Source organism: Paenibacillus sp. SZ31 (assembly GCF_012912005.1).
Classification (GTDB): domain Bacteria; phylum Bacillota; class Bacilli; order Paenibacillales; family Paenibacillaceae; genus Paenibacillus.
In genome coordinates, this window is sequence record NZ_JABBEA010000001.1 from 922,747 (window position 1) to 980,417 (window position 57,671).

56 protein-coding genes and 1 pseudogene (2 of these 57 only partly in view) are annotated in these 57,671 nt (G+C 46.0%); 21 read left to right on the top strand and 36 right to left on the bottom strand.

The window, feature by feature from the left end; genetic code table 11:
- The 21 genes from HF638_RS04350 to HF638_RS04450 all read right to left on the bottom strand — a co-directional run.
- A protein-coding gene (locus HF638_RS04350; protein ID WP_169479048.1) for an LLM class flavin-dependent oxidoreductase crosses the window boundary here: on the bottom strand, nt 1-1,168 show its 5' portion. It extends 170 nt beyond the left edge of the window; only the first 1,168 of its 1,338 coding nucleotides appear in the window; the start codon lies at nt 1,166-1,168; its stop codon lies off the left edge, out of view.
- Nucleotides 1,169-1,192: 24 nt separating this feature from the next.
- A complete protein-coding gene (locus tag HF638_RS04355) occupies nt 1,193-1,774 on the bottom strand; it encodes a GNAT family N-acetyltransferase (RefSeq protein WP_169479049.1) in 582 nt (193 codons plus the stop codon).
- Nucleotides 1,774-2,271 (bottom strand): DinB family protein, encoded by a 498-nt coding sequence (locus HF638_RS04360; protein ID WP_248278000.1) that lies wholly within the window; start codon nt 2,269-2,271, stop codon nt 1,774-1,776. Before HF638_RS04360 ends, HF638_RS04355 begins: the two co-directional genes overlap by 1 nt.
- 48 nt (nt 2,272-2,319) lie before the next feature.
- A complete protein-coding gene (locus HF638_RS04365; RefSeq protein WP_169479050.1) occupies nt 2,320-3,336 on the bottom strand; it encodes an LLM class flavin-dependent oxidoreductase in 1,017 nt (338 codons plus the stop codon).
- A gap of 145 nt (nt 3,337-3,481) precedes the next feature.
- Nucleotides 3,482-4,234, bottom strand: a complete 753-nt coding sequence (locus tag HF638_RS04370; protein ID WP_169479051.1) for an amino acid ABC transporter ATP-binding protein — start codon at nt 4,232-4,234, stop codon at nt 3,482-3,484.
- Nucleotides 4,231-4,941 (bottom strand): amino acid ABC transporter permease, encoded by a 711-nt coding sequence (locus HF638_RS04375; protein ID WP_169479052.1) that lies wholly within the window; start codon nt 4,939-4,941, stop codon nt 4,231-4,233. The genes HF638_RS04370 and HF638_RS04375 overlap by 4 nt, the downstream gene beginning before the upstream one ends.
- On the bottom strand, nt 4,938-5,633 hold the full coding sequence (locus tag HF638_RS04380) for an amino acid ABC transporter permease (protein WP_076330079.1): 696 nt from the start codon (nt 5,631-5,633) through the stop codon (nt 4,938-4,940). Before HF638_RS04380 ends, HF638_RS04375 begins: the two co-directional genes overlap by 4 nt.
- Before the next feature lie 27 nt (nt 5,634-5,660).
- Nucleotides 5,661-6,488 carry a transporter substrate-binding domain-containing protein gene (locus HF638_RS04385; protein ID WP_169479053.1) on the bottom strand — a complete coding sequence of 276 codons (828 nt, stop codon included), beginning with the start codon at nt 6,486-6,488 and terminating at the stop codon, nt 5,661-5,663.
- 341 nt (nt 6,489-6,829) lie between these two features.
- Nucleotides 6,830-7,279: a hypothetical protein gene (locus HF638_RS04390; RefSeq protein WP_169479054.1), complete on the bottom strand. Its 450-nt coding sequence runs from the start codon at nt 7,277-7,279 to the stop codon at nt 6,830-6,832.
- A gap of 375 nt (nt 7,280-7,654) precedes the next feature.
- Nucleotides 7,655-8,251, bottom strand: coding sequence for a hypothetical protein (locus HF638_RS04395; protein ID WP_248278032.1), 597 nt, complete (start codon nt 8,249-8,251; stop codon nt 7,655-7,657).
- A 217-nt stretch (nt 8,252-8,468) separates the two neighbouring features.
- The gene (locus HF638_RS04400; protein WP_169479056.1) at nt 8,469-8,852 is read right to left on the bottom strand and encodes a nuclear transport factor 2 family protein; all 384 of its coding nucleotides are present in this window, start codon (nt 8,850-8,852) and stop codon (nt 8,469-8,471) included.
- A gap of 172 nt (nt 8,853-9,024) precedes the next feature.
- A complete protein-coding gene (locus tag HF638_RS04405) occupies nt 9,025-9,645 on the bottom strand; it encodes a hypothetical protein (protein ID WP_169479057.1) in 621 nt (206 codons plus the stop codon).
- A 236-nt stretch (nt 9,646-9,881) separates the two neighbouring features.
- A complete protein-coding gene (locus HF638_RS04410) occupies nt 9,882-10,922 on the bottom strand; it encodes a hypothetical protein (protein WP_169479058.1) in 1,041 nt (346 codons plus the stop codon).
- Between the two features lie 310 nt (nt 10,923-11,232).
- A complete protein-coding gene (locus HF638_RS04415) occupies nt 11,233-11,946 on the bottom strand; it encodes a hypothetical protein (protein ID WP_169479059.1) in 714 nt (237 codons plus the stop codon).
- A gap of 192 nt (nt 11,947-12,138) precedes the next feature.
- On the bottom strand, nt 12,139-12,846 hold the full coding sequence (locus HF638_RS04420) for a Cthe_2314 family HEPN domain-containing protein (RefSeq protein WP_169479060.1): 708 nt from the start codon (nt 12,844-12,846) through the stop codon (nt 12,139-12,141).
- Between the two features lie 127 nt (nt 12,847-12,973).
- Entirely contained in the window at nt 12,974-13,621 is a 648-nt protein-coding gene (locus HF638_RS04425; protein ID WP_169479061.1) for a hypothetical protein, read from the bottom strand.
- 439 nt (nt 13,622-14,060) lie between these two features.
- Complete coding sequence (locus HF638_RS04430; protein ID WP_169479062.1) at nt 14,061-15,692, bottom strand: hypothetical protein; 1,632 nt, start codon at nt 15,690-15,692, stop codon at nt 14,061-14,063.
- Nucleotides 15,693-15,973: 281 nt separating this feature from the next.
- Nucleotides 15,974-17,089 carry a site-specific tyrosine recombinase/integron integrase gene (xerA, locus tag HF638_RS04435; protein ID WP_248278001.1) on the bottom strand — a complete coding sequence of 372 codons (1,116 nt, stop codon included), beginning with the start codon at nt 17,087-17,089 and terminating at the stop codon, nt 15,974-15,976.
- Between the two features lie 370 nt (nt 17,090-17,459).
- Nucleotides 17,460-19,502, bottom strand: coding sequence for a B12-binding domain-containing radical SAM protein (locus tag HF638_RS04440; RefSeq protein ID WP_169479063.1), 2,043 nt, complete (start codon nt 19,500-19,502; stop codon nt 17,460-17,462).
- Between the two features lie 623 nt (nt 19,503-20,125).
- A complete protein-coding gene (gene recQ, locus HF638_RS04445; RefSeq protein WP_036610632.1) occupies nt 20,126-22,006 on the bottom strand; it encodes a DNA helicase RecQ in 1,881 nt (626 codons plus the stop codon).
- Nucleotides 22,007-22,335: 329 nt separating this feature from the next.
- Nucleotides 22,336-23,166, bottom strand: coding sequence for an Rpn family recombination-promoting nuclease/putative transposase (locus HF638_RS04450; protein ID WP_169479064.1), 831 nt, complete (start codon nt 23,164-23,166; stop codon nt 22,336-22,338).
- A gap of 315 nt (nt 23,167-23,481) precedes the next feature.
- Here HF638_RS04450 and HF638_RS04455 point away from each other — a divergent pair, with 315 nt between their 5' ends.
- Nucleotides 23,482-24,003 (top strand): DUF5412 family protein, encoded by a 522-nt coding sequence (locus HF638_RS04455; RefSeq protein WP_169479065.1) that lies wholly within the window; start codon nt 23,482-23,484, stop codon nt 24,001-24,003.
- Nucleotides 24,004-24,511: 508 nt separating this feature from the next.
- Here HF638_RS04455 and HF638_RS04460 read toward each other — a convergent pair.
- From HF638_RS04460 to HF638_RS04480, 5 genes are all read right to left on the bottom strand, one after another.
- Nucleotides 24,512-25,642 carry a glycosyltransferase gene (locus HF638_RS04460; protein ID WP_169479066.1) on the bottom strand — a complete coding sequence of 377 codons (1,131 nt, stop codon included), beginning with the start codon at nt 25,640-25,642 and terminating at the stop codon, nt 24,512-24,514.
- Nucleotides 25,643-25,893: 251 nt separating this feature from the next.
- Nucleotides 25,894-26,640: a class I SAM-dependent methyltransferase gene (locus tag HF638_RS04465; protein ID WP_169479067.1), complete on the bottom strand. Its 747-nt coding sequence runs from the start codon at nt 26,638-26,640 to the stop codon at nt 25,894-25,896.
- A complete protein-coding gene (locus tag HF638_RS04470; RefSeq protein ID WP_348982069.1) occupies nt 26,627-28,039 on the bottom strand; it encodes a nucleotide sugar dehydrogenase in 1,413 nt (470 codons plus the stop codon). The genes HF638_RS04465 and HF638_RS04470 overlap by 14 nt, the downstream gene beginning before the upstream one ends.
- A gap of 66 nt (nt 28,040-28,105) precedes the next feature.
- Nucleotides 28,106-29,095, bottom strand: coding sequence for a polysaccharide biosynthesis protein (locus HF638_RS04475; protein WP_169479068.1), 990 nt, complete (start codon nt 29,093-29,095; stop codon nt 28,106-28,108).
- A gap of 18 nt (nt 29,096-29,113) precedes the next feature.
- Entirely contained in the window at nt 29,114-29,803 is a 690-nt protein-coding gene (locus HF638_RS04480) for a glycosyltransferase (RefSeq protein ID WP_169479069.1), read from the bottom strand.
- Nucleotides 29,804-30,113: 310 nt separating this feature from the next.
- On the opposite strand from HF638_RS04480, the gene HF638_RS04485 reads away from it, so the two are divergent.
- On the top strand, nt 30,114-30,824 hold the full coding sequence (locus HF638_RS04485) for a GT-D fold domain-containing glycosyltransferase (protein WP_169479070.1): 711 nt from the start codon (nt 30,114-30,116) through the stop codon (nt 30,822-30,824).
- A gap of 224 nt (nt 30,825-31,048) precedes the next feature.
- On the opposite strand, the gene HF638_RS04490 is transcribed toward HF638_RS04485, so the two are convergent.
- Nucleotides 31,049-31,456, bottom strand: a complete 408-nt coding sequence (locus HF638_RS04490) for a hypothetical protein (protein ID WP_169479071.1) — start codon at nt 31,454-31,456, stop codon at nt 31,049-31,051.
- A 189-nt stretch (nt 31,457-31,645) separates the two neighbouring features.
- Here HF638_RS04490 and HF638_RS04495 point away from each other — a divergent pair, with 189 nt between their 5' ends.
- The 13 genes and pseudogenes from HF638_RS04495 (at nt 31,646) to HF638_RS04555 (ending at nt 41,880) form a co-directional block, all read left to right on the top strand.
- Nucleotides 31,646-32,794, top strand: a complete 1,149-nt coding sequence (locus HF638_RS04495) for an RluA family pseudouridine synthase (protein WP_169479072.1) — start codon at nt 31,646-31,648, stop codon at nt 32,792-32,794.
- A 59-nt stretch (nt 32,795-32,853) separates the two neighbouring features.
- Entirely contained in the window at nt 32,854-33,432 is a 579-nt protein-coding gene (locus tag HF638_RS04500; protein ID WP_026081201.1) for an SLOG family protein, read from the top strand.
- A 159-nt stretch (nt 33,433-33,591) separates the two neighbouring features.
- Entirely contained in the window at nt 33,592-34,407 is an 816-nt protein-coding gene (speD, locus tag HF638_RS04505) for an adenosylmethionine decarboxylase (RefSeq protein ID WP_036610662.1), read from the top strand.
- 192 nt (nt 34,408-34,599) lie between these two features.
- Nucleotides 34,600-35,010, top strand: coding sequence for a flagellar basal body rod protein FlgB (flgB, locus tag HF638_RS04510; protein WP_062833196.1), 411 nt, complete (start codon nt 34,600-34,602; stop codon nt 35,008-35,010).
- A 148-nt stretch (nt 35,011-35,158) separates the two neighbouring features.
- Nucleotides 35,159-35,647: pseudogene (locus HF638_RS04515) on the top strand (GNAT family N-acetyltransferase); the annotation flags it as partial.
- Between the two features lie 168 nt (nt 35,648-35,815).
- Nucleotides 35,816-36,271, top strand: a complete 456-nt coding sequence (locus tag HF638_RS04520; RefSeq protein ID WP_169479154.1) for an NUDIX domain-containing protein — start codon at nt 35,816-35,818, stop codon at nt 36,269-36,271.
- A 32-nt stretch (nt 36,272-36,303) separates the two neighbouring features.
- Complete coding sequence (locus tag HF638_RS04525) at nt 36,304-36,825, top strand: ankyrin repeat domain-containing protein (RefSeq protein WP_169479073.1); 522 nt, start codon at nt 36,304-36,306, stop codon at nt 36,823-36,825.
- A 221-nt stretch (nt 36,826-37,046) separates the two neighbouring features.
- Nucleotides 37,047-37,562, top strand: a complete 516-nt coding sequence (locus HF638_RS04530) for a sigma-70 family RNA polymerase sigma factor (RefSeq protein WP_311517248.1) — start codon at nt 37,047-37,049, stop codon at nt 37,560-37,562.
- A complete protein-coding gene (locus HF638_RS04535) occupies nt 37,559-38,896 on the top strand; it encodes a DUF4179 domain-containing protein (protein WP_169479074.1) in 1,338 nt (445 codons plus the stop codon). The genes HF638_RS04530 and HF638_RS04535 overlap by 4 nt, the downstream gene beginning before the upstream one ends.
- Before the next feature lie 94 nt (nt 38,897-38,990).
- Nucleotides 38,991-40,034 (top strand): S66 family peptidase, encoded by a 1,044-nt coding sequence (locus HF638_RS04540; protein WP_169479075.1) that lies wholly within the window; start codon nt 38,991-38,993, stop codon nt 40,032-40,034.
- A 64-nt stretch (nt 40,035-40,098) separates the two neighbouring features.
- On the top strand, nt 40,099-40,404 hold the full coding sequence (locus HF638_RS04545) for a hypothetical protein (protein ID WP_076327230.1): 306 nt from the start codon (nt 40,099-40,101) through the stop codon (nt 40,402-40,404).
- Nucleotides 40,405-40,641: 237 nt separating this feature from the next.
- Complete coding sequence (locus tag HF638_RS04550) at nt 40,642-41,403, top strand: threonine/serine exporter family protein (protein ID WP_169479156.1); 762 nt, start codon at nt 40,642-40,644, stop codon at nt 41,401-41,403.
- 18 nt (nt 41,404-41,421) lie between these two features.
- On the top strand, nt 41,422-41,880 hold the full coding sequence (locus HF638_RS04555; protein ID WP_169479076.1) for a threonine/serine exporter family protein: 459 nt from the start codon (nt 41,422-41,424) through the stop codon (nt 41,878-41,880).
- A 109-nt stretch (nt 41,881-41,989) separates the two neighbouring features.
- Here HF638_RS04555 and HF638_RS04560 read toward each other — a convergent pair whose 3' ends face one another.
- The 5 genes from HF638_RS04560 to HF638_RS04580 all read right to left on the bottom strand — a co-directional run bounded on the left by HF638_RS04560 (nt 41,990) and on the right by HF638_RS04580 (nt 46,427).
- Entirely contained in the window at nt 41,990-42,535 is a 546-nt protein-coding gene (locus HF638_RS04560) for a DUF2569 family protein (protein ID WP_169479077.1), read from the bottom strand.
- Between the two features lie 260 nt (nt 42,536-42,795).
- Nucleotides 42,796-43,254, bottom strand: a complete 459-nt coding sequence (locus HF638_RS04565; protein WP_169479078.1) for a DinB family protein — start codon at nt 43,252-43,254, stop codon at nt 42,796-42,798.
- Nucleotides 43,255-43,438: 184 nt separating this feature from the next.
- Nucleotides 43,439-44,380, bottom strand: a complete 942-nt coding sequence (locus tag HF638_RS04570; protein WP_036669159.1) for a DUF1963 domain-containing protein — start codon at nt 44,378-44,380, stop codon at nt 43,439-43,441.
- Between the two features lie 341 nt (nt 44,381-44,721).
- Nucleotides 44,722-46,011, bottom strand: a complete 1,290-nt coding sequence (locus HF638_RS04575; protein WP_036610695.1) for an ammonium transporter — start codon at nt 46,009-46,011, stop codon at nt 44,722-44,724.
- Entirely contained in the window at nt 46,008-46,427 is a 420-nt protein-coding gene (locus HF638_RS04580; RefSeq protein ID WP_036610699.1) for a hypothetical protein, read from the bottom strand. Before HF638_RS04580 ends, HF638_RS04575 begins: the two co-directional genes overlap by 4 nt.
- 284 nt (nt 46,428-46,711) lie before the next feature.
- Here HF638_RS04580 and HF638_RS04585 point away from each other — a divergent pair, with 284 nt between their 5' ends.
- Complete coding sequence (locus HF638_RS04585; RefSeq protein WP_169479079.1) at nt 46,712-47,203, top strand: DinB family protein; 492 nt, start codon at nt 46,712-46,714, stop codon at nt 47,201-47,203.
- Between the two features lie 115 nt (nt 47,204-47,318).
- Here the strand turns inward: HF638_RS04585 and HF638_RS04590 are convergent, their stop codons facing one another.
- A complete protein-coding gene (locus HF638_RS04590) occupies nt 47,319-47,822 on the bottom strand; it encodes a GNAT family N-acetyltransferase (protein ID WP_169479080.1) in 504 nt (167 codons plus the stop codon).
- A gap of 97 nt (nt 47,823-47,919) precedes the next feature.
- A complete protein-coding gene (locus HF638_RS04595) occupies nt 47,920-49,020 on the bottom strand; it encodes a peptidoglycan DD-metalloendopeptidase family protein (RefSeq protein ID WP_169479081.1) in 1,101 nt (366 codons plus the stop codon).
- 221 nt (nt 49,021-49,241) lie between these two features.
- Between HF638_RS04595 and HF638_RS04600 the strand changes: the two genes are divergently transcribed.
- The 3 genes from HF638_RS04600 to thrS all read left to right on the top strand — a co-directional run bounded on the left by HF638_RS04600 (nt 49,242) and on the right by thrS (nt 54,234).
- Complete coding sequence (locus tag HF638_RS04600; protein WP_169479082.1) at nt 49,242-50,003, top strand: response regulator transcription factor; 762 nt, start codon at nt 49,242-49,244, stop codon at nt 50,001-50,003.
- Complete coding sequence (locus HF638_RS04605; protein WP_169479083.1) at nt 50,000-51,760, top strand: sensor histidine kinase; 1,761 nt, start codon at nt 50,000-50,002, stop codon at nt 51,758-51,760. The genes HF638_RS04600 and HF638_RS04605 overlap by 4 nt, the downstream gene beginning before the upstream one ends.
- Before the next feature lie 473 nt (nt 51,761-52,233).
- The gene (gene thrS / locus HF638_RS04610; RefSeq protein WP_248278003.1) at nt 52,234-54,234 is read left to right on the top strand and encodes a threonine--tRNA ligase; all 2,001 of its coding nucleotides are present in this window, start codon (nt 52,234-52,236) and stop codon (nt 54,232-54,234) included.
- A gap of 42 nt (nt 54,235-54,276) precedes the next feature.
- On the opposite strand, the gene HF638_RS04615 is transcribed toward thrS, so the two are convergent.
- Nucleotides 54,277-55,140 carry an SDR family oxidoreductase gene (locus HF638_RS04615; protein ID WP_169479084.1) on the bottom strand — a complete coding sequence of 288 codons (864 nt, stop codon included), beginning with the start codon at nt 55,138-55,140 and terminating at the stop codon, nt 54,277-54,279.
- A gap of 104 nt (nt 55,141-55,244) precedes the next feature.
- Between HF638_RS04615 and HF638_RS04620 the strand changes: the two genes are divergently transcribed.
- Nucleotides 55,245-55,787, top strand: a complete 543-nt coding sequence (locus tag HF638_RS04620; protein WP_169479085.1) for a hypothetical protein — start codon at nt 55,245-55,247, stop codon at nt 55,785-55,787.
- A 56-nt stretch (nt 55,788-55,843) separates the two neighbouring features.
- A complete protein-coding gene (locus tag HF638_RS04625) occupies nt 55,844-56,578 on the top strand; it encodes an MBL fold metallo-hydrolase (protein WP_169479086.1) in 735 nt (244 codons plus the stop codon).
- A gap of 301 nt (nt 56,579-56,879) precedes the next feature.
- Here the strand turns inward: HF638_RS04625 and HF638_RS04630 are convergent, their stop codons facing one another.
- Nucleotides 56,880-57,671 carry the 3' portion of a PQQ-dependent sugar dehydrogenase gene (locus HF638_RS04630; RefSeq protein WP_169479087.1) on the bottom strand. 420 nt of this gene lie beyond the right edge of the window, so 792 of the gene's 1,212 nt are visible here — the last part of the coding sequence; its start codon lies off the right edge, out of view — the gene reads right to left on this strand; it ends in the stop codon at nt 56,880-56,882.

Sequence of the window (57,671 nt, forward strand, 5' to 3'; positions counted from 1 at the left end):
GGTGTACGATGAAGCCGTCGGCTGCTTTTGTCTCGAACCAATGCTGCAGCGTATCCGCTACCGTCTCGGCCGAGCCGATGAACGGAGAACGTGGGGCCACCGCTTCAAGAGCAACCTGCCGCAAAGTCTGTCCATGCTCGCGGGCTCTTGCTTTGATTCGGTCCGTGCCGCTACGAAACGAGTTCTGTCCGAGATCACCCAACTCCGGGAATGGCTCATCCAGTGCATACTGATGAAAATCATGATGGTCGAAAAACCGGCCCAACACGTCCAGCGCTTCCTCAATCGGAGTCTGTCTCGCAGCCTCCTGATATCTCAGCTCCGCCTCTTCATCGGTTTTACCAATAATCGGAACAATGCCTACCATAATGGAAAGATCGTCTGCCGCGCGTCCTTCCTCCACGGTACGCCGCTTTACATCCTCATAGAATGCTCTTGCGTCCTCAATCGAGTTCTGTCCGGTAAATACTGCATCTGCACCCTTCGCCGCAAGCTGTTTTCCAGGCTCCGACGAGCCAGCCTGAAATACTACAGGTTGTCCCTGCTTCGTACGTGCAATGTTGAGCGGCCCCGCTACCTTAAAATGCTTACCTTCATGATTAACACGATGCAGCTTCGCAGGATCAAAAAAGACGCCCGTCTCCTTGTTTCGCACAAAGGCGTCCGTCTCCCAGGAGTCCCACAAGCCGCGCACAACGTCCAAAAACTCCTCGGCAATCTCGTAACGCTCCCCGTGGGTCGGATGCGACTCTTTGCTATAGTTTGTTGCCGAGCCTTCTAACGGCGATGTGACCAGATTCCAGCCTCCGCGCCCCTTACTGATATGATCAAGAGAAGCAAACTGACGGGCCGCATTAAAGGGTTCACTATACGAGCTGGACAATGTGCCAACCAGCCCGATCCGGGTGGTAACTGCCGCAAGCGCGGACAAAATCGTAAGTGGCTCGAAACGATTTAGAAAATGAGGAATGGATTTTTCAGTGATAAACAGCCCATCGGCAATAAACACAAGGTCGAATTTGCCTCGTTCCGCCGTTTGGGCCTGCTGTGTGTAAAACTCAAGATTAACGCTGGCATCCACCGGCACACTGGGATGACGCCAACTGGACATCGTTCCACCAACACCCAAAATAATGCTGCCTAATTTAAGCTGTTTCGCTTTACTCATGGTCACCCTCCCGCATTGATCCATTTATTGAAGCAGTGTAGTATCAGCCAACTGCAAACGATAGCTTTTGACTAACGTCTGCCCTGTAGTAAACTCCTTATCATGGGCTCGTTCAAAGCCCAGTCGCTCATAGAGACGGATGGCCTCTCCCATCATGTCCGAGGAATGAAGGTACAACGTATCCGCACCTTGTTCTCTCGCAAGTTTGGCGCTCGCTCGAATGAGCTCTGTAGCCACACCTCTGCCGCGCGCCTTACCAGTCACGCCCAGCAAACGGATAATCGGGGAATGGATGCCAAGCTCTGCATTACCGTATGCTGTCTCGGATGAGGCATATACAAACACACTGCCTACAACTTCTCCGTCCAGTTCTGCTACAAGCTTGGCTATCGTTGACGATTTATTAATAGCTTCTACAATGCTTGCTTTATAGGCAAGCCATACATCCTGAGGAAGCTCTTGTTCATATTGGCTGTATGCCTCAAACAGGATGGCCTCCAGCAAGCGAACGTCATCGGCTGCCGCTTCCCTGATGATCAGTTCCCGGCCGTCATTGCTCGGATTCGGTTGTTGCCTTTCCGTTGATTGCGCCTCAGTCTTTCCCATCATTGCACCTGCTTTTCAGCCGCTTCTTGCTTGATTCTGCGAATCTGGTTGAGATGGTTCTCCACATGAGCTACAAAAGCCGGGATGATCGCAGAAAGAGATACCGCCTCCCCTTTGAAGTTGATGCCGGTTTTGCTCCATTCCTCATCGCCCAGGCGCTCCAGTAGCCCTGAGTTGTATTGAACCAGGCCATGAGCAATCGTAATCAGGCGAGAGATTTGCTCCTCATTTGCTTTCTGTCCAGCAACCCACGCATCCTGGTTAAAACCGGGTAGCGTCGCTTTTGATCCTGCTAGTATTTCACGAATGCGAAAGGAAACGACGATGCTGTGGTCCACCAGATGCGCCAGCACTTCGGTAACACTCCAGGAGGATGGAGACGATTTCCATTTCAACTGCCGCTCGGTCAGTCCCGCGATTTCCTGTTCAATCTCTTCATAAGCGTCTACATACGCCGATATGATTGATGTTGTCTTCCCTGTTGTGTTCCCCATCATTACCGCTCTCCGATCTGTATTATGAAATGGATTCGATTATAAACGTTATTAACGTTGCACTAGTTCCTCTGTAAATGCTTCTCTAAGCAACTGGAAGGAACGAGTCCTCTTATCAAAATCAGGAATAATCGTTGTGAATACAAAACTGTTTACACCATACTCCTCTGACAGCGCGAGCAGCCGCTTCCGCACCGTTTCCTTTGTGCCGCGTGTAATGTCCGCCTCGCGCTCAACCGCCGTATAGGATTCTCCGGCCTGCCTTGCGAATTCCTCTGCCTGCTCCAGCGTCTGCACATTAACGGTTTTGCCACTGGCCAGCGTCACACGCACACTTTTATGCTGTCCCGCCAGCGCATTAGCCTCTTCTTCCGTCTCTGCCGCAATCACAGACAAGGCCAGAATCGCTTGTGGCTCCCCGCCTTGCTCAGCGTTAAACTGTGTGTGGTAAGCATCCAACGCAGCGCGTGCCGTCTCGGGATCACTGTTAATAAATAGGGCGAACGCATAAGGAAGCCCCTGCCTTGCCGCCAGCTCTGCACTGGAAACGCTCGTACCCAGCATATAAATACCCGCTGGCTGTCCTGGTAACGGATGAGCCGTCAGCCCTGGCTGCGCATGGGATTCACTCGCCGGAGAATGCAGGAAGTCCTTAAGTTCCACCAATTTGTCCTCCAACGTTTCCGGCTCTGCGATTCCCTTTTGCAGCGCCTTCGTGGAACGAGGCAAGCCGCCCGGCGCTCGCCCGATGCCCAATTCAACCCGTCCCGGGGCCAGCGTCGCAAGTATATTGAAGTTTTCCGCTACCTTATATGGACTGTAATGCTGGAGCATTACACCACCGGAGCCGACCCGGATGGTATGGGTCTGTGCCAGCAAATACGATACGAGCACTTCTGGCGATGATCCGGCAACACCTTCCGAGTCATGATGCTCGGCTACCCAAAAACGATCATAGCCAAGAGACTCCGCGAGCATCGCCAGTTCTACTGTATTGTTCAGCGCCTCCGCAGCCGTCTGGCCGGGAAACACGATGCTTTGGTCCAAAATTCCTAATGTAAATGACATGTACAGTCCCCCTCCAATGTTCCTTGAATCAATTTCATAACTCACTAAAAATGGTTTTTTGTAACAAGATATAGACAAATTGAATCGTTTTGATCTATATCTTGCCTTGATTGAAGTAGCTAAAGGTATTATGAAATTGATTCCCTTATATCGAGTATGCGGTGTCAGGCGTAATGCGTTTGAGAAATTGCTTCGTGCGTTCTTCCTTCGGATATCGGAACAACTGCTTCGGATCGCCTTCCTCCACAATGACACCGCCATCCATGAATACAACATGGTTCGCTACTTCCTGCGCAAAACCCATTTCGTGAGTAACGATGATCATCGTTATTCCTTCCTCCGCAATTTGGCGAATGACAGCCAGCACCTCGCCTACAAGTTCCGGGTCAAGAGCAGAGGTCGGCTCGTCAAACAAAATGACCTCTGGATTCATCGCCAACGCCCGTGCAATACCGACGCGCTGCTGCTGTCCACCAGACAGCTCGCTAGGGTACGAATCGAGCTTGTTTCCGAGGCCAACTTTCTCCAGCAAGGCCGCACTGCGCGCCTTTGCTTCCTCCTTCGGCACTTTACGGACAGCGACAAGCCCCTCCATCACATTTTGCAGCGCCGTTTTGTGGCGAAATAAATTATATTGCTGGAATACCATCGCCGATTTTTGGCGCAGAGCATGGATATCCTTTTTGTTATGCTGCTTGTAATTCAGGGTAAAGTCTCCGATGCTGATATGCCCGGAATCCGGCTTCTCCAAATAATTGATGCAACGCAGAAGTGTTGTTTTGCCAGAACCGCTTGGTCCCAGAATGGCAACAACCTCTCCGCGCTTTACACTCAGATCAATTCCCGAAAGCACTTTATTGTCCCCGAAGCTTTTGTGTATTTGCTTAAGTTCAATCATGACACGCCTCCCCGGCTGTACGCCCTGAACCGCTTCTCTGCCAGCGCGGTCAGTCTTTCAATAGTTATGGTCAGACCCCAGAAAATGAGAGCTGCCGCCACATACGCCTCAAAAAACTTCCAGTTGGTCGATGCGACAATTTGCGCCTTGGCGTTAATCTCCACCACAGAGACCGCAAATGCTAGCGTTGAACCATGCAGCATACCAATCAGCATGTTCGAAATGTTGGGCAGACTCGCCGCAAAAGCCTGCGGCAACACAATTCGGCGCATCGCCTTCGATGCTGTCATGCCAAGGGAATAAGCAGCCTCGATCTGCCCGCGATCAACCGAGAGCAAGCCGGATCTAACAATCTCTGACGCATAAGCCCCAGCCGTAATCGAAAATGCGAGGTAGGCAAAGCCGATCAACGGAATCGACGCGGAGTTGAATCCAAGTCCGAGCGATGCTGTCACACTGTCAATCACCATGGGCAGACCGAAATAGATCAGAAGCAAATGTGTAATCATTGGCGTACCGCGAATAAATGTAACGTAGGCAGCCGCCAGCTGACTCAGCACAGGAATCCGAAATTGGCGGACAAGCGCAACGGCTGTGCCGATGATAAAACCGAAGACAACCGATACAGCGGTAATCGCCAGCGTAATCGGGATGACACCGAGAAGCTCCACGAAAGCGGTCCATACAAAGGAAAGATCAAAGCTCATATCGGAGCAAACCCCCTCTTCTGTACTTTCCGCTCAAGCACACGGAACACCCGATCCAGCACAAAGCTTAGAACAAAATAAATGAGAGCCAGTGAGATATACGCTTCGATAAAATGACGAGAGATCGTTGCCAGTGTGGAGGATTTGCCGGTCATCTCCATGACACCCACACTGAAAGCAAGTGATGTATCCTTCAGGCTGCCAATCACCATATTGGAGAATATAGGCAGTGCCGTCACATATGCCTGCGGCAATACAATCCGGAAAAAGGCTTGTGGGCCAGACATGCCCAGCGCATAAGCAGCCTCGACCTGCCCCCGATCCACCGATGCGACTGAAGCCCGAATCATCTCCACCATAAACGCTCCGCTATTCAACGAGTAAGTCATAATGACAAAATACAGTGCAGGTGCACGATTGGCATTAATACCGAACAAACCTAAAATTTCCGGTACACCGTAATAGAACAAAAACAGCTGAATCAGGATCGGTGTACCGCGAAAAAAGGATACATACAGCTTAGACAGCTGTTTCAGCACCGGAATATTATACATCTGCGGCAGTGCCGCGATGGAACTGATGATAAGTCCAAGCACCATTGCACTAACTACAATTAGAAGCGTAGTACTGATAGTGGGTAGGAGCTTTACAAAGTAGTCAATGACATAACTGAATTCAAATGGTGCACCCATCGCAGCGACCTGCCTTTCCTCTACGTGTTATTTGGCTTCCGATTGCGTAGCGTCAAAACCAAGCCATTGCTCGCTCAGTTGCTTCAATGTGCCGTCAGCCTTGATTTCCTTCAGCACTTCATCGACACGGTCAGCGAGTTTTTGCTGCTCAGGGTCGTTTTTGCGGAACATAAACAGCGTGTCTGATTCACTAAGCGGCGCACCGACCAGTTTCAAATCGTTGTTTGGATCGATAAGTGGAAGGGTAAAGTCTGCAGCTATAGACGCTACAACCCGTTTGGACTTGAGTTGTGAGATTAAATCGTTGGCCACACCACTTGAATACACAATTTCAAGTGCATTGTCATGCTCCTTGTTGTAGTTTTCCAGCAAGATGGCTTGTGCACTGGTTGCTGTAGTAAATACTTTCTTGCCCTTCAAATCGTCAATGGATTGAATGGAGTTGTCATCTTTAAGAACGGCAATTTTGTTTTTCCAATGGGAATACGCTTCTTTGTTGAACAGATATTTCTCCTCGCGCTCCGGATTTTTTTCCATTTGATGTGCAACCATGTCAATCTTGTTCGTTTCAAGGCTCAGCAGCAAGTTGGTGAACTCCAGCGTCTGAAACTCGAACTCGTAATCATCAAGCCGTTTATCAATTTCTCTGACCAGTTCTACATCGTAACCCGTCAGCTTATCATTTTCGTCAATAAAGGCTACATTCGGAAACTGTGTGCCTGTTCCCACAATAATCTGGGTTGGTTCGTTTGCCCCCTCAGCTCCCGATGCCGTCTTCGCTTCTCCCCCGGTGTTGCATCCTGTCAACGCCAGAACTAGTGCAGTAGTTAGTGTTAAAACAGACCATTTTTTCATGTTTGTATCCCCCGTTATGTTTTATATTATTTTTAAACCACCAATTCATACATGTTAAGTAGGAATTAATTGATCTAAAAATATCATCCCAGTGGGAATATCGTCAACGGGTATACTTATAGAACTATTCTATATGTAAATTCAATTATTCAATGTGTGCGATTACACGATTCCCTATTCACTATATTTTGTGTCGGGAAAGTCTCTTATTGTGAGAGTTTAGAGACATAGGATCGACAAAAAAAGCCGGACATTTAATGCCCCGGCTTCTTTGTTTTCGCAAGTATACATTCAGTTCATTCAAACCATTCATACATATGTTAGTGCTTTCCAATCAACGTTCACATCCGATCGTCAATTTTCCATCCCTCGTTTTCGAAGAGTATAGAATACGTGGATTCATCTTTTTGGCCATCTTCCCATGTTCTAGATACTTCAATTAAGATCTCATCATTTTCACTTACTTCAATGTTATTTATATCTACCGATTCTAACTTAAGAGAATCCTTGTTCAATTGATAATATACTTTAACCATCTCATCGACTGTTGCTTCTTCTGTATAGTCTCCTGTACACCATGCATATACGCTTTTCACATATGTTTCTGTCGTGTAGTCTTTCCATCTCCGGATATCATCAAAATGTTGAAAGTAGTTATTCACAGTAAGCATAAAATCATGATTAGGTATTTCTTGCACATTATAATTAATTTCTATCATTTCTCTTGTTCCACATCCCGTACTACACAAGATGATAAGAATGAGTATAAGACATGCTTTAGAATATTTCATATAAACTCCTTCTCTTGCTTGTATCGTTGTTCCAACAGACTACTTCCTTGAAATTCAACTCGCAGACCAAGGCTCCATTAGGAGCCCCAGCTCGAATGTTCTGTTATCAGAAGTACTCCCCTTCTATGTACTACCTACAAGAGTCGTTTTAGTATTACTTCTACTTCTTCTCTTAATTCACTTTGTATCTCATCACTTGTTGGGTAGTCCCTTATTCTTTCTAGCTCTGGTTTAAGTATTTCTAGTGCAATTGGCCAATTCATGTCTTGTTGCCATATAAGTAAATCAAGGATCGAATATCCATATTGGTTCACCACTATTCTTTATTTGAATTTACTTTTGATCTATAAATAAATCTCATGTGAGTATCTCTGATCATAAAAACTCGTCTTTCCAAAACCAGTAAAACATCTTTTGCTTCATTCGATTCGCTATGTCACCATTTCTTACCTTAATCCATTTATATAGTGGTTCTTCTATAAATTCCAATAAGTCCTTTTTGCATTTCTTAAGGCTTTCTGCCAGCTCATTATAGGTAAACTTAATGCATACGAGTTCTTCCTTAAGTGGTTCCGGATCATCTGACCATACTAAGGCGTAATCATCAAAATACTGAATTCCAGGCGATGGGTCATGCCCAAGCCATGGACTTTGTTTAGCTTGAATTGAATGTTCTATTGATTGTATTTCTTCTAGCCCACAACAGCAGCTAGGCATGATACATGTCTCATCATCCTTTATAAAAGCTGCCCCACCTAGTAGCGCTACTTCATCTTGCTCAAATAGCTCTTCAAAAGATTCCTCGAAAGACTTCGATACATCAATGCTGTTGTATCCAAATAAATGCAGTAAAAACAATTCAACTTCAGCTTCACTACTTTTTGAGGATAAAAAAGTAAATTCCTTTCGATTCACTTCATTCTCAATCCAAATAGGTTTATCGTAATAAGGTTCTCGGATTACTGGTTTCATATAAGACAACTTAAACTTCACCTACTTCATCTTTTTATCTCGTTTTCAGGAATTTCAGCTAACGTTCCTGTATTCATGACGCTTGGCGTATGCCAAGTGTGTCCGGCAGCCTCTGCTTTCCTGAAATGCTTCTGCCGGACCGAGGGCGTATGCTCGATGCGTGAATATATTGTTATCTGATTTTCAAGGTAATCTATGAATAACTTTCAATAATGTTTCAACTATGATCTTCAATCAATATTAACTTCTTATCTTTCATTTGAAATATTGATTTCCCTTGAAGTTTTAATGTTTCTCCTGCCATCATTCCATTAGGGAGATCTCTGGACAATACTCCCTCATAATCAATGTCAACCTCTGCTTTATCTCCTGCGAAAGTAATGTTCTTTATTACTTGACGCCTTTGAGAAAATACCTGAATTGACTGCTCTGCTAATGTGCGAAATTCCTGAATCCCCTTTGTTTCCGAATTCACTTCACCTTTAGAAATGTTTCGAAAATGAATATTCTCATTCAAAACTCCTATCATTCCATCAATGTTAAACGTATTATATGAGCTCAGGTATTTTTCAATAAGATCTTTTAAATTTGAGTTCTCCAAGTCGAATCACACTCCTAGATTTTGATATTACATAATTGTCCTGATTTCAGATAACGTTCCTGTATTCACGACCCAGCGTATGCTGGGTGTCCGGCGAATACCAGACCAAGGACGAATGTCCACAGCGTGAATATTATGTTATACGACGTACTAGCCTTCCTGATTACTCTCTCTAATTCCCATAAGTATTTAACTCACCTAAAACTCTAAGTTTTTCGAAAACTTTTTTATACTCTCGATCTATTTTCTCAACTATAAGATCTCTTGTAATATATTCTAAGTTAGTTTCTATCATTTCTTTATAATTATTTCCAAAGACTTCAACAAGCAAAATACGATAATCAAATTCTATATGATCATATGTGCCTAATATATAATCCAAATTTAAGATATCATGTCTTACTTTCTCCATTATCCCGTACAATCTGTTTATTACAGATAGTTCTTCTGGATTTAATTCCTCACTAAGTGAGACGATTATTGATGAATATGCTGTGTTCATTGGTAATAGATTAGGGGCACGACCAACATGTTGTCTTTTTTGCTCTTTGACTATATTCAATCCCTCATCAATAGCATTTAAAAAATCAATATAAATAATTTTTGCTGAAGTTCTTTTATTCTCAAAAATTCTTCTATTCTCTAACTCACGAGTTTTATTATAGATTTCTGATTGAGCCTTTATACTATCTTGAGTCGCACTTTTACTGGCCTTATAGCTTAAGAAGCCACCGATCATAGCACCTACTAAACCTAAGCTAGCAATAATTATGTTACTTATATTTAAGTCCATAATTTCAATTCCCCTTTGTTGCTAGTATGTTGTATAACGTTCCTGTATTCACGACTCAGCGTATGCTGAGTGTCCGGCGAATGCCGGACCCAGGGCGTATGCCCGTAGCGTGAATATTATGTTAAGCGTTGCTTCTATCTTTATGATGTTAGTATTGAATTTTCGTTACCATGCATATCCCAAATGCAAGATATTTTCTTGGATAAGATTTATCATGATTATGAATACTACTTCTTTCAGTGTGACTTAAAAACAAATAACTTCGAATTTTTATCTGAATAGAGATATTCTTTTAAAAATAGTTTAAGCTCTTCATTTTCGGTATCTAACCACTGATCAACCTGTTCCACTTCTTCATCTTGTTTTTCCACTTTCCATAAATCTTCTCTATTCTCAACCATTTTAATCAAAATATCTTCTTCGAATTTGTGAACTAATCTTCTTATCCATTCTTGATCAAAGAATTCAAGAGGAGATTCCTCCCGCATACTAATATGTGCTTGAGCCATAGACATATAGGCATATATTGAAGGAGAAACATCCATATCTAATGTCACTTCTGGATCAACAATTTTAATGTCAACAGGCGAATTATCATATAAATTAAAAAAGACATTCACTCCTAATCCTGAAAATCTAGTTTGCTTTGCTTGTCGGGCTGTCGACACCATCTTATTATTGATACTAGATTTAACCTCAGTTATCGCCACAATTTTAAGATAGCGATTAACTATAATAAAATCTGGAGTTGAAAATTGCTTTTTGTTGCTCTTACTTACTCTAAGTACGCCAAATGGAGAAACATCGTCCAATTGTTCAAGCAGCAAGCGAGCTATACCTTCACCATAACCTGCAGAAATCTTTCCCTTTCGTTCAGACGAACAATTTAATACTACATCCTTGTTTAGCCACAACTTATTCGAATCCGTTATTAATGGATGTAAATTTAATACTGGGCAATACGGATTTATGAAACCACTACTTAATAAGCTTCTTTGATACTGAAAGAATTTCACTAACATCTCCACATGCATTTGATGAAGCTCTAAATATGCTCTTCTATCATTGCTTATCAATTTCAATCTCTGATAATTTCTAAAACCCATATCATAAACGTCAGTTAAATAAGCATTTAAATCTATTTCTTGTATATTAGAATCAAGTGTTTTCAAACTATTTTCCACTCTTTTATACAGAATAAGATTTTTATTAAAAGTACTTTTAATAATATCAGTTTGAATTGAAAAAATATTTGTTCCTGAATTGAAAGTTGACATTCCTACTCAAATCCCCAATCTTCAACTTAGTATTTTAGCTATATTAGAAATTAACTTCTCACTTAAAAACTAAATGTAATATCAAATTTTAATTTTGTTTTCTCTTTGAAATTTGTGCTAAAGACTTATTCCAGTTTTGAATTTCACTAGTTTATTTTTTTAGACTACTCTTAAATTTGATTTTAAGAAGTTACGCTTAACGTTCCTGTATTTACGACTCGACGCATGTCGAGTGTCCGGCGTATGCCGGGCCAAGGGCGCATACCCGCAGCGTGAATATTATGTTATCGGATGTTGCTGTCCTCTTAAATTATTCAAAGCTTCCTTTCATAACTTCAAATTCTTTTCTGCTTTTTAGTAATTCATCAAAATCCAAATTCTCAAGCAAATGTTTTGAATGATGTTTTAATCCAACAGGAACTGGCACTATACATATTATTCCGTATGAATAATCTATGTTTAATGCTTCTCTTGTTTTTTGTGTCATTTTGAGAATTGCAGGCATATATTCATGTAAATCAATTTTCTTTAATACTTGAAGAATATATTTAAAAACTTCTCGTCCGTAATCAGTAACTTCTTCAGTTGTTGGTATGTAACCTTTGTGAATTACTTTATTTCTAAATTCTATATTCCTTTTATGCAAAGGCATCGGAACTTCTTTAAAGTGCAATAAATACGCTGTGTAAAATGCACCAAGTTGTCTTTCAGATTGGATACTCATCAATTTCCAAGTATCTGTGAATTGGTGCGAGTCAATTTCATTCCGAATTGCAATAAGTTCAATGATATATTCATAAAACCTTTCTAGAGAAGCTGCAAAACTAGAAACAGCTTCTCTGGTGTATCCGTCTTTCAAAGCCATTAATGCCATTTCAAATAGTATTTCAAACTTCCATTCTTGTAGAATAATATTATTCTTATGACCATTCTCACATTCAAACTTGTAGTAAATCCCATCAGTTAAATCAATTGATTTGAATCGTTCTTCTTTGCATCCACGACAAGCTAACTTTATCTTCAAGCAATTCTCTCCAATCTATTTATGCTCTTAGCAATTTCCGATAACGTTCCTGTATTCACGAACCCCGAAGGGGTTGTCTGCTGAAATGCCCCCTCGAAATCCTTCCCGAAGACCAAGGCTCCGTAAGGAGCCACAGCGTGAATATTATGTTATGAGATGTCTTCGACTTCGTTGAAATACTCAAACTACATGTTACTTCCCTATAATAAATATACTTCTTTTAAGCAGTTCAATAATAAAATTAATATTCTTAATAACATTGTTAGGACTTAGACATTCTTGAAATTTTTCTGTTTCTAATCCATTTTTAAATCGAGTTCTTACTAGTCCTGGAATGTTTGGGGATTGATTATGTGTAATTTGGTTCCTATAATTAATAGCATTTTTAAATTCTGTATCATTAATAATTTCATTAAGTTCAAAATACATATTGGCATCTATCTTTTCTAGAGAACTTACAACGTCTCTGAAATACACTCTTTTCGTCTTTAAATCATATTGTATATTGAGAATATGCCCCAGCGTTTCCCAACAAGAGAAAATTTTGAAGTAAAATACATCAGTACAGTTATCAAATCTGGCTTTGATTTGATAATGATGTTCTTCAAAATCATTAAATATATCTTTATTATTTCTTTGTTCTATTTCATCAGGAATCCCCAACTCATAATAAAAACTCAATAATATGTAACTCTCAATAAGTGCTCTAACCCTTTGTATTAGTAGAAATCCATTTGAGTTCAATATAGGCGTATCAAAAACATCAGTTATTTCAAAATTCTTATCAGCAAAGTCCAATGAGGAAAAATTAAAGTCTTTGAATGGACTTCTATTAAAAATATCATTCCATTCTTCTTGATTTGGGTATCTTACATATCTCATCTTAATACCAACTTTCACGAAGATTTCTCATAACGTTCCTGTATTCACGACTCGACGACTGTCGAGTGTCTGGCGAATGCCAGACCAAGGACGAATGTCCGCAGCGTGAATATTATGTTAGAGGATGTAACCTGACTTCATCGAACTACTTACATTGAATTCCTTGGTTTGTATAATAATCGTACCTTTTAGAATTGACACCAATCCTAGATAATGACTTATCAATTAAATTATCTATTTCTTCTGATTTTAAAGAACAACTCAAAAGTAAACTTATGCTTGTAGAATACTTAAACTGTGTATCTTCTGGAGTATTCAATGGTTTTATACTATAATCGAGTAGTTTAGAGTTATTACTTGTCTGTAATTCATACGTTAATTTCTCTACAAATTCCTTGCCTTCCCATTGGACAGAAGTGCTAATAACCCCATGTACTCTAGTCAGTACCATATCTTGTTCAGTAGTTTCATTTTCTATATGATCCTCTTTAGTGTATGGTTTTGCACTATTTATTTGATTACCTATATTATCGAGTCGTTGATTAATCACTTCTATTGTTGTAGAGATGCTCCCGTGTAAATCCTGTGTACTATTGTTTTGAATAAACGAATATATTATTGCAACAGCGCCTAAAATAACTGAAATTAGGCTTCCACCAATTGAGAGTATATTGGTTATATCTTGATTGTCACTTAATCTCATTGAAACTACCATAATATTAGAAATAATTAAAATTGATACTAACCACACCATGTCTCTAAACTTCCATTGTAATTTTTTTATGAATTTCATTCTTTACTCTCCTTCAGATTAATCTACAGGTTATTTCCTCTAACGTTTCTGTATTCATGAACCCCGAAGGGGTTGTCTGCTGAAATCCCTCTTCGAAATTCATCCAGCAGACCAAGGCTCCACAGGAGCCGCAGCGTGAATATTATGTTATATGCTGCCTGTACCCTTCCAAATTCTCTTAATATTAATTGATATTTTCCTATTTTAATTCTAAGCTTTCTTTGTTTCTTTTTATAATACTTTTTAGCATACTCTATCTTTTTTCCTTTTATTAAATTCGATTCTATTTACTGATCTGAAGCAATCTTGTTTATTTAGTCTCTTTTTACTTAATTATCCTTTTTAATTATTTTTGTTCCTTTTTTCTTAATACTTTTAACTCTAAACTAAAAACGCCGAGTTCCTAATCGGCGTTTTGGTATTTAACTTGTTAATTTTATCAAGAGTTTAAAATACCATCGAGTGTAAAGTAACTTATATCAGCATTTTCAGTTTCAATTTGCTTACCAAAGTAATTAGGTCTTGCTGTAACTAAATAGGTTTTAACTGTATATTCATTCTCTTGCAGGTTCCATGCAGTAATAACATCGTCCATATTTTCTCGTACCCATGCTGCGCGACGTTGGATTTTATCAATATCATCAAAGATTTTTTTATCTTTCTTTAAAATTTCAGTTAATTCGCTTGCGGGCTTATAATACTTAATCTCAAAGATAATTACTTCTTTTTTGACCTTGTTGATAACTACTGCATCTAAATCTCCTAGATCCTGATTTGAGCTATTCACAATTTTTTTTCTAATGCCGTTTCCTTGAAACATTTTTATATTCACATAAGGAATATCTTTTTCAATGATAGGTACATAATAATCATATTTATTTTGAAAATGTAACGCGATTTTGTAAGCAATCAAAGTAGAAATTTTTTCTTGCGCTTTTTTAAATGGTAATGTTGCTCTGCTACCAAACATTTCCTCAACAAAATGATCACTCATAGCTAAGTTTTTGAATACCGTTATACTATTAGCGGAGTCAAAAAAGCCTATTGCAATAAAGTTCTCATATTTAAAAATAAATTTATAGTCCATGTGAGGATTAGATAGTCTGTACTTGGAATCCCCTTTTGATTCATATTTAAAGTAACTTATTATTTGATGTATCTTTTTTATAGAAAGACTCATTTCTGTAAACTGACTTTCGAAAATAAAAGAACATTTCATAGAATAACCATTTATAGTAGGTGAAATATTATGAATTTGTTCATGATTAGTTGAAATTCCGATTATCTCATTTCTAAAAGTATCCAAGTCTTCAAAATTGAATCCGTATAGCATTTCAATTTCTTTGCCTACATCTTCATTTAATTTTTCCGTTTCCAGATTTCTTTTTTTGAGATATAGTTTTAGTTTAGCATTTTCTTCGAATTCAATTTCTTCAGGTTTTATGAGTTCTTTAAATTCGAACATATTATGAAACCATTCTAATCTATCGTTCTCAATCTTTGTTTTTAACATTTCTTCTAAACCAACATTCCAAGAAAAATAGTCATTTAATTTTATATTATCAGAAATTGTAAACAACTCTTCACAAATGACTAAGACATTAATAAAATCTTCTTCTTGGTTAATCATATAATCGCCAAAGTATTTCTCTTCTGTTAACTCTAACAATGTAATAAACACATGACTTAGATTTCTCAAACGCGAAGAATCCCATACATCATCACTAAAAATGTTCCAAGTTGCGATTTCTCGCAATGCTAAAGCCATAAAATATAAGTCCTCTTTAGCATACCCTGAAACAAGTGCTTTAAAGTCTTCGATATACCTATCAACAACTATTTCTGCACCTTTTTTTACTTCTCCCTTATATGAAGCTATAAAAGGATTATAAATTCTTTGATGCACATTGCTAAAATATGTTTCCTGATTTTGATTAACCTTTAGATTTGCAATAAACATTATTTTCAATAAATTTCCAATATAATAATAAAAATCACAATGCGGACAAGTTTCCTCCGTAGGAAAATCCAAATTCAAAGACAGATTTTTATTGCATTTGGGGCAATTCATTCTTTTCTTCCTTTCTATTTTCGATGATGTAAACCCTGTAGAGTTACTACATTAAGAATACTAATACTGACCCGTGATCAATTTTTGATTTTAACTTTTTTTAAAAATAATTTTTATTATTTTCTTTTTCCTCTCTGTCATGTAGGTTGCATATAACATCTAATTTATGCACTTCGTAAATACCACAGATCTTGCCTGATATCCGAACTACGTCTATGATAACCGATGCTGTGGTATTTGCGAAGAATAATTTGGTGAAAAAGGTAGATTTATAGGAGAACTCACTCTCCCAGATCCAAACGATCCAGCGGGCTCTGAATACGTTGAATATTTTTCATACTCACATGCGTATATCGCTGAGTTGTTCGTGCACTCGTATGACCAAGTAGCTCCTGAATGTAGCGCAAGTCTGTTCCGTTTTCCAGTAAATGCGTAGCGAAGGAGTGCCTTAAGGCATGAATACTAACCTTTTTTACAATACCTGCGCGTTGTCTAGCTTCTTCAAAAACCTTCTGTACGCTGCGTTCGGTAAGATGCCGATCCGAAGATTGTCCCGGAAATAACCAACGATTGGGTCTATACTCCGTAATGTATTCCTGCACAATTTCCCAAGCTAGGTTAGAGAGAAGAGTTCTCCGATCCTTCTGACCTTTTCCCTGCCGTACAATAAGTGTCTGACGCTCAATATCCAGATCGCTGCATTGAAGACGAACGACTTCGCCAACACGAAGACCAGAAGAATACGTAAGAAACAGAATCGTCTTATGCTTTAGATTGGTTACAGATTTGAGCAATTGAGCAACTTCTTTTTCTGACATGACTTTAGGTAATTTCATCTGCTTTTTGGGACGAATATACTGGATATCTGTAGAATGATGGAGTACATGTTTGCAATAGAAGCGAATTGCGCTTATCGTCTGATTCACGCTTGAATGGGAGATCCCTTGCTCTAGCAAACCTAAGCAATAAGTCTGCACATTGGATGCAGTCATATCTGTACTTTCACGAGGAATGCTCCTTAGAAAACGTTCGACCTGATTACAATAGGCTTTAATCGTTTTGCGGCTGTATCCCCGTAATGTTAATGCCTTCTGTAGTGACTCTTTACTCCATACATTACTTCCCTTGCTAGTTTTCCATTGCTGTAGATCCTCGCTTTCCACCCACAACTCCGGGGCAATCTGAACATCTTCTGAATCAAATTGATTCATGAACTCCTGTATAGCAGCTGTGGTGTAAGGGATAATCCACACTTTTTGTTTGGATTCCCACGTTCTGCCCTTGATCCGACGAATGCGCTCAATATATGCAGGGTTATACGGGATGTAGATGTGCAGTAATTCAGCGGAACCTTTTGTTATGGTAATCGTCTCTGTGGTAGTAGCATGTTCATTCATAGGAAACTCTCCTTCGATTGGATTGATTATGCTATTGCTTTCATTCTGAAAAACAAAAAGGAAGGCCCTTCTTCATCCCCTAGGGAATCAGACGACCTTCCGATGCTTTCGGAACATATATATTTGGGTTAAAAGTGAAGCGGAGCGCGACTTGTGCAATGACAAGCCGCGTAAGGATGAGGTGCTGCGCCCAATGGGCAGCACCTCATGGAGAAGCACCGCGGTCAATAGCGCGGTGCTCATCAAGTCGGGCATCCCCCGCACATAGCGGTGATGCCTGCCCCAAACGTGCCACGGACCGTAAAGCCGTGGCACATCTTACTGCTGAATGATGCCAATAGGCCATGCAGCTCGTGTCAGGCTGCTGCACCTACATGGCAGCAGCTTCTTCTCCCAGCGGCAGCGTGTAATACTGCGCCTGCTGCCCTTCATGCTGCTGGTACACAACGACCAGCAGCGTCTGGCCTTTCGCGGCAAGCGGGCTGGCGCCAGCTAGCACACGCTCAAGCCGGAACGGAAGCACATCCAATACGGTGTGCTTCTGTAGTTCCTTTTCGCCGAGACCAAGGTCGGCGAAAGCACGGGCACCCATGACCGTCTGTGCGGTCATGGCCGAGGTCATCGGCAACGCACGCGAAGCGTTGCCGTCCACCATGTCCGCCGCTCCATCGACGGCTGACCCAACTGCGTCGCCCGCAACGCGCGACGCTGTACCCCCGGCTTCACTGCCGATCACACCCGCCGCATCTGCGGCAGAGTCTTCTCCGGCAGCAGCCGAACTTCCCGCAGCGGCACTCGCACCCGTGCCGCTGCTTTCCAACCATGCCGTGCCTGCGGCGCCGGCAACACGTGGCAGACGAACGTCTTCTGGACGTTCAGCCAACGTTTTCATATAACCCGCCCACTGGTCTTTCTGAAGCGGATCTTCCCACCAGATTTTGCGCGGTTTGTATTTGTGGCCGAGGAAATAGTCCAGCTTCATCAGGCCGAGCACGATATCCATATGCGGCGTATTCCGCGACTCCAGGAAGCTGTGCAAACGAGTAAACAGATCCTCCAGTTGGTGACCAATCTTCTGCCAACCTTGACCTTCCCAATAATCCCCAAACGCCTGGAAGAAATCAAACGGCGAGTTGAACTCCTGCTCCATCAGATATTTCAGCGTATGGTCCATCCGGTGTGCGTTCCAGTATTTCTCCAACACATCTTCCAGCCGCTTCAGGCGTACGATGTCGCTGAACGGCAGCACGTCACTACCCAGAATCTCATACGGTGCGTGATCCATGTACGTATAGTTGTACTTCTCCGCATCCAGACGCAGACCTGTACCACGTAGCATTTTGAGGAATCCGAGCTGAAGCTCTTCTGGCCCCAGTGCAAACACATCATTAAACGTTTTGCGGAACGTATCGTAATTTTCCTCCGGCAGTCCGGCGATGAGATCCAGATGCTGGTCGATTTTGCCACTAGCTTTCACCTTGTTTACGGTACGGCTCAGCTTGGCAAAATTTTGACGGCGTTTCACCAGTTCATTTGTCGGATCGTTCGTGGACTGTACCCCGATCTCGAACCGGAATGTACCCGGTGGCGCATTCTCTGCCAAATAGTCCAGTACTTCGGGACGCATAATATCCGCCGTAATTTCAAACTGGAATACTGTCCCCTGATGATTCTCAATCAGGAATTTAAACATTTCGAGCGCATAATCTCGTTTGATGTTAAACGTCCGGTCCACAAACTTGATCAGCTTTGCGCCCTTCTCAATCAGGTACAGAATATCCGACTTTGTCCGCTCAATATCGTAATACCGCACGCCGACCTCAATACTGGAAAGACAGAACTGACAACTGAACGGACAGCCCCGACTGGTCTCAAAATAAACAACGCGCTTCCCAAGCTCCGGGATATCCTCATCAAATCGATGCGGTGACGGCAGATCGTTCAGATCCGCTTTCGGGCGTCCTGGCATGAGAATGACCTCTTCCCCTTTGCGATACGCCAGTCCATAGACAAAGTGGAACTTCTTGCTTCCTTCCAGCTCCGTCAAGAGCTGATGCAACGTCTCTTCCCCTTCACCCATCACGATGAAATCCACATTTGGAATGCGGTTCATCCAATATTCCGTGTCATAAGACACTTCCGGCCCGCCCAGCAGAATTTTCACGTTCGGCATAACCTTTTTTAGATTATCAATAACCTTGATTGTCTCTTCAATGTTCCAGATGTAACACGAGAAACCAATCACGTCCGCGCCGCGCTGATACAGATCAGACACAATATTCATCACCGGGTCCTTGATCGTATACTCCGCCAGGTCAATATCAAAATCCTTCTCACTGTACGCTTTCAGACACCGCAAGGCCAAAGAGGTATGGATGTACTTTGCATTTAATGTAGAAAGAATAACCTTCATGGTTCACAACCTTTGCCTGGACACCCAGACCACATATTTTTTGATAAAAGGAAAGCATCGCAGCCATCCTGCCCCGGATGCTGTTCATCTAAACCCCTTTTGTACTAGCCATTCCATGTATCATGGACATATTCAACTTTTGTCTTTCAAAGAGTGGACACTCTTTTCAAAAAGGCATATACACCCCACCAAACGAAAACTACAACATATAGTATGAAAAACACATAATAAAACTACATGTTGTATACGATGCGATCAGCCCTTTCTAACGCCAATGTCCACCCTTTGAAAGACAATTCGCCACCATTTGTCCACTCTACAGAGACACGATAAACAACTTCAACCTGTAAAAGACCTCATTCGCATTCATCCGCAATTCGATATCCACATTTTACTGCCTTGAGCCTTTAGCCTCGAACCTCTGCCGAACACTTCCTCCGTATCATGGACGAACCATCGACTTGCATGAAGCATATCTATCAACTTTTAGATCAATTAAGCTTTACGTGTCACGAACTTCAAAGACTTGAAAGGGCGAATATAAAAAAATTCTCACTCCATCCCAACCAGCCAAGCTCGCTCACAATCAACTCATACTCATACTTACTTATACCTGCTCATACCTACTCATACTCGTAAAACGCATCATCATCCGTATCCACTTCTTCGCCCGATTGCTTCTGGAAAAACTCCAGGAACGGCAGTCCGTACTTGCGGTACTTCACCTCACCGACCCCTTTGATATCCAGCATGTCACGTTCTGTCTGTGGACATACCACACTCATCTCGCGCAAAGTCGCATCATTGAAAATAATGTACGATGGCACATGCTCTTTCGCCGCCAGATCACGCCGGATCAGACGCAACTGTTCGAATACAGTCTCGTTGACCGCAGATGGCATCGCATCGCGTCCACGACGTCCGCCGTAGTTCGTACCCGAAGCCGTTGCCGCTGTCTTGCGGACCACACGCTGCATCACTTCACGCTGGCCTTTGAGTACTTCGACCGCCAGTGGTTGCAGACGAACGACCGGATACTGTCCCTCGGACAGCATCAGATATCCTTCGGATACCATCACGTTGATGATCTCCGAAATTTCACGCTCCGTACGATTGCCCATCACGCCATAGGTTGGCAGAGAGTTGAAGCCGTAATCGAGTACCTTTTTGGCACGAGAGCCTTTGAGCACCGAAGCAACCAGTGATACACCATAACGTTCACGCATGCGGTGAATGCAGCTGAATATTTTCTGTGCATCAATCGTCATGTCTACCAACTCACGGTCGTCCGTACAGGAACTGCAAGTACCGCAAGGTGTATCGTCATGCACCTCACCGAAATAATCCAGCTGCGCACTGCGCAGACAACGCGTCGTGTAACAGTAATCCACCATCTGCTGCAGCTTCCGGTAATCGTTCTGTTTGCGGTCGCCGTCCATCGGATTCTGCTCAATCAAGAATTTCTGGGTGATAATGTCCTGTGCCCCGAATAACAAAATACACTGGCTTGGCTCACCGTCCCGACCCGCACGTCCAGCTTCCTGCACATATGCTTCCATGTTCTTCGGCATGCTGTTATGAATAACGTAACGCACGTTCGACTTATCAATCCCCATCCCGAACGCATTGGTCGCCACCATCACCCGGATATCATCGTACAAAAAAGCTTCCTGGCTCTGGGACCGTTCATCGTCCGTCATCCCGGCATGGTACCGTCCTGCGGGCAATCCGGCTTGCAACAAACGCTGATGCAGATCGTCCACGTCCTTACGGGTCGCGGCGTACACAATGCCTGGCTCGCTGGCATGCTCGCGCGCATAATTCAGGACAAAGTCCTTCTTGCTCTCGCCGCGCAGCACGCTAAACGCCAGATTATCCCGCCCAAGTCCGGTCACATATGTCTGCGGATCCTGCAAACGCAGCAGCCGCAGAATATCGCCCATGACCTCGGGCGTCGCTGTAGCCGTAAAGGCCGCAACCACCGGCCGCTCCGGCAAACTGTCCACAAACGGCGCTACCGCCAGGTAGCTTGTCCGAAAATCATGCCCCCACTGCGATACACAGTGGGCCTCATCCACAGCAACGCAAGAGATCGGCAAATAGCCCATCTCCTCGCGGAACCAATCCAGCTCCAGTCGCTCAGGCGCGACATAGAGCAACTTCAGCTCACCGCGCTGCGCCGCGCGGATGCGATCATTCACTTCTTTGCCGCTAAGTGTACTATTAATATACGCGGCAGCAATTCCGGCGGTCGTCAACGCATCGACCTGATCCTTCATCAATGAGATCAACGGGGAGACGACAAGCGTCAGTCCCGAATACAACAGAGCGGGGATCTGATAACAGATCGACTTACCGCCCCCGGTTGGCATAATACCCAACGTATCCTCGCGTTCCAGTAGGCTGGCTACAATCTTTTTCTGTCCCTCACGGAAGTCGGGGTAGCCATAATATTTTTGCAGGAGACCCTGCGCTTCTTCTAATGTAGGTGTTTGCACACTCATGTAAAGACTCCTTACTTATCACCGATGTTCTTCCACCAGCTTGGTCCGATCCGTTTTGACATCCGAAAGCGGCACATATACCGCATCCTTGACAACAAAATGGCGTTCTCATGACTTGTCCGTCAAGCAAACGCCGCTCCCTTTAGTTTAACGGCCCAGCCCCGAATGAGCAACCGCGTTTTACTGTAAAACGTTTCACTTCATCAAAATAAAAACAACCGCCCTGCCCTAGTTGGACAAAACGATTGCATTAAACTTATATTTACGTGCCACGCTAGTGTATCCGTACCAATTCATCTGGTGAACTTACTACACCTTATAACTTTACTTTAATCTTTTAACGACTCTACCTCAGATTCCGGCAAGCCACTTGCCTTTGCAATAACAGAAACTTCAATTCCTAGAGAAAGCATGTTTCTTGCTATTTCAAGAGCTTTTTTACGTTCGCCCTTTTCCGTAGCCCATTCAATCATGGAAGCTTCGTCATGTAAATATTTCTGCCGCTCTTCATATAAACGACGCGCTTCCCGATCCTGACTCAAGAACTCCAGCGTATCCATCGCCTTCTTCAAAGTAGGTTCATTCATTTGCAATACCTCCCAATTGGATTTATCAGCACCTTTCAGGAACAAAAGCCAGTTAATCAGCCCGCCTTCCATCGGAACGGATTGATCGTCCAGTTTGGACAGCTCCATGAAATGCACTTCAAGATCATCACTAAGTTCAAGTCCGGTGTGGTCTTCCCTCAGATGAAAAACATTATGATAACGCTCATTCGCGATAAACGAGTAATTCAAAATATTAATGGTGACGCACTTTTTCAATTCTTTGTATGTCTGACCTTCCTGCAGCTGGCTCGAATAACGCTTGCTCCAATAGTATAGGGTACGCTTTTCGATGTCATATTTATTAAATAACTGCATTTCAATGTTGATCAGCTTACCTTCAGCTGTTTTCGCCCAGATATCAAATATGGACTGTTTATCCAAAGGAGCATCTTTATCGGTATACGGGTTAAGTAGTACGATCTCTGTCAGTGGCTGTTCACCCGACTCTGCAAACGTTCGGTTCAAGAACACAAGCAGGACATCTTTATTTTCCTCACTGCCAAAAATACGTTTGAAAACAAAATCGTTTCGAGGATCGAGCAAATCAGACATCTGACCATCAACTCCGTTTTTTCCTATTATACCATGCTTGTAATGATTAATTGCAGCATCAACCTCCTTTATGCAAGTTAAACATTCCATACCAAATACAATCTCTTATTGCTTATTTAGTCATGAGGATGCTGTCTTTCTCCATTTATAATTTAGTCCCTTTTGAACTAAGGGTAATTTTAACTTATTTGTTATTAATAAACGCAGTGTGTTACCATTAATTTAATAAATTGCTTAAAGAGAAGACACCAATATATCTATATATCCAATTCCTTATCTCGTTCCTACCCAACATCTCTAAAGGAGAGCAATTTCATGAAACAATACTCTCAAGCTAGTGACTCTTCAAACATCTCACTACCAAAATCGTGGATACGTAGACATCCGATTTTCACTACATTTGCATTATTGATTCTTGTACTGTTTGCCGCCTTATTCTTGTATTTCTGGCTCCGTCCCTACTTCTCCACCTTTGACCGTTCTGAGAAAGGAGAATTGAGCTATTCGATGCCTTCGCGGAATGGTGAATATACCGCCGAGATTTATGGTATGCCCTATGGTGGTGCGGCAGGCGGGGTTACGATGTGGGTCGATGTGAAGAAGACGAATGCCCCTGAGGACTCCACAGTAAAAACGATCTATCGTTCCGAGCACCACGGAAATAATCATCTTGAATGGGAAAGTGAAAACACACTCCGAATTGAAAACTGGAATGAGTACACAGATGAGAGCATTACCCTCAACACTGATGAGGAAATATATGATGGCAGGGGCTGGGCGTGCAAAAGCTTGCGGATGAAAGACCAGTATGTGCGATGTCTGGCACCTGAAAAGTAAAGCAATCTCGCCGCAAAATGACCTCCTGACTACATGGCTGATCATCTTGATGCGTGCGTAGTACTCACTGCATTCACTCATCTGAAGCCTCACACGGTGCAAGCAGTTTGAAGTACAAAACATAAAGCAAGCCCCGCTCACCGACTTCCTCGGCAAGCGGGGCTGCTCTGCTCTTGTTCTACATATTTCCCTTTATCTGTTTATACTAAATTGTGGTCTGTACATGCTCGTTCACACTAACAATATCGTAGCTGTCGCACTTAAAACACATGACAACTCATACTTTCTCTTTCACATCTATTCTACCACTTAATCTTGAGTACCTTCTGCTTCTGCTCACAATTGTGCCTTACACTCTATTTCTATCACTTTCAGCTTGATCGCATCTTACAACAACAATTAGTTTTTGTTGTCCTTGTCACTTCTAATTCAATCCATTTTCTCTATCTCTACTCCCGCTTCAAACTCTTCTGTTCTCATTCGTCCTTATCCGTCCCAGTTCGTCTCCCTACTTACGCGGTGACACTTCACCACGTTCTTCCCGCTCTTTCATCTCTTTGCGTACCACCACTTCGAGCTTCTGCCGATTGGCAAGTAATCCGGGATCGTTGGGCAAGTACTCACGGGCTTTGGTGTTATGCATCAGTGCCTGCTCCCAGTTGCCCAGATGGGCATAGCAGAGAGATAGTCGGGCATGTGGCAGCCAGGTACGACATGCCACAGGCACCGGGCGCAGACCGGGATCGTGGCTGCTAACGTCTACCGCCTGCATATACCAATAGATCGCCGAGACGGGTTCCTGCCGTTCATGGAAACAAGCCGCAATGGCGCAGCAAAAATCGGCATGCGGCAGGTCATATTGAAATGACTGCAGCAATGCTCCGAGCTTACGGCCCGGCTCACCCAGTCGTTCATAACATTCCGCCAGCCGCGCGCAGGCAATGAGACGATCCTCGCGGTAACCGCTGGGCTGCTCCAGCAGCTTCGCGTACCCGCGTGCCGCCGCCGCATAACGCTGGCGGTCATAACATTCGCCTGCATAATAGAACAGCAGGCGACCTTGGGCTACGCCCTCTTCGGCGATCCATTTGCGCAGAATGCGCACGTTTCGCGCCGAATGATGTCCCGCTTCGCGGCGGTGCGTGACGGCAATATCTGCCGTAATGACCCCGCTCGGCGGGAAGCTGAGCTGCTCGTGCAGCCGGCCATGCCAGCGGTACCCGGCATCTCGCTTGACCAGGCGAAGTCGTCGGTCCGTCACAAGCGGACTTCCCTCCGGCCCCTCGGCCAGCGTGTAGTTCAAGATCACAGCCGCCGTCTCCCCCTCAGACGGCAACTGCTGCTTCAACACCGCAAGCTTCGCCCGTTCCGCGGGCAGCAGCACATCGTCCGCATCCAGCCACAGGATATACTCCTGCGTGGCCTTGGCGAATGACTCATTCCGCGCTGCGGCAAAGTCTTCCTTCCATTCATACGTGTAGACCTGGTCGGTATACTGCGCAGCGATGTCCATCGTACGATCTGATGAACCGGTATCCACGATGACGATCTCGTCCGCGATGCCGGCAACCGAATCGAGACAGCGTGCCAGCGTGCGTTCCTCGTTCTTCACAATCATGCACAAACTGATGGTGATCACGTTTTGAGCCCCTTCCTGTCGTACGCGTATTGCGAAATTTCATAACGGATTTCAGCCAATTGGAAAATCTAACGAATCTGAGGCGCGCTATTCTCGCATTTTAGGCAACCATTGGTCGTTTATCGCAGCTTTTGGATGAAATAGCGTCGCTTAGATTCCTTACATTTTTCCCCTTTCCAAAATCACCAGCATAAGGCGTGTGAGATTCGTTAGAACATAGAATAGCTCTGTCGTCACACTAAACAACACCGCTACACTTCCCCACTCCCCTGACGGCGAAGACGTTTCACCTGCTCCACTGCACTGTCCAATGCCTTCTTACGCTGCTTCATTGCGCGTAGATGCTGTTGTTCCACCTCAGCAAAATGGATATGATCCAGCTTCATCCACTCCATCAGTTGATCCAAAGTCGGCGATATGTGAGGCTGCGTTCTCCGCCGTCTGCGGGCCACGCAACATAGATATTTATGATGAACTTCCAGTTTCAAGACTTCGAAATACGGCATCAGGCACATCGCCAGGCTTCCTGCATAGAACGTCTGCTTGTGATCATAGAACGGATGATAGCCATACGGCACGGTTACAACCAGCGTCCCATCCTCTTGCAACAGCCGATGAATCTGGTTCAACAACGTCTCCGGATGAGCAAAATGCTCCAGCACTTCTCCAAGCAGTACCGTGTCAAAGGTAGTCCTTACTTTCCATTGCGTAATGTCCAGCATTCGAAAATCCACATTGTTCCTAACTGGCTTGGACTCTTTAGCAAGCTCGGCTTGCGCGTATCGGATACTTTCTTCTTCCAAATCGACCCCTGTTACACGAAATCCTTCACGCGCCAGCAAAATGGACGTAATGCCCTGACTGCAACCAACATCCAGGATGCGTTTACCTGTGGTCTCGCGGCACATCCAGTGGACGCGTGTCCGGGTCGCTTCATGAGAATCTTCCGAATTGATTTCGCCGTAATAGCGTTCACTCACCCGGTCATGATTTGCCATAATCTTCTCCCGTTTTTCCTTGCCGAACAGGTTGGCCCAGCACCACAATATTTCCCCCGTGACATCCGGCCGTTGCATTGCGTGTATCAAAAATCAGCTTTGCATGATCCGCCATCTCCTGATAATTGAATCCCGAATGATCCGTCGTAATGATCACCAGATCAGCCCATGTCCACAATTCTGGCGCAGCAGGCCGAGACTGGAGTATCGTACCGTCATCCTTACGGAAGACAGGCACCATTGGATCGGTGAAAACCACATCTGCACCCGCTGCGCTCAGTAGCCGGAAGACGTCCAGCGCTGGCGATTCGCGCAAGTCGTCGATGTCTTTTTTATAAGCCATACCCGCCAGAACAACACGCGCTGCCTGAACAGATACACCATTCTGCTCCAGCAGCTCCATTGCACGCTTCACCACTCTCTCTGGCATTTGCCGATTGGTTGCATCTGCCAGCTGGATGAATTGCAGCTCCGATCCCTGCCGGTTTGCAGCCCAGGACAGATAGATCGGATCGATTGGAATACAATGTCCGCCGATGCCGGGACCGGGATAGAATGGCATATAACCAAATGGCTTGGTGGCCGCCGCACCCAGCACCTCCCAGATGTTTACACCCATCTGTTCACAGGCCGGAGTCAGCTCATTCACGAGTGCAATGTTGACACTGCGAAATGTATTTTCGAACAGCTTCGCCGTCTCCGCTACCGTCGTTGAACTGACCGGCACAACTTCGTTGAGAAACGAGCCGTAGAACTGTTTACCATAATTCAGACATGCGGGTGTGGAGCCACCAATGATCTTCGGGGTATTTTTCACTCCATAACTCACACTGCCCGGATCTACCCGCTCTGGAGAATAACAGACGTAGAACTGTTCTCCAGCTTGCCAGCCGTTTGCCGCTTCAATCGGTTGTTTCACGCGTTCCTCCGTCGTGCCCGGATAGGTCGTGCTTTCCAAAATAACCAGGCTGCCCTCCTGCAAATAAGGAGTCATGCCATCCACCGCTGCCGAGATATACGAGATATCCGGTTGATGCTCGGCGGTCAGCGGAGTCGGCACACAGATGACAATGACATTGGCTTGCGCAACCACTGCGTAATCGGTACTTGCCGTGAACAACCCTGCCTGCATCAGAGACTGTACAACATCATCTTCTATACCGATGACATACGAATGTCCGGCACGCAGCTTGGCTACCTTGGAGGTATCGATATCGATACCGTGTACCTGATAACCTGCCTGTGCCATCTCCACAGCCATGGGTAAACCTACATAACCCAGACCGACGACAACAGCTTTCAGGGAGCGGTCATTGATGTGTTGCAGTGTATTATGTTGCCGCTCCCCTTCTTTTCCCCCGCGCTGCTCGTGCTGATGATTCTCTTCCATTCCTTCCACCTCCAAACGCTCCACCTCCCTTCGGTGGGCGTGTCTGAAAACTCCGAACGAGTTTTGAGACACGCCCTAGTCGATATATCCGCCTGCACGCAAAAACTGGGCGATCGCTGGCTTGTTCATCATGGCACTGTCCGAACGATACTCGGAGAAGTTCACACGAGACAGGCTGCTGTACTGATCCGTCAGTCCCTTGTCCTGATGCTCAGGCAGGATGACATAATACTGTGCATCGTATTGATACGTGCGCGGTGCTTCATAGGGCGAAATGAGCACTTCATGCAATTTCTCGCCTGGACGTATGCCTGTCACCTTATAATCGAAGGATGGACGACCTGCCTGTTCCAACATGACGGATGCAAGTTCCGTCATCTTGCAAGCTTTCATTTTCATCACAAAAGTCTCCCCGCCCACGGCCGCCTCAGCCGCCTTAAGCAGTAAATGTATGGCTTCGGTACGCGTTAGGAAAAAGCGGGTCATGCCTTTGTCCGTAATGGTCGGGCTCTTGCCTTCATCGATCTGACGACGGAACAAGGGCACGACACTGCCGCTGGTTCCAAGCACATTGCCCCCGCGGATGCAGACAAACCGAGTGCCTTCACTCAGCCAGTTGGCGCGAATCATCATTTTTTCACCCAAGGCCTTCGTCATGCCATATACGTTAATCGGATCTACCGCCTTATCGGTGGACACATCAATGACTTTGGGAACCTGCATGCGGATCGCAGCCCGAATAATGTTCTGCGTCCCGATCACATTCGTCTTTAACGCTTCATCTGGCTGGTCCTCGCAGACTGGAACATGCTTCAACGCAGCTAGATGGAAGAGCACATCTACGCCTTTGCACGCATCTTCCACTGCCCGATAATCCCGGATGTCCCCAATGACGAATCGCAGACGCGGGTCATGGTTGAACTCACGCTGCATCGCAATCTGGGCGTATTCATTACGTGACAGAAGACGAATCTCAGCCGGGTCCTGCTCCAGCAGCACCTCGGTCAGCTTTTGACCCCAGGAGCCTGTTCCTCCGGTGATCAGAATCGTTTGTCCTTGAATCATGGATGAATCCCTCCCAGCTCAGATCATGAATTCGCGTAATACCTGTGCCATCTCATCTCGGCTTAACCGGTCATTGGGCGGTACCCTTTTGACTGAAGTATTATTGGAATGCACGATGTTGACATAATTGCGCGGAGCAAGCAGCTCGTGCGGCAGTTCGATGACATTGCCATGTGTACCCCTGCCCGGAAGCTTCACCCGGTACCCCGCTGCATATTCGGTCGTTTGGTACAAGTAGACATAGAATTGCGGAGAACGGTGAAATGCCGGGGCCATCTCATTATTCACGCTATCCCACAGATAACCATTCTGATTAATTAGGGCCATCGTCTGCGGTTGTGGCTGAATATCGTAGAGCTGTTGAACAAAAGTCTTATGGTACAGATCATCCGAATCCAGACGGGCAATATAGAGTTGCTCCGCACCTTCGGCAAATGCCAGAATGGCACGCACACTCTCGATATTGGTTCCAAAACGAATATTGGAAGGAAGCGGCTCCTGACTTGCCAGAATTTCCTGCATCAAGTCCCCCGATTCCTTGGACAGCTTCACCACCGTTAGGAAATCCTGATTCGTCTGTGCCTTCAGGCAATGCAATGTGAACGTGCGGAAGATGCTCATCCGACGCTCCAGCCATTCCCGCGTCAATCGCTGCGGGTCCATCCCGTAATTGTTGAAGTTAATCTCAATCACAACTTTCCTGGACATAACATTCCTCCTCATGAACGCTGCAAATTCCGTTTACCGGATACAGACCTTTTTCAATGTGATGATACCGTCTTCTACGAAAACCTCTTCTACCTGACTGATTGCTTACGAGAAACATCCCGCTCACCAACCCAGCACTCTATAACATATGAATCGCTGATAGAAGCGGTAACGACAGATGTACTACCTTTCAACGAAATAGATTGATATACACTTGAAGATGGTGCCCTGCGGGTCGAACGTACATATCGTTACTGTAGCCGCAACATAGAATAGAGCAGTTCAATTTTCAAAGGGGGCAACCACTGGAATGAATTCGATCTATCTTGAAATGGAAGGTGTGCTTGATCAGCTTGAAGCGGCGCTTCTTGAACAGCGTCCTCTCTCTCTTGTGCGAGTTGGCGATGGCGAGAATATCGTCATGTCTCAAGAAACCGTATGGCCCACAGAACAGGTTCTTCAGGAGCGTTGGGCCATTAAGGCCAATTTAGGACAAAAAGGACTGAGCCTTCCCAACCCGCAGCTACGGGATGAGGTCGCGGCCTCCTTGCAACGGGCCGATATCGTCGGCATTCTTCCCCGCGGTGATAGCACCATTAACGCTCCGGATTATCTCAAAAGACCCCTGACCGATATGGTGTTTGCACACTTTGGCATCTCTCCTCCACTGACTTGTCATGCCTGTGTCAATCGGGAGCTGGCGCAGAACCCGCGTTTCTGGCAGATGCTTGCAGGCAAGCGTGTTCTTCTCGTTACCCGTGAAGTTGAGGCACTGCGTGCCACGCTCGAACAGGAGCCGTATCATCTGAACATCGTGACTGCACTGCCCTTCGACAGCTATGATCAGAAGGAGGACATGTTGCAATGGATTCAGACAAATCAAGATACCTTTGATGTTGCTCTCTTCTCCTGCGGTGTTAACGCCGTTATTCTTGCTGAGCGAACAGCTGCACTCGCAGGCAAAGTTGCCATCGACTTTGGTAAAGCCAACAACATCATTCTCAAGGGTCGCGCCAACTGATCCACACGGACACCTCCTTCAGATGAGCGAGCTACATTGAGATGTACTGATGCTTGTATGACAAAAACCCCCGACTCCTTGAGCCGGGGGTTTCATGCTGAGCGCTAGTCGAAACCTATCGCTACATTGCCTTATACTTCTGGGTTTCTGGGTTTGAAGCGAACTCTGCCGTGGGCGAAGCGATATTGAAGCACTCTGCTGTTCTCACATTACGTCCTTCACAACTAGTTGGTGGCTGCAATGCCATAAAACAATTCCGGCCCGGTTCTTACTGCTGTGGACACCCCCGAGATGAACGAAGTATACACGCTTTCCATTGCTGGTGGTGCAGACAGATCCTGAGCTGTGAACGAATGAAATTCGGCACCGCCGTTCTGTCCAACCGTACCTTCAGCACGGTAGATGACATAGAAGGGATCATATAGGAATCCCCGTACCAGCTCCACAACAAAGGTATCTCCCAGTTCTCCAGTAACACCTACTGTCCCGTTCAACGTAATAATGGGATTCGCCACGCCCTGTGTCTGAAGACCAATCGCGCCGAATGCTTCCGGGGATGGACCTAGAGATATTCCGGGCTGTCCTACGGTTCCCGAGTTCATCGAAGTTCTCATATCGAGAAACACGCCCATGAGTAACACCTCCAATGCTATGGGATACCATATCCTATGAATCTCACAACTCTTCGGATTGGATGTATAGCAGATTCCATGAACCTATTTTTATTTGTCGACTGTTAGTGGTATATTGAACTGCATAACGAAATGAACGGATCGTATGCACACAAGCGGTACAGGCTGTTCAGAAGGAGATTATTATTCATGAATAAACGCAAACGTCCAACAGGCAAAACATCGGCTTCGGCCAAGGGGAAATCATATGCTGGTTCTTCCACAGCACGTTCCGGCAAGTCTAACTTCTCATCCGCAAAACCATCAGGTGCTTCCGCATCACGCAATACAGAAGAGAACAAGAAGCCATTAGCCGCGAAATCGTCGGCCGCGCCCAAGAAAGCCGGAGGCAACAAATCCAAAAACGCCAGTGCTTCTAAACGCCCGGGCAATTCCTATTATCGCAAGCAGGAACCACCACGCCAGTATAAAGTAACGGAACCGGATGAACTGTTGAATTTCTTGCTGCAACATCTGAAATCGGGACGTAATGCGGTAAAATCCATTTTGGGTCGCGGACAGGTATCCGTGGATCAGAAAGTCGTAACCAAGTTTAATGAGGCGCTGACGCCAGGCCAGATTGTATATATTAGAAAAGAAGGTGCAGTCGCTGCCCCGTCCTTGACAGGCATTAACATTTTGCATGAAGACGATGATATCATTGTGATCCGTAAGGAAGCCGGACTGTTGTCCATTGCTGCTGACAAGACAGATGACCTGACGGCTTATCGCCAACTGACAGAGCATGTGCGTCGCACCAATCCGCTGAACCGGATTTTTGTCGTACATCGTCTGGATCGGGATACGTCGGGTGTCATGATGTTTGCCAAAAGTGAAGAGGTACAACAGAAGCTGCAAAACAACTGGAAAGAAAATGTACAGGACCGCGTCTACGTTGCCCTTGTTGAAGGTTCGGTAGCGAAAGAAGAAGGTACCATTTCTTCCTGGCTGAAGGAAACCAAAACGCTGAAAATGTACTCCAGCTCGCGTCCGAATGATGGACAACATGCCATTACGCATTACAAACGACTGAAATCGAACCGGGAGTTCTCTCTGCTGGAAGTCCGCCTGGAGACAGGTCGCAAAAATCAGATTCGTGTGCATATGGAAGATCTCGGACATCCGATTGCGGGTGACAGAAAATACGGCGCACGTACAAGAGACCTCGGCCGTCTCGGACTTCATGCACGTATACTCTCGTTTATTCATCCGACAACCGATGAACTGATGTCATTTGAGACGGATATTCCGAAGCCATTCCTGTATCCGTTCCGTGCAGAAACTCCACCCGCGAAATAACTGCATCGTTATATAGAATCGACTGATCGATTGATCATGCCTGAAAGGAGGATCGGACACTGAAAAACCTGTTAATCACCGGTTACCGGGCACATGAATTGCAGATTTTTGGACAGAAGCATGAAGGTATTCCTTTTATCAAAAAGGCCATCTCCTCCCGCCTCACACCTCTTGTCGAGGATGGTCTGGAATGGGTGCTGACCCCGGGACAATACGGTGTGGACCTGTGGGCCTGCGAAGTGGTGATTGATCTGAAGAAGACGTATCCGCATCTGAAGCTGTCGATCATCACTGCCTTTCAGAACCCGGAGGAGCAATGGAAAGAAGACAAGCAGGAGTATTACCGTTCCATCCTCTCGGGTGTGGACTATTACGGTGCGATTAGCAATCAACCTTATATCGGGCCGTGGCAGTTCACTGCACGGGATGACCTGTTGCTGCGCAAAAGCGACGGTCTTCTGCTCGTCTATGACGAAGATGCCGGGGAAGGCAGTCCGCGTTTTGTGAAGGAAAAAGCCGTGAAGAAACAGCAGAATGAGGACTATACGATCATCAGTGTCACTTCAGAGGATATCCAATCGGTCGCTGAGGATGAGCGTATGAACGATATTGCCGACTTCGACGATTCTTCATTCTGAAAAAAAATGTAGATTATCTGAAGTCCATTCATGCATAGCTTTCATCAGAGGGGAATCGTATTTCGAATGACGTACATATGTTTTTTTTCGAGGCAGGTTGGGTATAAGTAGTATTATAACTGCGATGATATGTCGTATGGGATAAGGGGAACTGCAACCATGACAATTACGCCAGAGCAGCGCATTCAACTGCATGGATTTAACAACCTGACCAAGTCGCTCAGCTTCAATATGTACGATATTTGTTATACCAAAACCAAAGACGAACGCGAAGCTTACATTGAATATATTGATGAACAGTATAACGCCGCCCGGCTGAGTAAAATTCTAAACAACGTCTCCGATATCATCGGAGCCCACGTTCTTAATGTTGCCCAGCAGGATTACGTGCCTCAAGGTGCGAGTGTGACGATGCTGGTCTCCGAAGGTCCAATCGTGGAGATCCCTGAGGAATCACTCGATGAATCTCCCGGCCCTCTGCCAGATAACGTCGTTATGCAGCTGGATAAAAGCCATATCACTGTGCACACCTATCCTGAGTTTCACCCCAGTGAAGGTATCAGTACCTTCCGTGCAGACATCGATGTCTCCACCTGCGGTGAGATCTCACCGCTCAAGGCGCTGAATTATCTGATCCACTCGTTTGATACGGACATTATGACGATGGATTACCGGGTACGTGGTTTCACGCGGGATACGAGCGGACGCAAGCTGTTCATTGACCATGAGATCGGCTCGATTCAGAATTATATTCCAGACGAGATCAAGAGCAGCTTCGACATGATTGACGTGAACGTCTATCAGGAGAACATTTTTCATACCAAGTGTAAACTGAGGGAATTCGATCTCGATAATTATCTGTTTGGGTACACCAAGGATAAGCTGAGCAAGAAGGAACAACAGGAGATTACCGAGTGGCTGAAGCTGGAGATGGATGAGATCTATTACGGCAAAAACATCAATCGTCCCTCCTAAGAGGCTGTTCAATGGCTGATCTATGAGGGTGCAGTCTAAGACAAGATATCATGAAGGCAGGGTTCTTCTATTCAGGGGACCTCCAACATGTGCTTGTCTTTTTCTCTTTTTCTTTGATTTTGTTGACAGTGTACAACTTTATTTTTTATTATAGAAGTAACTGTATAATCTGCAGTGAAGGAGACTGAGCCCGTGATCGAAACCAATACGACAAGACGTAACGAATCACTGTTACAGGCACTGACTGCACAACACAATGCCATCACCAATAACATTGCCAATGCAGACACGCCCAACTACAAAAAGAAAACGGTAGAGTTTCAGGAAGAGCTTAGACGTATCGTTGAAAATGGCAAAACAGATCAGCTCGCCATGAAGCGGACTCATGACAAACACTTTCCTATCAGTGATCCCAATTCTTCCATCGTACAGTACCGAATTGTCGAGAACAACGACACAGCCATGAATAATAACAACAATAACGTTGACATTGACAAGGAAATGGCGAATCTTTCGGAGAATCAGCTCATGTATAACTACATGGTCGATCGGGTCAGTGGACACTACAAAAAAATGAAGAATTTACTGAATGATTTGAAATAATGAATGTACAGCAGCCTGTGATGGCTGCTTTTTTTTATGGTCTTTTCCCCTGAGTGTACTCGTTTGGTGCCATTTTTCGGTATCGACTCCTGTTCGTAGTATAATGGGGAGAAACGATTGATTTCATATCGAACAAAAGAGGTGCAACATGGCTCCACGTCATTTAAATGGTTTTCAAGGTTCCAAAGTGAGGCTTGCGGCTCCATGCCCGGAAGATTGCATGCGTCTCTCCCGCTTTACGGATGATTATGAATATTTGCGCAACATGGATACTGATATCGCTATTCCGTTAACGCCGGATGAAACGGGTTCTTCGTCTGTCCGTCGAGACAACGGTTTTGAATTTGCATTACGTACACTGGAGGGTAATCGATTCATTGGCTTCACGGCCCTTTACCGGATCGAATGGAACAATAGGTCTGCTCGTCTGGCTATCGGTATCGGCGAAGAGAATGATCGGGGTAAAGGATACGGCAGCGACGCCCTGGCTCTGATTCTTCGGTATGGCTTCCACGAATTGAACCTGAACCGGATTGCGCTGGAAGTCATCGAATACAATGAAGCGGCTAGACATGCGTACCTAAAAGCCGGATTTCGGGAAGAGGGTCGCCAGCGTTCTGCGGTATTGCGGGATGGCATGCATTATGACCTGATCTCAATGAGTATCCTTGCGGAAGAATGGTCTGTACAGTCTCAGCTTCCATTGTCATTCCAGTCTACTCGCACGCCTCAATCTGGGGAAATGGACGTGGGTGGCTTCTCACAACGTCAACAACGTCATGCGATCGAACAAGCTGCGCTGTCCATGTCGGCGTTAAGCTCAGATCCAAAAGATGAATCTGAAATTACGCCTCGGATCGGCGTAGGCGCGGTCATCCTGAATAAGCGGGGCGAAGTGCTTCTCGCCTGGCGGAACCGCCAGCCCGAACAGCACACCTGGAGTATTCCCGGCGGGAAAGTCGATCCCTACGAATCACTGGAAACCGCTGTTATCCGTGAAATCAAGGAGGAAGTGGATCTGGATATCGCCATCGACAGTCTGCTCTGCACGGCGGAGACGATCCAGCCAGAGCAGAAGGAACATTGGATATCTGTTCTCTATTCAACCAAGGTGATTGGCGGTCATGCTCGTAATCTGGAAGAAGGCGGCGCCATTGGTGAGATCGGCTGGTTCCCATTGAACGATCTACCCTCTCCACTCGCCTGTTTTGCCGTACCTGGGCTGGAAGCTGCGAAGAAGCTATATAATGAATCCCTGTAATTCTAATATTCCATCGGATGGAGGTATTCGCTATGATTCATGCAGAACAGATGAATGATCTATTCCAGGCGGTACAGGACGGCCACGTTGAGAAACTGAAGTCACTGCTTGATGATGACCCGGAACTCGCCAATACTGAGAATCAAGATGGCCTTACGCCACTGGGATATGCCTCTCATTATGGACAAGCAGGAGCAGTTCGTGTTCTTCTGGAGCACGGTGCCAATGTTAACGCCATTTCTCATTCCAAGATTTCCTTTATTCCATCCAATACTGCACTGCATGCCGCACTTGCCGGAGAACGTTCGCCAGAAGTGATCCGCCTTTTGCTCGAACAGGGGGCATCTACGAGCATTCTGGATAGTGATAGACAATATGCACTGCACTCGGCAGCATTTCATACGGATCAGACCGAACTCATCGAGATGTTACTCCAACATGGTGCCGATCCGAGTGCATTGAACTCATCAGGTCTAACCGCATTGGACATTGCACTTGAACGTGGTAACACATCTACAGCTTCGTGCCTGCAAGCAGCCGTTGCAGCTAGATAGCAATAATGTTCAGGTAGCGTGAGCAATACCGTGAGTAACCGTCAGGACTCTTTTTGGAGTAAAAAGAGTCCTGACGGTTATTTGTTGTCCTCTACGTTCTCGTATACATACGTAGTTCAACTTCTATAGAAATCCCGATACATTATATTTTTTAGAAAATAAGAACCGTTTGGTGCCTTACGCGGTCTAATACTCAACATATCCATGAAAGGAGTAGCCATGTGACCCCTACTCAGCTCACCATCGCCGCACAAAAAGGGGATGCCGAGGCTTTTGCAGCCTTAATGGAATTGCATCAGAGCCGACTGTACCGTATCGCCTATGCGTATCTGCACAACGAAGGTGATGCGCTGGAAGCAATTCAGGAATCAACCTTCAGGGCGTTCCGCAAACTCAAAAAATTAAAAGAGCCCTCCTACTTCGGTACGTGGCTCATCCGCATACTGCTCAACTACTGCGCGGACGAACGCAAACGCAAAAGTCGGTTCAGTCCCGTCACCGAGATCCATGAATCCAGCAGTTGGGATCGTCCTGCGGACCCCGATCTTGCTGCGGCTGTATCTACCCTTGATCGGGATTGCAAACAGATTATTATCCTGAGTTATTTCGAAGGTTTCTCCTTAACTGAAGTCGCCGATATTCTCGAAATTCCAACCGGAACCGTAAAATCCCGATTACATCGGGCACTCGGACAGCTCCGTGATCAACTTGAAACGAAAGGAGATGCATCCTCATGACGGATGAACAAAAATCATTCGAGACATTGGAAGAACGTCTGAATGCTCGCAAGACGGAATACGAAACAATGCCTGTGCCCGATGCCGCCGCCGATCAGGCTGTGCAGTCCGGAATCCGCCAGGCTGCCCGTAAGCGAAAGTCCCGGCTGCGTTGGTATATGAGCTCCATCTCAGCAGCTGCCCTCATCCTGCTATTTACGGGATGTATTCGTGTCTCTCCCGCCTTTGCGTCCTTCGTGGAGCAATTGCCTGGCATGGAAGGCATTGTGAGCATGATTCGCCAGGATAAAGGATTAATGATGGCGATCGATCAGTCCCTCTTACAGAAGGTCGGTGTCAGCGACGAGCATGATGGTGCTTCCGTGACCGTTGAAGGCATTATCACAGACGAGTCACGTATGGTTATTTTTTACACGATGAAAGGCATGAAAGATCCCGAGAAATTCAACTATGACATTGATTTGCTGGATGAGAACGGTAAAGATCTGCCTGTTGCATTTGGTTATTCTTCACCTAAACCGACTTCAGACGAGAATGTATATGAGAATATGATTGACGTGATCTTCTCGGATGGAGCCTCTCCGCCTGAAGAGCTGAGCGTTGTGTTTAAGCCAAGAGATACAGCAAGTGCTGAAAAGTGGAAAGTGACGTTCCCGGTAGACAAAAATCTTACCAAAGGCATGAAAAAAGTTATTCCCGTCAATCAGATGTTAACGGTGGATGGGCAGCGTATTGAAGTGAAAGAGGCTACTCTGTATCCAACCCGTCTTGTGCTTGATGTGAATTTTGATTCAAATAATACCAAAAAGGTATTTGGACTCAGCGATCTTCAACTGGTCGACGAACAAGGACGCGCGTGGAGAACAGATACTTCGAAAGGTGGGGATGAACGCTCCATTTACTTCGAAAGCATGTACTTCTCCATACCAAAAAAGCTGACCTTACAGGGATCTGGCTTCTCGGGATTGGATAAAGAGGATCTGGGTCTAACGCTTGATCTGAAGTCACGTCGGATTACAGGTGGCCCTCCTGGATTGAAGATGCTTGGCAGCAAGGTTGAAGGCAAAGATCTAATTATCGACTTTTCTGTTGCTGGTAGTATGAACGGTGGGTTCGTTCTCTCTTTCGGAAATGTTACAGACAGTGCAGGGAAATCATATGAGGTTCCTGGCTCCAGTTGGAGTAGTGGGGAGGGAACGGATGACAGTCACACGATTGTTTCTTCTACTGTCGAAAATGGAGCCAAGTTAAAAGGTGAAGTGCTGATGAACATCTCCACCTATCCGATGAAAGTGAAGTCCCCATTCTCATTGGAGATTTCTGTGAACCCTTAATCTGAACACAACGTGCTTTCAATAATCGGATTAATCTATATAATGGAAATATTCATGAAGATGAGCAATATTCACAAGAAAGGGTGTTTCCACAATGAATCAACGTTCCATCCGTTATCCGCAGCCACTCGCTCCGGGAGACATGATTGGTGTGGCAGCACCCTCCAGCGGTGTAGGCGAATCCCTGCACCATTATCTTGAGGAGAGCAAACGCAATATGGAGCGCCTTGGTTTTGCCGTGCAGGAAAGCCCATCGCTCCGCCACAACATCAAATGTGTGAGTGCCTCCAAAGAGGATCGCGCCGAAGAGATGAATGAGTTTTTCCGTGATTCAAATATTAAAGCCATTATCCCTCCATGGGGTGGAGAGTTCTTGATGGATATCTTGCCCCTGCTAGATTGGGAAGCCTTGAAATCGTTGCCTCCCAAATGGGTCATGGGTTATTCGGATATCAGTACCTTCCTGTTTGCCTACACCCTGCTCACTGGAACAGCAACAGCGCATGGCACCAATTATGTTGATTTAAGATCCAGTGCCATCGATCCGGTGACTGCGCGCTGGATTGATGTTTTACAGACGAAACACGATGGAGAGATCACACAATCGTCTTCCACGCATTATCAAGCGGCATGGAAACCGGAACTGCCTGGATTTAACCTGGATACACCTTCGCGCTGGAAACAGCTCGGGCAACCGGAGGATATAGACACCTCAGTATCGTTCTCCGGTCGGCTGATCGGCGGCTGCATGGATACGATCTCCAGTCTGATTGGCACGCCGTATGCACCTGTTGCATCCTATCTGGAGCAATACTGTGCAGACGAAGGAACCATCTGGTATCTGGAGAGCTGTGAGATGAACGCGGGAGATATCTACCGTCATCTGTGGCAGATGAAACAGGCCGGCTGGTTTGCAGGTGTGAAAGGTTTCATGTTCGGCCGACCTGCCGGTTATTCCGATACAGCGGATTTCATTTTCATGGATGCCCTCTCCTCTGCACTTGGAGATCTGGATGTCCCTGTACTGTACGATGTGGATCTCGGTCATATTCCGCCCCAGTTAACCTTTGTGAATGGAGCTCTGGGCAAAGTGGCTTATGAAAATGGACGCGGAAGCCTGGAAATGGCGTTCGTGTAATCACCTTTTGTAGGCAGATGCATACCTTGAAGTAAGAACTTATTTTGAGGAAGGGTTGTGCATCATGTCTGAATCCACATCCACGCCGTCCACGCGTGTCGTGTATCAAGCCAATCAACCGATGCTTCAATCCGTGCAAAATGTGCGGAATATGCTTCATCATACAGCCCGGCAGCATGTAGGCAAGAAGGTACAAGTCCAGAATATCGATGGGCAGGTATGGGAAGGCGTTATCATCAGCGCAGACCGGGGAATTCTGTATCTACAGGTTACCCCTATGCATGGATACCCTGAACCGCGCGCCTTGTTTGGACCGACGATTTTGCCACTCGTGCTGTATGAATTGTTGGTTATTACACTGTTGATGTAGCTGGTATTATGCGTCTGTTTCCGAACCCGCTTCAAGAAGCTTCGCTCCTGTGACAATCAAGTCTTGGGAACGAAGCTTTTTTAACGTCATAGCGCTAGTGCGGTATGATTCCTTACGGGGGTGTGAAATATGATACAATGGTGTCGGCACCACGCCTTATCTCATATGAAACGGAGCTTGATCCGGTTGGAATACATACGTCATGATTCATCACCCGTATCTCAGACCGAGACGGGTATGATTGGCAACAACCCTACTGAACAATCCCGCGTGATTGCAATCTGTCTGCTCGCAGGCAAAATCATGCTGCAAAGCGGCGGTGAAACCTACCGTGTGGAAGATACGATGAAACGTATGGCGGCAGCGCTGGGTTTACCCCATTCACACAGTTACGTTGTGCCAACAGGCATCTTCTTCTCTGTCGATGCAACCGAACCCGCCAAGCTGATTCGCATCTCGGAGCGTACGACGGATCTGGACAAAGTATCCGAGGTGAACGCGGTCTCCCGCCGTATCGGACAAGGGGAGCTCACTGTGCAGGAAGCTCATGATCTGTTGGTTCAGATTGAAGGCAAGCCCTCCTCCTATTCAACGGCTGTGCAGCTTGCGGCTGCAGCGTTATCCAGTGGGTGTTTTACCATTATGTTTGGCGGGGGCTGGAGCGACTTTCTTCCGGCGCTGTTCTGTGGTGGTATAGGTTATGCAGCAGTGATTGCCTTTCACCGATTGGTACGGGTCAAATTCTTTGCCGAGCTTACAGCATCCTTCGTCATTGGCTTGCTCGCTTTTTTCCTGATCTACATGGGAGTGGGTCATGAACGGGACAAAATCATTATTGGTTCGGTTATGCCGCTAGTTCCGGGGCTGCTGATTACTAACGCTGTACGCGACCTGATGGCCGGACATCTCGTATCCGGATTATCTAAGGGAGCTGAGGCATTTCTGACTGCCTTTGCCATAGGTACCGGTATTGCGGTTGTATTTTCACTTTTTATGTAAGACGGAGGAATGCAGGATATGCTCCATTTTATTGAACAAGCCTTAACCAGTTTTGTCGCTTCAGCCGCGTTCGGGATCATCTTCAACGCACCACGGCGCATGCTGCTCCACGGTGGATTTGTCGGCATGATCGGCTGGATTAACTATATTGTGCTTGAATATGCAGCGGATGCGGTTCCTGCTACACTTGCAGCGACCATAGCCGTAGGTGTCATCAGCCAAGTATTCTCTCGCATGTTTCGTGCACCCGTCATCATCTTCAGTGTCGCAGGCATCATTCCTCTGGTTCCTGGTGGACTGGCGTATAATGCGATGCGAAGTTTTGTGCAAAATGATTACGGTGCAGCCATGGAGATGGCAGCCAAGGCACTCATGTTATCCGGCGCCATTGCCGTAGGCCTCGTGCTGTCCGAGGTATTAAACCAAATGATACGCCGAATTCCCGGCTCGATACGGACAAAATCATCATCGAAATGACCTCTATCGATATCTTGGTTGCAAAAAGGCCCACGGTATACAAGCTTAGCGCTTTGTATGCCATGGGCCTTTTCATTTGGGTTCTCTACCGTGTCACTAGCGAAGCAAGTTACTTCACGAATGTATTCTTCACACGAATTGACTTTAGAAAATACGGAATGAAGATACAGCACACCAGAACGGATCGTACGATCAGATGAAAAGCCGGTGTTGCATCAAGCACATGCTGTTCTCTTGGGATCTCATTTCGTGCAATCAGAATCCAGGTCGCGATGCTTATGATCACATTCATCATGTACATTACCATCATCATGCGTGGAAACTGTCTCTTCCGTTTATATAAAAGAACGAGGTTCACGATAACGATCATCAATAGAATGCTGCTGCTTATGAAGCCAAACCATAAGAGTGGACGGATCATCTCCGCGTAGATCTGAGGATCGACACCTCGGCCTTCTTCCCATCTGGCAGGGTCCATGATGACATTCACCTGCGATACATCCGAGATGAGAAACACCAGCGCAAGCCAAAGACTGATCTGGATTAAAATAAGCCATCCACCCAATCCGGAGATACCAGGCCGTTCCGGTCTGATCCCGGTTTTGGGTTGCAGCGAGCTTATATCCTGTTCCGATTTTCTATATTTATAGTCCATTCCTTCCTCCTTTTACGCTAGATAAAAAAACATATTATACATTAAAATCTAGAATCTGTGTTATTCAATATAAGGAAAGAATCGTGCCCGACTTCCCGTGCCTTGACCTCACGGATACGTTCAAACTTGCCGGAATTCTCCGTGTTTCAAGTATAGCTTGTAGTATTGTTGGATTGAAAACCGTTCTTCTTGAACACGTACTTATATGTATTCTATCCGTTCCTATCATTATCGTATGTCTAGTATTGAATAATACCTTTCTATTTAAAAAGCACGGATTTGGGTTCTTTGCCCGTCAGGGTTAGCATCGTATACAATTGTCCCCTGTGATGATACACATGTCCCATAATCTCAAGTAACCACTCTAGCCGACTATAGGAAGCTCCCCAGTATGAATCCGTCACATGCAGTAACTCTTCGGTGTTAAACTGCCTGTACCGTTGGTACAGATACATCTGGTTATCAATCAGAGCTTGCTTGATCTGACTTAGCGAATGAACCTGGTTCTCCTCATAAAATAAAGCCATCTCTTCTTCCGAAGCACCTTCGGAAATATAGACATCCGCTCGGCAGATCACAGACAGATGGGACAGCAGTTCACCAACAGGCCGTTTGCCCTCTATTGGCGTCAAAGCCAAATCTTCTTCTGACAGCTGATCACATATATCAATTAACGATGTTACTGCCACATCAATATGTTTGAACGCAGATTGAATCAACAGATACACTTCCTTTTTATCCCATTATACAGAACATATGATCGGTTTTCAACCAAGATATCCCTCCTTAATATATAAACAAACTACACACCAATTCTAACAATATTCGAACAAAAAAGTCCTTCCTCCTTCATATAGACGGGATTCAGGACATTTTGTTGCCTATTTGTTTTCAAATCTTTGCTCAACTTGAGTATAACGAACAATACGTTTGCTCGAATCGTCCAGCCTCCAAGTCAGACTTGCGAATGAAAAATTGCAGTTCCCCGCAATCCCACCATTGGAAACCAATAGCATCATGTGTATCTATCTTCAACAGCAGTAGCGTATCGGATAGTTCCTGCCATGTCCGATCCTCATCACCGCCGTAATGTTTGGTCAGCTTCTTCTCACACTCCTGCTCATTATAATCGTACTCTTCTCCCAGTGCGATCTGTAACAAGGCACGATGCTCGGCATCCGGATGCTGCCCGTCAGGATATCCAAACATACCACCCCAATTCAGCGTACTTGGATGATTCCAACTCGACTCGAATTCAAGGTAACGGTCATACAGACTCACTTCCGCTTCGGCCTCATCGGTCTCAAGCAGAGAAGGCGAGAGCTCATTCAGCGCGTTGGCGTCAATATATGCATATGTAGGAAACTCAAGATTAGGCAGCACAGTCACCGAATGTGCAACAAACGGTGCTCCATCCAGCGCGGTATCACCTTCAGGCTCTCGCCTTATGAGGTTATGAGAACTTGGCTCAAAAATCACACGATGTTCAATGGGACAAGCAGATTCATCCTTGCCAACGAAAAAGTATAACATTCCACGTTCAGGCAAAGTCCCGCGCCCATCATTCGGCGTATACGGCGACAAATCCACCAGGTTCAGTTGGGCCAGGAAAGTCATTGGAACTCCTTCTTGTGTTACGGGCCATTCCATGCGACTTGGCAAATCCGGATGTCCACCCACACGTGAGTTTCCTGTTCTGCGATATTCGTCCAGTGTGGATACATCGAGGCGAATTCCCCAGCGGCTTGAGGACAACAGCAGATCGGCAGCAACTCCCAAACCATATTCCTCAAGTGTTTTACGGGCTTTTCTGGTCAGACGTTCACATTGTTCTGGCTTAATCATATAGATCCTCCCCTTTTGACAATACACCTATGCTGAGACATATTCAGGTTCACACCTGTATATTCTTCTGCCCGGACGTCTTTCCCTGCTTCTGTATAAATTGAACTTAAGAATATTTTACACTTACCACTCCGATGACAGAACAACCTTCCGATCGCTGTTATCCCCAGAATTTTTTAGATTCACCTTTGCAAAGGTAAAAATCCGGGGATAAAGGCGAACTCTTCGCTTCTTCAGGTTCTTTCTGTCCTCTACGTTCTCGTGTAAATATGTAGTTCAATTTATATAGAAAAAAGAGACTGACACTCCTTGTCAGTCTACTTCCTTATCCTATATTCCATTTAACGATTTGGATCAGAAGACTTTTCCTGGTAAGCACGCATATGCTCCTCACCATCCAGGAATTCATGGGCCTGATGTGCTGCCATCACACCATGATAACTGATATCCAGACCCAGATCTTCCTCTTCTTCCGTCGAACGTACAGGCACAATTTTGCCAATCAGCTTCAGCCCGATCCAGGTCATGGCGAATCCCCAGATGACCAGGGCTGTAAGACCAAGTGCCTGAACACCCAGCAACCTCCAGCCGCCGCCCATGAATAATCCACCATCCGTGGCAAACAGACCTACAGCAATCGTGCCCCACATTCCTGATGCAGCATGTACCGGGAAAGCACCAACCGGATCATCAATCTGCCGACGGTCCAGCCAGTTGGTGGCAGCCATCATCAATAAACCGGATACTGCCCCAATGAATATGGCGGCTACATCGCCAACAAATGCACAGCCCGCCGTAATTCCGACCAGTCCCGCAAGCGAACCGTTAATGACCGATGGCGCATCCGAGCGATTGAAGCGGAACAAAGTGTACAGTAACGTAACCGCACCACCCGAAGCCGCAGATAACATCGTAACAATCGCAATGTGACCGATTCTTACATCCGTCGCACTCAGCGTACTGCCGGCATTGAAGCCAAACCAGCCGAACCATAGCAGAAATGCACCTACAGAGGCCAGTGGCAAATTACTCGGAAGCGCAATGGCACTTACGCCAAGTGGCGTGTACTTCCCTTTACGCGGACCAATGATAATCGCAGCAGCCAGGGCCGAGAATCCCCCAAGCGCATGGATGACAGCCGAACCGGCAAAGTCCTGCATCCCCAGCTGACTAAGCCAGCCGCCGCCCCATGCCCAGTGTCCACCAATCGGATAGATGATTGCCGTCATCAATATGATATACAAAAGATAAGCACGGAAGTTGATCCGCTCGGCTACCGCTCCCGAAACGATGGAAATAACGGCAATGGTAAAGGCCGCCTGGAACAACCAGAATGTCTCCAGAGATACCGGCACGTCCAGGTGAGACAAATCCCCATTCAGGAAAAATCCCGTTACTCCCGCAAAACCGCCAACGTCCGAACCATACATCAGTCCAAAACCGATCGCATAGAACAGTAACGTCCCAATCGTAATGTCAGCAAAAACCTTCATAATAATGTTCACACTATTTTTATAACGCACAAAGCCAGCCTCGAGCAGGGCGAATCCACCCTCCATCAATAAAATCATCGCTGCACTCAGTACGACCCAGACCGTATCAATCCCGGTGCTTAACGTCTCCAAAGTCATGCTTGTACATCCTCCGTTTCACTAAGCTGTCTGAGCTCACGGATTGTATCGGGCGCAAGCTCAATCTCGTCCCGCTCAATGCTGTCCGGATGCTTAATTCGTTCTGCGATCTGATCCAATTCACGGATGCGTCTGCGAATCTGTTCCATCTTGCGAAAACGTTCCTTCACCTGCACCATATACTCCACCGCCTGATGATGGGATGCTGGACGTCCCGCAAACCATTTGCGTACGGGCGACAACGATTGATAAGCAACCTCTTCCGCTCGACGCTTCTGTTCGAACTGTTCGATCTTCTGCTTGAGCGTTTGGATCTCATTTTCTTTTTTGACCTTCAGCCGTTCGATAAGGTACAATAAATCGGACGATGATATTTGCAATGCTGTATGGTGATACACCTCGTCGATTACTAACATATCATGTCAGGACTCCTTACATATCAAGTTACTTGTACCGATTATAGTTTGCCGGGGTCTGCCCGTCAATCTTTTTTTGGACTTCGTAATAATTGAAACGAACCGTTCATGGAGAACGGCTTTTTTATTTTGCAACACATTACACCTAACAAGGTTAATCATGCCTATGATTCGCATTCATCTATTCAATTCTCTATGCTTATAGAATAAGCATCCACATTTGGGGTAATGGACATACACAGACTATCAACATTATAGAACCCATATAAGGAGAGGATTGCACGATGTTCACTCGTAATGACGATATACGCAACCAAATCTGGGAAAGCGTCTCAGGACTCGAAGAAGAACAACTGAACCGAAAACCTTCACCCGAACAATGGAGTATCATGCAAGTACTGCGTCATCTGAATCTGATGGAACATGTCATCGGGAAACAAGTGCGTCTTGCGCTCGAGAAGGAACAGACTGTATCTGTGGACAAAAAACCTTATGAACTAACATTGGACCGTAGTCGCTCCGTCGAGGCACCACCCCATCTTCAGCCTCCAGCAGCGCCCGAAGCACTCGCAGACGTACGTAGTGATCTGGATGAATCCCACCAAGCGCTAAACAACTTTGCATTGGGTCATGACCCTGACCTTCTGCGCAGCAAGTCCTTTTCTCATCCTGTATTCGGTGAGATGGATCTTACCCAATGGATTGACTTTGCAAGTTATCATGAGGAACGTCATCTGGGACAGATTCAAGGAATTAAGCATCAGCTTGGCGTATAAACACAACCTCCACTTTCACATAGCGAAGAATATAGTTGTACGACAAAAAACCTCCAATCCTATTAGTTTAGGTTGGAGGTTTTCAATGTTCTTATCTCACGAACAAGAACGACACTTATATTTTTTTGCCCAAAATCGCCAGATCTCTATTCACGCCATCCAGCACAGCCACTTCGGGATAATACCCCCACTGTTCAAAACCATGCTTGCGCAATAATCCCAGACTCGGTTCATTATGTCCAAAGACAAATCCGAGAATCGTCGTAATTCCAAGTGCAGGACACGCCGCAAATACAGTTTCGAGCAAACGTCCGCCAGCCCCAATTCCGCGGCATTGCTGATCCACGTATACACTGACTTCAACCGTTCCATTATACGCAGGGCGTCCATAGAACGAGCTGAGACTCGCCCAAGCTACCACCCGACCTGCCTGCTTCATCACCCAAAGCGGACGATGATCCGGTGAATGTTCCTCGAACCACGGAACACGTTGCTCCACCGTCACCGGCTCCAAATCCGCTGTCACCATGCGGCTCTCAATGGTGGAATTATAAATTTCCACAATCCTCGGCAAGTCCTCCAGCCGCGCATATTCAATCTGCACATCTTCCAGTTTCATCGCTATTCCTCCATCATTCCAGATCAAACCTCTAATTATAGAAGATATTATAACGGAGAAGAGAAGTTTTCGTCATCCCTAACATTCTGACAGAGCACTACTCTGGAAGTCCCTGAATTGTGTTCCCACGCGTTAACTGCTGAGTCTGGTCTGCCCAACGAATGTTGATTGAGCGAGATGTGAACAGATCCGGGCCATCCGATACCTGGAAATGCAGATGAGCTTCACTGGAGTTACCCGAATTCCCAAGCTCACCGATAGGGTCTCCTTGCTTGAGCTTATCCCCTTTTTTGACCGAAACACTGCCTTCCTTGATATGTCCTGTGATGCTGTATTCACCATTTCCATGATCGATGACCACATAGTTACCCGCCGGCTCATCCGGATTCATGACACCCGGTACATTGTCCGGAATATCGTTCTTGATTTCGACGACTGTTCCGTCCGCAGCTGCATAGAGTGGTTCACCAAAAGCATAGTAGTTTTCGTTTGCCTTTGTATCGCCTTCATAACTTGAATTATTCTGTGTACGAACAATATCCAGGGCGTAGCGCTGAGTTTCATACGCATAATGATAGTTGGACAACACATCATTGCCTCCCCAGAATACATACCATTCCCCCTTCATGGGGAATTGGAACTCTGTTTTGGTGAATTTGGCATCCGTGTCCTCATAAGTTTCCAGCGGCTGAATTAAGAGACCTTCAATCTGATTTTCTTCAGAAAAATAAACTTGAACACCTTTCGTTCCAGTCTGATCCTTCCAGCTATACTCGGTTATTTGATTCATTTCCGCATCTACCACTAGCTCCCAAGATTCCACACCCTCCAGAAACTGGTTAGCAGCTTCCTTGAATTGTTCCAACGTTAACGTTCCCTTCAATTCCGGAGAAAACTGACTATAGATTGCATCCTTTGAACCACTCATCAACGTATCTATGAAATTGTCCGGTGTAACCATCGTGCTCACTTCTGAACTTGAGTTCTGCTCCTGATTGGAGTTCTCGCTCGCTTCATTATTGGACGCCTGTTCGGCTGACTGCTGCTCCGCCTGGTCGGAAGTAATCGAGTTGCTGTTGCCGCAAGCAGATAATATCACGCAAGCTCCAAGGGTAATCGCAAGCACCTTCCAGCCTTTTCTATGCTGTAATTTCGAATGTGTATTCTGTTCTGATTTCAGATGACCTTCTCTGTTCATTCTCAACATCCCTTCCAGTTAATCGTTATACTACCCAGTTAAGTGTACAGAATGAGTCTTATCCTTCGTCTAACCCCAACTTACATGTAGTTAAACTTGTCATGCCTTCTGAGGCTGCATAATTAAGATTCCGTTAAGATAGCTCGTACGCTATACATCCCTCTTGGATGGTATGATTAACAATAAACACAACGGAAGGATCAGGAGGTCATTTTTAAACTATGGATAACGTCTCATTACTGCTTGTGGATGATGAACAGGCTATTCTGCGTATGCTCAAAACCGTTCTGCTCAAAGAGCAGTTTCTCGATATTGATACCGTTACAACAGGCGAAGCTGCCATGGAGGCATGCAACAACAAGACGTATCATTGCATCGTGCTCGATATCATGCTTCCTGGCAAAAGCGGACTGGAAATCTGTCCTTTTCTACGACAGGTCACCGATGCGCCCATCCTGTTTCTGACGGCCAAAACAACGGATTATGACAAATTAACCGGGTTCGCCGTCGGTGGCGACGATTATGTTGCCAAACCCTTTAATCCACTAGAAGTGGTTGCTCGAATTAAATCATTACTGAAGCGTTATTTACCCACTAAAACCACAGCGATCCCGGATCACGTCCCATCTAACGTAAATACGTCATCTCCCAGCACATCGGAAGGCGTGTACGACTTTGGACGATTCCAGGTGCTGGAATGGGCTGGTGAGCTTCGGGTTGAAGGAGAGTCCGTATCCTGTCCGGCACTTGTGTTCCAACTACTGCTCTTTTTCTGCAAGCACCCCAATCGAATCTTCACCAAATCAGATCTATATGAGCGAGTCTGGGGCTCTGAAGCCATTAGTGATGACAATACCGTGATGGTTCATATTCACCGCATTCGGGAGCGCATTGAAGCCGATCCTTCCAATCCGGTGTTTCTCGTGAACGTCCGGGGTCTGGGTTACAAACTTATTCAGCCGGAACATGTGTCACGCCCATGAGTATTCGTCGCAGGTTAATGACCCGGTTTATCGGGATGCTTGCCGGTGCAGTCGTTCTTATCATCCTGCTTGGGTCTATAGCGACTTACTGGGTCGTGCAAAAGGTAAATGAAGTGAATCTGGTAGATGATTTTGCTGCCAACGGTCTGGACCAATTAATTAATACAGCAGAGATCATGCCAGATGATACCATCCAATATGACCCCGAATTGCTGAAGCAAGTGGACAAAAATCAAGGTTGGCTCCAAGTTCTGGATGAACAAGGTTACGCCATTGATGAATACCACACCCCCGCCGATGTTCCTAATCACTATAAGCCAGGGGAGTTGATTGCATACTGGGAAAGCCAGAAGCCGTTCCCTTATCAGATTGTCATGCTGATCCGGGAGAAGAACGGAAAGGATTTTACCTTGTTATATGGGGAGCGTAACCCGGCCAAATCCTTAATGAATAACATTCGTTCAGATCTTGCTCTCAACAACGGAAAGCTTGATCTTCAGCCCGACCAACAGGAAGCCCTTCATGCTGCCAATGCTTATCTTCAAATATTGGACCCGTCAGGACGCGAACTCTCCTCTTTCAACAAACCAGCCATGGGCGTACCGACCGAATACACCATTCAGGAACTCGTTCTGCAAGTTCGCTATCCGAGTCGATCCGGCCTGTCTGTTGCCACGTGGTACGATGAACAGAGTGAAACCACTTGGCTGATTAGCATCCCTGTTGATCCAGCGGCGAGCAGTGATCAGAACCCCTACAACTTTATTTTGGAGCCGGCATTGGTCGTATTGATTGTATCCATCATCATGCTGCTCATTTTGCTCGCCTTCTGGTATGCCAACCGATTCGGCTCGCCCATGCTGCATATGCTCCAATGGTTACAGCGTCTGGAGCGAGGGCAGTATGAGGAGCCTACCGGAGCTTTCGGAGTGCCTCGAAGTCAGCGTCGTAACGGAAAGTGGAAACGGAAATATCACGTGTATGCTGAAGTGCTTCGCTCCATGCAGGCCCTATCCCACACGTTGGAGCAAGATGAAGAACTCCGCAAACAGACCGAGTCCCTGCGGGAGGAATGGATTGCTGGCATAACACATGATCTTAAGACGCCCCTATCCTCCATCCAGGGTTATGCCCATATGCTTGAAGCAGATAAATATAGCTGGACCGAGGAAGAAGTCAGGGAATTCGCAGGTATAATGCTCGATAAATCTATGTATATGGACAGGCTTGTCAATGACCTTGCGATGACCTATCGATTACGTAGTGGAGGATATCAGCCTGTTGTGGAAGAGACTGACGTAAATACGTTACTTCATGATTTGATTCAGCGCGCTGAACGGAATCCGGCATATGGAGAAGGTCGCATCCTATTCCAACCTTCCGAAATGCCTGTGTATGGACTTGTTCACATTCCATCGTTTGAACGAATCGTGGATAACCTGACCGCCAATGCCCTTCTCCATAATCCGCCCGAGTCCACCCTGACTGTCAGTGTTCATTCAGGTAAGCAGGCTGATGAGTTCAGCATTCAGTTTGCCGATAACGGACGAGGTATGGACTCCGAGACGGTATGGAAGTTATTTGAACGATACTATCGCGGTACAGACACAGGTACATCGGATGTTGGATCAGGTCTGGGCATGGCGGTAACCAAAGGTTTGATCGAAGCCATGAAAGGTCGTATTGAGGTACAATCCACGCCTGGTGAAGGAACGATCATTCGCTTAATATGGGATGGACCATCCGAAACCAATTAAAAATGTTCCGCTTGACCTTTCCATTTTCAGTCTATATAATCGACACTCAACAACACCTGTTCCAATATATTGATATTGAATGCAACACATTTCAGGATAACTTTAATGAGTTGATCTAACATATTTGGCGATGACCAGAGACATGATTTCGTTTGCGTGCTGCCCAGAGAGAGAGGGGATTGGTGAAACCTTCTTCAGCGAACGGACCGGAATTACCCCTCTGCAGCCGTGACCTCGAACCTCAGCATTTCGAACTTCCCTCGGATGTTTGGCATGCTGCCAGTAGAGTTCACCGCCTGATCCCCGATAACGGATTCCAATGAGGGTTATGATGTTTCCTGTTCACGGCGGCTGGTCGAGATCAGGGTGCACCATAACCAAATTAGGGTGGAACCACGAGCCAAGCGCACTCGTCCCTTCTCCGGGACGGGTGTTTTTTGCGCTTTCATTTTAAGAAATGGAGAGTGGTTCACATGAGTAAACAAGAAAACAGTAACTCAGCAAGCAACAAATCAGGTAACGAATTAGACAGCCAAGCAAACGATCTGCAACAATCCAGTCATTCCATTGAGGTCCGTCTGCAAGGTGGCGCGATACGTTCTTACGAAGCAGGCATCACTGTAGGTGCGGTCGCCTCGTCCATCAGCACAAGTCTTGGAAAACAAGCCATTGGCGGTATTGTAGATGGTCAGAATGTCGATCTTGATTGGGTGCTTGAGCAGGATTGCGAACTCGTCATCGTTACTTTGGACAGTGTGGAAGGCCTGTATCGTTACCGTCACAGCGCAGCACATGTGCTGGCACAGGCGCTCAAACGCATCTACGGTGCGGATCAAGTGAAACTGGGCATTGGACCCGTAATCGAAGACGGTTTTTATTACGATGTTGATCTGGAGCATGCCTTGTCCATCAGTGATCTGGCTGCCATCGAGCGGGAAATGAACAAAATCATTCAGGAAAATGAAAAGATCAGTCGCCGGGTGGTTAACCGGAAGGAAGCCCTCCGTATCTTCGGAGAGATCCAGGACCCGTACAAGCTTGAACTTATTCGGGATTTACCCGAGGACGCCGAGCTTTCGATCTATGATCAAGGAGAGTTCTTTGATCTGTGTCGTGGTCCCCACCTTCCATCCACTGGTCGGATTAAAGCATTCAAACTGCTGAATGTCGCTGGTGCGTACTGGCGGGGTAACTCGGACAATAAGATGCTGCAACGCATCTACGGCACTGCTTTCCCGAACAAAGCCCAACTGGATGAACACCTGCACATGCTCGAAGAAGCGAAAAAACGGGATCACCGTAAACTTGGCAAAGAGCTTGAACTGTTCATGTTCTCCGAAGAAGCGCCCGGCATGCCCTTCTATCTGCCCAAAGGTATGACTGTTCGCACTGAACTGGAGCAGTTCTCCCGTGAGTTGCAATTGCAGGAAGGTTATCAGGAAGTTCGGACTCCTCTCATGATGAACAACCGGCTGTGGGAGCAATCCGGTCACTGGGAGCATTACAAGGACAATATGTATTTCTCGGAAGTGGACGATGCGACTTTTGCACTGAAACCGATGAACTGTCCTGGACACATGCTGATCTTCAAAAATACACTCCATTCCTACCGCGAATTGCCGATTCGCATGATGGAATTCGGTCAGGTTCACCGTCATGAATTCTCAGGTGCCCTGAACGGCATGATGCGTGTACGGACGTTCTGCCAGGATGATGCCCATCTCTACGTCATGCCAGAACAGATCGAGGACGAGATTAATCAGGCGATCTCACTGATCGGACGTATGTACGATATCTTCGGATTCGAATATAAGATTGAGTTGTCCACTCGTCCGGAAGATTCCATGGGATCAGAAGAGCTGTGGGATCAGGCGGAACGTGCCTTGCAAAATGTTCTGGATCGTCGAGGCGTGGAATATCGCATTAACGAAGGAGACGGTGCCTTTTATGGACCGAAAATTGACTTTCATATCCTCGATGCGCTGAAACGCAGCTGGCAGTGCGGAACAATCCAGCTTGATTTTCAAATGCCGGAGAAGTTCGACCTCACTTACATTGGCGAAGATAGTCTGAAACATCGTCCTGTCGTGATCCATCGTGCCATCTACGGTTCCATCGATCGTTTCATCGGCATCCTGACTGAACACTATGCAGGAGCGTTCCCACTCTGGCTTGCACCTGTACAAGTGAAACTCCTACCTGTATCAGATCATTATGCAGACTATGCACTCCAAGTACAGAGCCAGCTCCGGGCTGCGGGCATTCGGGTAGAAACAGATCTGCGCAGCGAGAAGCTCGGGTACAAAATCCGTGAAGCCCAGATGGAAAAAGTGCCTTATTCGCTCGTACTTGGTGAGAATGAGAAAAATGCCTCATCCGCCTCTGTCCGTGCATACGGTCAGGGAGATCAAGGCATCCAACGTATTGAAGCTGTTATTGAAATGATCCAACAAGCTGTGAAGGCAAAAGTATAAAAAATTAGCGGCTCTACTCTATGGTCAATCGCTTGCGTTAAATTACAACTTCTCGTCAGGCTTTAGCCCCACCTGTTCTTCGCTCCACGTCCAGAAACGCTCAGCTGAAGCATCATCAACGGCATGTTTCTTCAGCTGCTGCTCTTTCTGTTGATAGTAGTAACGCCCGGTGATGCCGACAACTTCAGGGCTTGTGGCCAGATAAACAGCCGTTCGCGCCCCTTCTTCAGGGGACAGAAAGAATGGAAGCTTGCCTACAAAAGCCATAATGCGTGTGCCAAATCCGGTATTGCGATCTACGCCAATACTCGTTCCTACCGCACCAGGGTGTAGACAGTTCACCTTCACAGACGTACCCGACATTTTGCGTGCCAATGCACGAGTGAACAGCACGTTAGCCAATTTGGATTGAGCATAGCTTTTGATCGGATTATAACCTTTGTGCAGATGTGGATCTTCGAAGTGGATTTTGCCGGCTTTGTAAGCCCCTGACGAAACGTTCACAACCCGTCCCTGCTTTGCAGCTTTTAGAGGTTCTATCAAAAGTAAGGTCAGCAGGAAATGACCCAGATGGTTAATACCGATACTCTGTTCGAACCCGTCTGAAGTTTCCTTCCGCTTGACCATAACCACCCCGGCATTATTAACCAGAACGTCCAGGCGATCATGGCGCTCACGGAATGTGTGGGCAAACTGGCGTATGCTTTCGAGTGCACCAAGATCACACAGCATCAATTCAATTGCAGAAGAGCCGGACTGACGCACAGCTTCCTGAAGTGCCTCCTGTCCGCGCTTCTCACTGCGGCATGCCATAATTACGCGATATCCTTGCCTTGCAAGTTCAATGGTAGTTGCCAAACCCATACCTGAGTTAGCTCCTGTTACAATTGCTGTCTGAATGGACATGAGGTAATTCCCTTCTGAACCTGAGGTTCCGAAATTAGAGGCGCTACAGCGTACAATATGAGATAATGATAGGATCACATCTCGGTTTCCATGGGAGGACAAGTATGCTGACCAAAGAAGATTTTAAAAAAGTTAAACGACAAGCCAAACTTGAAATCGCACTACTCGAACAGGAATATCAGGAGATCTTGCAGAAAGATGACTCTACGCTTTATGAAAAATACGGTATCTTGGACGACGAAGAAACACGTGAGCTCACCCGAAAACGCAAAAACCGAAGATATGCTTCACTGGTCATCGAACTATGCGCCATTACTGAACAAATGTTAAATCAATTGTATAGACAGGTATATCAGAAGAAGTTTAATTCGACCCAGCTGATGAAAACTCCTGCCTACCGTGCGCGTTCCAATATGGAGATCATCCAGGCCGAACTTAGTAAAGAATTCATTGCCCTTGAATCCGAAAAAGAACAATTCGCTGAGGCCCTTAGTCAGGTGTTTCAGACGAGAAACAAGCTCGTTCATGATAACTTCTCGTTTGTATCCATCGTTAAAGACGGCAGTAATGAAGAAGAAACGTTCGAAGCGCTACTCCATACGGTAAAAAAATATAGAAAACACTTGAAATATAATCGCCCTGAATAACAACAATCATCGCTAGAAAAGAAAAGGAGGTGTACCGGACTACGGTCCGGATAACCATGAGCCATCCAACAACTTCGATTACTGCACTACATCTTCATATTCCTACACCTTCAGGGAAAAACCCCATATTCCCCGTCATGCTTCATGACGAAGATGGCGTTACCCTGGTAGATACGGGCATGATTGGACAATTTGCAGAACTTCAATCCGCACTGGAACAAGAGGATGTACAGCTCTCGGACGTCAAACGTGTGATTATTACCCATCAGGACATCGATCATATCGGTAACTTGGGTGCTCTTCTGGATGAAATCCCTGATCTGGAAATCTGGGCACATGCCGATGAGATTCCATATCTAACAGGTGAGAAACCTTTGATCAAATTCACTCCAGAACGTCGCGCTTTGTTGTCTGCCCCCGTATTGGCACTGGCAGACCAACTACTCTTGCAGCTGCCGGAAGTGAACATCAGCAGAACGCTGGCGGACGGAGACCTGTTACCCCTTCAAGGCGGTACACAGGTCATTCATACACCCGGACATACCCCAGGTCATATCAGCCTGTATTTCGGAGAGCAACAGTTCCTGCTCGCTGCCGATGAACTTCGTGTGGTTGATGATGAACTGGTTGGCCCTGCGCCACCCGCGACACCGGACATGCCTGAAGCGCTGCGAAGCCTGAAGAAACTGACCAACCTTAAGCTCAATAAGGTTCTCTGTTATCACGGTGGAGAGTACACGAATGATCCCGCTCAGCGCATTGCCACACTTGCGAAGGAGAGCGCAGAGTAAGTAACGAACGCGGACTTGTGAGTGTTTTTGAAATGACACAAGCATCCTATTAACGCTGTTTCTACTAGTGCGGCACTGTGCGTTGTATCGCATTCAGCATTAGGATAACACATACAGTACAATCAAGGAGCTGTCCCATTTGTCATGAACTTGACGGGACAGCTCCTTTAATTAATTAACCATGTACTTCTACTACTGCACTGGTGTTGACCGTATGGTAGCTCCTATTGCGTACGGTATGCACGCAGTATCTTATATTGCATCACGACATGTGCACGCTATCTTTCCCCTTACTCCTGACTCAGCTCTCCGGAGTAAGCACTATCAGCTTGTCATCCCCATCTCGTGGTGATCCTCGTCCATCCCGATTGTTCGTAAGCACGTATAACTTTCCGTCCTCACCAGCACTCACATTACGAATCCGGCCCCACTCATCTTCGAAGATTGGTTCCACCTGTTTAACTTGTGTACCATCTTCCGACAGAGTAACCTTCAGCAACTGCTCTCCACGCAGATTCGCGGCAATCAGTGATCCGGCCCAAGGTCCTTCTTCAACAAAAGCTACACCAGACGGCGCCCATGTATCATTCCCACTATGTGCAAGCGGAGCCTGATATGCGCCATTGTCATCATCGTCTCCTTCTACCTCGGGCCAGCCATAGTTCTCACCAGCTACAATCCGATTAATCTCATCATGATTCCGCTGACCATGCTCGGTAGAATAGAGATAACCGTTGTCCGGATTCCAGGCCAGTCCCTGTGCGTTCCGGTGTCCCATACTGTATACAGGCGAATTCGGCCATGGGTTGTCTGCCGGGATCGATCCGTCGAGACCTATCCGCAATATTTTACCTCCAAGGCTATCTTCGTTCTGTGACAGTTCCGGTTCATAACGTTCACCTGTCGTGATATAGAGCAACTTGTCCGGGCCAATCTTGATCCGCCCACCGTTATGATTCGTTCCGCCTGGAATGTTACCAAGCAACTCTTGATCTATGACGGCTTTGCCATCATTCACCTTGAGGCGTAACACCCGATTGGCAATATCGTCGCCTTCCAGATAGGAGTGGTACGCATACAAGTAACCATTCTC

Bases quoted from the DNA above. Each gene is read 5' to 3' on its own strand.
- HF638_RS04370 (WP_169479051.1), bottom strand. From the start codon at position 4,234: ATGATTGAACTTAAGCAAATACACAAAAGCTTCGGGGACAATAAAGTG.
- HF638_RS04360 (WP_248278000.1), bottom strand. From the start codon at position 2,271: ATGATGGGGAACACAACAGGGAAGACAACATCAATCATATCGGCGTAT.
- HF638_RS04570 (WP_036669159.1), bottom strand. From the start codon at position 44,380: ATGATTAAGCCAGAACAATGTGAACGTCTGACCAGAAAAGCCCGTAAA.
- HF638_RS04580 (WP_036610699.1), bottom strand. From the start codon at position 46,427: ATGTTAGTAATCGACGAGGTGTATCACCATACAGCATTGCAAATATCA.
- HF638_RS04395 (WP_248278032.1), bottom strand. From the start codon at position 8,251: ATGAAACCAGTAATCCGAGAACCTTATTACGATAAACCTATTTGGATT.
- HF638_RS04615 (WP_169479084.1), bottom strand. From the start codon at position 55,140: ATGTCCATTCAGACAGCAATTGTAACAGGAGCTAACTCAGGTATGGGT.
- recQ (WP_036610632.1), bottom strand. From the start codon at position 22,006: ATGAGTGTGCAAACACCTACATTAGAAGAAGCGCAGGGTCTCCTGCAA.
- HF638_RS04520 (WP_169479154.1), top strand. From the start codon at position 35,816: ATGTCGGCGTTAAGCTCAGATCCAAAAGATGAATCTGAAATTACGCCT.
- HF638_RS04545 (WP_076327230.1), top strand. From the start codon at position 40,099: ATGTCTGAATCCACATCCACGCCGTCCACGCGTGTCGTGTATCAAGCC.
- HF638_RS04440 (WP_169479063.1), bottom strand. From the start codon at position 19,502: ATGAAGGTTATTCTTTCTACATTAAATGCAAAGTACATCCATACCTCT.
- HF638_RS04355 (WP_169479049.1), bottom strand. From the start codon at position 1,774: ATGGGAAAGACTGAGGCGCAATCAACGGAAAGGCAACAACCGAATCCG.
- HF638_RS04495 (WP_169479072.1), top strand. From the start codon at position 31,646: ATGAATAAACGCAAACGTCCAACAGGCAAAACATCGGCTTCGGCCAAG.
- HF638_RS04605 (WP_169479083.1), top strand. From the start codon at position 50,000: ATGAGTATTCGTCGCAGGTTAATGACCCGGTTTATCGGGATGCTTGCC.
- HF638_RS04595 (WP_169479081.1), bottom strand. From the start codon at position 49,020: ATGAACAGAGAAGGTCATCTGAAATCAGAACAGAATACACATTCGAAA.
- HF638_RS04365 (WP_169479050.1), bottom strand. From the start codon at position 3,336: ATGTCATTTACATTAGGAATTTTGGACCAAAGCATCGTGTTTCCCGGC.
- HF638_RS04620 (WP_169479085.1), top strand. From the start codon at position 55,245: ATGCTGACCAAAGAAGATTTTAAAAAAGTTAAACGACAAGCCAAACTT.
- HF638_RS04410 (WP_169479058.1), bottom strand. From the start codon at position 10,922: ATGTCAACTTTCAATTCAGGAACAAATATTTTTTCAATTCAAACTGAT.
- HF638_RS04430 (WP_169479062.1), bottom strand. From the start codon at position 15,692: ATGAATTGCCCCAAATGCAATAAAAATCTGTCTTTGAATTTGGATTTT.
- HF638_RS04465 (WP_169479067.1), bottom strand. From the start codon at position 26,640: ATGGCAAATCATGACCGGGTGAGTGAACGCTATTACGGCGAAATCAAT.
- HF638_RS04480 (WP_169479069.1), bottom strand. From the start codon at position 29,803: ATGTCCAGGAAAGTTGTGATTGAGATTAACTTCAACAATTACGGGATG.
- HF638_RS04455 (WP_169479065.1), top strand. From the start codon at position 23,482: ATGAAACAATACTCTCAAGCTAGTGACTCTTCAAACATCTCACTACCA.
- HF638_RS04390 (WP_169479054.1), bottom strand. From the start codon at position 7,279: ATGAAATATTCTAAAGCATGTCTTATACTCATTCTTATCATCTTGTGT.
- HF638_RS04475 (WP_169479068.1), bottom strand. From the start codon at position 29,095: ATGATTCAAGGACAAACGATTCTGATCACCGGAGGAACAGGCTCCTGG.
- speD (WP_036610662.1), top strand. From the start codon at position 33,592: ATGACAATTACGCCAGAGCAGCGCATTCAACTGCATGGATTTAACAAC.
- HF638_RS04590 (WP_169479080.1), bottom strand. From the start codon at position 47,822: ATGAAACTGGAAGATGTGCAGATTGAATATGCGCGGCTGGAGGACTTG.
- HF638_RS04575 (WP_036610695.1), bottom strand. From the start codon at position 46,011: ATGACTTTGGAGACGTTAAGCACCGGGATTGATACGGTCTGGGTCGTA.
- HF638_RS04560 (WP_169479077.1), bottom strand. From the start codon at position 42,535: ATGGACTATAAATATAGAAAATCGGAACAGGATATAAGCTCGCTGCAA.
- HF638_RS04385 (WP_169479053.1), bottom strand. From the start codon at position 6,488: ATGAAAAAATGGTCTGTTTTAACACTAACTACTGCACTAGTTCTGGCG.
- HF638_RS04600 (WP_169479082.1), top strand. From the start codon at position 49,242: ATGGATAACGTCTCATTACTGCTTGTGGATGATGAACAGGCTATTCTG.
- HF638_RS04450 (WP_169479064.1), bottom strand. From the start codon at position 23,166: ATGTCTGATTTGCTCGATCCTCGAAACGATTTTGTTTTCAAACGTATT.
- HF638_RS04485 (WP_169479070.1), top strand. From the start codon at position 30,114: ATGAATTCGATCTATCTTGAAATGGAAGGTGTGCTTGATCAGCTTGAA.
- HF638_RS04380 (WP_076330079.1), bottom strand. From the start codon at position 5,633: ATGGGTGCACCATTTGAATTCAGTTATGTCATTGACTACTTTGTAAAG.
- HF638_RS04540 (WP_169479075.1), top strand. From the start codon at position 38,991: ATGAATCAACGTTCCATCCGTTATCCGCAGCCACTCGCTCCGGGAGAC.
- HF638_RS04555 (WP_169479076.1), top strand. From the start codon at position 41,422: ATGCTCCATTTTATTGAACAAGCCTTAACCAGTTTTGTCGCTTCAGCC.
- HF638_RS04525 (WP_169479073.1), top strand. From the start codon at position 36,304: ATGATTCATGCAGAACAGATGAATGATCTATTCCAGGCGGTACAGGAC.
- thrS (WP_248278003.1), top strand. From the start codon at position 52,234: ATGAGTAAACAAGAAAACAGTAACTCAGCAAGCAACAAATCAGGTAAC.
- HF638_RS04585 (WP_169479079.1), top strand. From the start codon at position 46,712: ATGTTCACTCGTAATGACGATATACGCAACCAAATCTGGGAAAGCGTC.
- HF638_RS04425 (WP_169479061.1), bottom strand. From the start codon at position 13,621: ATGAAATTCATAAAAAAATTACAATGGAAGTTTAGAGACATGGTGTGG.
- HF638_RS04535 (WP_169479074.1), top strand. From the start codon at position 37,559: ATGACGGATGAACAAAAATCATTCGAGACATTGGAAGAACGTCTGAAT.
- HF638_RS04550 (WP_169479156.1), top strand. From the start codon at position 40,642: ATGATTGGCAACAACCCTACTGAACAATCCCGCGTGATTGCAATCTGT.
- HF638_RS04375 (WP_169479052.1), bottom strand. From the start codon at position 4,941: ATGAGCTTTGATCTTTCCTTTGTATGGACCGCTTTCGTGGAGCTTCTC.
- HF638_RS04490 (WP_169479071.1), bottom strand. From the start codon at position 31,456: ATGGGCGTGTTTCTCGATATGAGAACTTCGATGAACTCGGGAACCGTA.
- HF638_RS04625 (WP_169479086.1), top strand. From the start codon at position 55,844: ATGAGCCATCCAACAACTTCGATTACTGCACTACATCTTCATATTCCT.
- xerA (WP_248278001.1), bottom strand. From the start codon at position 17,089: ATGAATGAACATGCTACTACCACAGAGACGATTACCATAACAAAAGGT.
- HF638_RS04405 (WP_169479057.1), bottom strand. From the start codon at position 9,645: ATGGACTTAAATATAAGTAACATAATTATTGCTAGCTTAGGTTTAGTA.